At 61.7% G+C, this 54833-nt stretch carries 56 protein-coding genes and 6 pseudogenes; 26 read left to right on the top strand and 36 right to left on the bottom strand.

Annotated features, from left to right (window positions below):
• Window positions 1-5: 5 nt before the first annotated feature.
• A complete protein-coding gene (locus tag EJC49_RS14810; protein WP_126700709.1) occupies window positions 6-680 on the bottom strand; it encodes an alpha/beta hydrolase in 675 nt (224 codons plus the stop codon).
• A gap of 222 nt (window positions 681-902) precedes the next feature.
• Here EJC49_RS14810 and EJC49_RS14805 point away from each other — a divergent pair, with 222 nt between their 5' ends.
• The 7 genes from EJC49_RS14805 to EJC49_RS14775 all read left to right on the top strand — a co-directional run bounded on the left by EJC49_RS14805 (window position 903) and on the right by EJC49_RS14775 (window position 8139).
• Window positions 903-2069 (top strand): cysteine desulfurase family protein, encoded by a 1167-nt coding sequence (locus tag EJC49_RS14805; RefSeq protein WP_126700708.1) that lies wholly within the window; start codon window positions 903-905, stop codon window positions 2067-2069.
• Between the two features lie 153 nt (window positions 2070-2222).
• The gene (sufB, locus tag EJC49_RS14800; protein WP_126700707.1) at window positions 2223-3746 is read left to right on the top strand and encodes a Fe-S cluster assembly protein SufB; all 1524 of its coding nucleotides are present in this window, start codon (window positions 2223-2225) and stop codon (window positions 3744-3746) included.
• A gap of 77 nt (window positions 3747-3823) precedes the next feature.
• A complete protein-coding gene (locus EJC49_RS14795) occupies window positions 3824-4165 on the top strand; it encodes a GIY-YIG nuclease family protein (protein WP_126700706.1) in 342 nt (113 codons plus the stop codon).
• A gap of 210 nt (window positions 4166-4375) precedes the next feature.
• Window positions 4376-5131: a Fe-S cluster assembly ATPase SufC gene (gene sufC, locus EJC49_RS14790; RefSeq protein ID WP_126700705.1), complete on the top strand. Its 756-nt coding sequence runs from the start codon at window positions 4376-4378 to the stop codon at window positions 5129-5131.
• 9 nt (window positions 5132-5140) lie between these two features.
• Window positions 5141-6406, top strand: coding sequence for a Fe-S cluster assembly protein SufD (gene sufD, locus EJC49_RS14785; RefSeq protein ID WP_126700704.1), 1266 nt, complete (start codon window positions 5141-5143; stop codon window positions 6404-6406).
• A 60-nt stretch (window positions 6407-6466) separates the two neighbouring features.
• Window positions 6467-7747, top strand: a complete 1281-nt coding sequence (locus EJC49_RS14780; RefSeq protein WP_126700703.1) for a cysteine desulfurase — start codon at window positions 6467-6469, stop codon at window positions 7745-7747.
• Between the two features lie 5 nt (window positions 7748-7752).
• The gene (locus EJC49_RS14775; protein WP_170314725.1) at window positions 7753-8139 is read left to right on the top strand and encodes an SUF system Fe-S cluster assembly protein; all 387 of its coding nucleotides are present in this window, start codon (window positions 7753-7755) and stop codon (window positions 8137-8139) included.
• Window positions 8140-8163: 24 nt separating this feature from the next.
• Here EJC49_RS14775 and EJC49_RS14770 read toward each other — a convergent pair whose 3' ends face one another.
• From EJC49_RS14770 to EJC49_RS14740, 5 genes and pseudogenes are all read right to left on the bottom strand, one after another.
• A complete protein-coding gene (locus EJC49_RS14770) occupies window positions 8164-8892 on the bottom strand; it encodes a class I SAM-dependent methyltransferase (protein WP_126700701.1) in 729 nt (242 codons plus the stop codon).
• A 146-nt stretch (window positions 8893-9038) separates the two neighbouring features.
• Window positions 9039-9206: pseudogene (locus EJC49_RS14765) on the bottom strand (JAB domain-containing protein); the annotation flags it as partial.
• Window positions 9207-10125: 919 nt separating this feature from the next.
• Window positions 10126-11901 carry an SLC13 family permease gene (locus tag EJC49_RS14750; protein ID WP_126700698.1) on the bottom strand — a complete coding sequence of 592 codons (1776 nt, stop codon included), beginning with the start codon at window positions 11899-11901 and terminating at the stop codon, window positions 10126-10128.
• A 281-nt stretch (window positions 11902-12182) separates the two neighbouring features.
• Window positions 12183-13382, bottom strand: a complete 1200-nt coding sequence (locus EJC49_RS14745; protein ID WP_126700716.1) for an extracellular catalytic domain type 1 short-chain-length polyhydroxyalkanoate depolymerase — start codon at window positions 13380-13382, stop codon at window positions 12183-12185.
• Window positions 13383-13387: 5 nt separating this feature from the next.
• Window positions 13388-13807, bottom strand: coding sequence for a CopG family transcriptional regulator (locus EJC49_RS14740; protein WP_126700697.1), 420 nt, complete (start codon window positions 13805-13807; stop codon window positions 13388-13390).
• 203 nt (window positions 13808-14010) lie between these two features.
• Between EJC49_RS14740 and EJC49_RS26280 the strand changes: the two are divergent.
• Window positions 14011-14227: pseudogene (locus tag EJC49_RS26280) on the top strand (transposase); the annotation flags it as partial.
• Between the two features lie 55 nt (window positions 14228-14282).
• Window positions 14283-14441, top strand: a pseudogene (locus EJC49_RS26275) (IS5/IS1182 family transposase); the annotation flags it as partial.
• Here the strand turns inward: EJC49_RS26275 and EJC49_RS14730 are convergent.
• Entirely contained in the window at window positions 14438-14746 is a 309-nt protein-coding gene (locus EJC49_RS14730) for a hypothetical protein (RefSeq protein ID WP_170314721.1), read from the bottom strand. The pseudogene EJC49_RS26275 and the gene EJC49_RS14730 sit on opposite strands and share 4 nt — an antisense overlap.
• 1080 nt (window positions 14747-15826) lie before the next feature.
• Here EJC49_RS14730 and EJC49_RS14725 point away from each other — a divergent pair.
• Window positions 15827-16690, top strand: coding sequence for a transglutaminase family protein (locus tag EJC49_RS14725; protein WP_126700695.1), 864 nt, complete (start codon window positions 15827-15829; stop codon window positions 16688-16690).
• A gap of 79 nt (window positions 16691-16769) precedes the next feature.
• Here EJC49_RS14725 and nhaA read toward each other — a convergent pair whose 3' ends face one another.
• The 7 genes from nhaA to EJC49_RS14690 all read right to left on the bottom strand — a co-directional run bounded on the left by nhaA (window position 16770) and on the right by EJC49_RS14690 (window position 21217).
• Window positions 16770-18083 carry a Na+/H+ antiporter NhaA gene (gene nhaA / locus EJC49_RS14720; protein ID WP_126700694.1) on the bottom strand — a complete coding sequence of 438 codons (1314 nt, stop codon included), beginning with the start codon at window positions 18081-18083 and terminating at the stop codon, window positions 16770-16772.
• A gap of 45 nt (window positions 18084-18128) precedes the next feature.
• Complete coding sequence (locus EJC49_RS14715; RefSeq protein ID WP_126700693.1) at window positions 18129-18941, bottom strand: transglutaminase-like domain-containing protein; 813 nt, start codon at window positions 18939-18941, stop codon at window positions 18129-18131.
• Window positions 18942-18950: 9 nt separating this feature from the next.
• Entirely contained in the window at window positions 18951-19220 is a 270-nt protein-coding gene (locus tag EJC49_RS14710; protein ID WP_126700715.1) for a DUF1488 family protein, read from the bottom strand.
• A gap of 310 nt (window positions 19221-19530) precedes the next feature.
• On the bottom strand, window positions 19531-19773 hold the full coding sequence (locus EJC49_RS14705; RefSeq protein ID WP_126700692.1) for a hypothetical protein: 243 nt from the start codon (window positions 19771-19773) through the stop codon (window positions 19531-19533).
• Window positions 19774-19943: 170 nt separating this feature from the next.
• A complete protein-coding gene (locus EJC49_RS14700; protein ID WP_126700691.1) occupies window positions 19944-20246 on the bottom strand; it encodes a hypothetical protein in 303 nt (100 codons plus the stop codon).
• On the bottom strand, window positions 20243-20506 hold the full coding sequence (locus EJC49_RS14695; RefSeq protein WP_126700690.1) for a hypothetical protein: 264 nt from the start codon (window positions 20504-20506) through the stop codon (window positions 20243-20245). The genes EJC49_RS14700 and EJC49_RS14695 overlap by 4 nt, the downstream gene beginning before the upstream one ends.
• Before the next feature lie 531 nt (window positions 20507-21037).
• A complete protein-coding gene (locus tag EJC49_RS14690; RefSeq protein ID WP_126700689.1) occupies window positions 21038-21217 on the bottom strand; it encodes an immunoglobulin domain-containing protein in 180 nt (59 codons plus the stop codon).
• Between the two features lie 222 nt (window positions 21218-21439).
• Between EJC49_RS14690 and EJC49_RS14685 the strand changes: the two are divergent.
• Window positions 21440-21784 (top strand): annotated as a pseudogene (locus EJC49_RS14685) (AI-2E family transporter); the annotation flags it as partial.
• Window positions 21785-21936: 152 nt separating this feature from the next.
• Here EJC49_RS14685 and EJC49_RS14680 read toward each other — a convergent pair.
• Together EJC49_RS14680 and EJC49_RS14675 are read right to left on the bottom strand one after the other, a co-directional pair.
• Window positions 21937-22959, bottom strand: a complete 1023-nt coding sequence (locus tag EJC49_RS14680; protein WP_126700688.1) for a fatty acid desaturase — start codon at window positions 22957-22959, stop codon at window positions 21937-21939.
• A gap of 170 nt (window positions 22960-23129) precedes the next feature.
• Window positions 23130-23816: a Crp/Fnr family transcriptional regulator gene (locus EJC49_RS14675; protein ID WP_126700687.1), complete on the bottom strand. Its 687-nt coding sequence runs from the start codon at window positions 23814-23816 to the stop codon at window positions 23130-23132.
• 288 nt (window positions 23817-24104) lie between these two features.
• Here EJC49_RS14675 and EJC49_RS14670 point away from each other — a divergent pair, with 288 nt between their 5' ends.
• Complete coding sequence (locus tag EJC49_RS14670) at window positions 24105-25175, top strand: sensor histidine kinase (protein WP_126700686.1); 1071 nt, start codon at window positions 24105-24107, stop codon at window positions 25173-25175.
• A gap of 544 nt (window positions 25176-25719) precedes the next feature.
• Here EJC49_RS14670 and EJC49_RS14665 read toward each other — a convergent pair.
• Both EJC49_RS14665 and EJC49_RS26090 read right to left on the bottom strand, forming a co-directional pair.
• Entirely contained in the window at window positions 25720-25950 is a 231-nt protein-coding gene (locus tag EJC49_RS14665) for a helix-turn-helix domain-containing protein (protein ID WP_126700685.1), read from the bottom strand.
• A 538-nt stretch (window positions 25951-26488) separates the two neighbouring features.
• Window positions 26489-27445 carry a GNAT family N-acetyltransferase gene (locus EJC49_RS26090; protein ID WP_126700684.1) on the bottom strand — a complete coding sequence of 319 codons (957 nt, stop codon included), beginning with the start codon at window positions 27443-27445 and terminating at the stop codon, window positions 26489-26491.
• 251 nt (window positions 27446-27696) lie between these two features.
• Here EJC49_RS26090 and EJC49_RS14655 point away from each other — a divergent pair, with 251 nt between their 5' ends.
• Window positions 27697-28152 carry a GNAT family N-acetyltransferase gene (locus EJC49_RS14655; RefSeq protein ID WP_170314720.1) on the top strand — a complete coding sequence of 152 codons (456 nt, stop codon included), beginning with the start codon at window positions 27697-27699 and terminating at the stop codon, window positions 28150-28152.
• A 29-nt stretch (window positions 28153-28181) separates the two neighbouring features.
• On the opposite strand, the gene EJC49_RS14650 is transcribed toward EJC49_RS14655, so the two are convergent.
• Both EJC49_RS14650 and EJC49_RS14645 read right to left on the bottom strand, forming a co-directional pair.
• Window positions 28182-29573 carry a pyridoxal phosphate-dependent decarboxylase family protein gene (locus EJC49_RS14650; RefSeq protein WP_126700682.1) on the bottom strand — a complete coding sequence of 464 codons (1392 nt, stop codon included), beginning with the start codon at window positions 29571-29573 and terminating at the stop codon, window positions 28182-28184.
• Entirely contained in the window at window positions 29557-29814 is a 258-nt protein-coding gene (locus EJC49_RS14645) for a hypothetical protein (protein WP_126700681.1), read from the bottom strand. The genes EJC49_RS14650 and EJC49_RS14645 overlap by 17 nt, the downstream gene beginning before the upstream one ends.
• 75 nt (window positions 29815-29889) lie before the next feature.
• Here EJC49_RS14645 and EJC49_RS14640 point away from each other — a divergent pair, with 75 nt between their 5' ends.
• The 5 genes from EJC49_RS14640 to EJC49_RS14620 all read left to right on the top strand — a co-directional run bounded on the left by EJC49_RS14640 (window position 29890) and on the right by EJC49_RS14620 (window position 36374).
• Window positions 29890-31269, top strand: a complete 1380-nt coding sequence (locus tag EJC49_RS14640; RefSeq protein ID WP_126700680.1) for an aminotransferase-like domain-containing protein — start codon at window positions 29890-29892, stop codon at window positions 31267-31269.
• Window positions 31270-31366: 97 nt separating this feature from the next.
• Window positions 31367-32008, top strand: a complete 642-nt coding sequence (locus EJC49_RS14635; RefSeq protein ID WP_126700679.1) for a glutathione S-transferase family protein — start codon at window positions 31367-31369, stop codon at window positions 32006-32008.
• A gap of 374 nt (window positions 32009-32382) precedes the next feature.
• Window positions 32383-33270 (top strand): PhzF family phenazine biosynthesis protein, encoded by an 888-nt coding sequence (locus EJC49_RS14630; protein ID WP_126700678.1) that lies wholly within the window; start codon window positions 32383-32385, stop codon window positions 33268-33270.
• A gap of 173 nt (window positions 33271-33443) precedes the next feature.
• On the top strand, window positions 33444-34703 hold the full coding sequence (locus tag EJC49_RS14625; protein ID WP_126700677.1) for an MFS transporter: 1260 nt from the start codon (window positions 33444-33446) through the stop codon (window positions 34701-34703).
• Between the two features lie 765 nt (window positions 34704-35468).
• The gene (locus tag EJC49_RS14620; protein ID WP_126700676.1) at window positions 35469-36374 is read left to right on the top strand and encodes a LysR family transcriptional regulator; all 906 of its coding nucleotides are present in this window, start codon (window positions 35469-35471) and stop codon (window positions 36372-36374) included.
• Window positions 36375-36387: 13 nt separating this feature from the next.
• Here EJC49_RS14620 and EJC49_RS14615 read toward each other — a convergent pair.
• The 7 genes and pseudogenes from EJC49_RS14615 to EJC49_RS14585 form a co-directional block, all read right to left on the bottom strand.
• Window positions 36388-36618: pseudogene (locus EJC49_RS14615) on the bottom strand (LysE family transporter); the annotation flags it as partial.
• A gap of 300 nt (window positions 36619-36918) precedes the next feature.
• A complete protein-coding gene (locus EJC49_RS14610; protein WP_126700674.1) occupies window positions 36919-37503 on the bottom strand; it encodes a GNAT family N-acetyltransferase in 585 nt (194 codons plus the stop codon).
• 9 nt (window positions 37504-37512) lie between these two features.
• Window positions 37513-38184 carry a GNAT family N-acetyltransferase gene (locus tag EJC49_RS14605; protein ID WP_126700673.1) on the bottom strand — a complete coding sequence of 224 codons (672 nt, stop codon included), beginning with the start codon at window positions 38182-38184 and terminating at the stop codon, window positions 37513-37515.
• A gap of 150 nt (window positions 38185-38334) precedes the next feature.
• Window positions 38335-39300, bottom strand: a complete 966-nt coding sequence (locus EJC49_RS14600) for a LysR substrate-binding domain-containing protein (RefSeq protein ID WP_126700672.1) — start codon at window positions 39298-39300, stop codon at window positions 38335-38337.
• A gap of 185 nt (window positions 39301-39485) precedes the next feature.
• Window positions 39486-40097 carry a 2-hydroxychromene-2-carboxylate isomerase gene (locus EJC49_RS14595; RefSeq protein ID WP_126700671.1) on the bottom strand — a complete coding sequence of 204 codons (612 nt, stop codon included), beginning with the start codon at window positions 40095-40097 and terminating at the stop codon, window positions 39486-39488.
• Window positions 40094-40624: a DUF1284 domain-containing protein gene (locus EJC49_RS14590; protein WP_126700670.1), complete on the bottom strand. Its 531-nt coding sequence runs from the start codon at window positions 40622-40624 to the stop codon at window positions 40094-40096. Before EJC49_RS14590 ends, EJC49_RS14595 begins: the two co-directional genes overlap by 4 nt.
• Window positions 40621-41208 carry a biotin transporter BioY gene (locus EJC49_RS14585; RefSeq protein WP_126700669.1) on the bottom strand — a complete coding sequence of 196 codons (588 nt, stop codon included), beginning with the start codon at window positions 41206-41208 and terminating at the stop codon, window positions 40621-40623. Before EJC49_RS14585 ends, EJC49_RS14590 begins: the two co-directional genes overlap by 4 nt.
• Window positions 41209-41476: 268 nt before the next feature.
• Here EJC49_RS14585 and EJC49_RS14580 point away from each other — a divergent pair, with 268 nt between their 5' ends.
• Window positions 41477-41926, top strand: coding sequence for a GNAT family N-acetyltransferase (locus EJC49_RS14580; RefSeq protein WP_126700668.1), 450 nt, complete (start codon window positions 41477-41479; stop codon window positions 41924-41926).
• On the opposite strand, the gene EJC49_RS14575 is transcribed toward EJC49_RS14580, so the two are convergent.
• On the bottom strand, window positions 41923-42783 hold the full coding sequence (locus EJC49_RS14575) for a PhzF family phenazine biosynthesis protein (RefSeq protein WP_126700667.1): 861 nt from the start codon (window positions 42781-42783) through the stop codon (window positions 41923-41925). The genes EJC49_RS14580 and EJC49_RS14575 overlap by 4 nt on opposite strands.
• Window positions 42784-42918: 135 nt before the next feature.
• Complete coding sequence (gene gcvA, locus EJC49_RS14570; protein ID WP_126700666.1) at window positions 42919-43896, bottom strand: transcriptional regulator GcvA; 978 nt, start codon at window positions 43894-43896, stop codon at window positions 42919-42921.
• A gap of 276 nt (window positions 43897-44172) precedes the next feature.
• Between gcvA and EJC49_RS14565 the strand changes: the two genes are divergently transcribed.
• The 5 genes from EJC49_RS14565 to EJC49_RS14545 all read left to right on the top strand — a co-directional run bounded on the left by EJC49_RS14565 (window position 44173) and on the right by EJC49_RS14545 (window position 48594).
• Window positions 44173-44961, top strand: a complete 789-nt coding sequence (locus EJC49_RS14565) for a crotonase/enoyl-CoA hydratase family protein (RefSeq protein WP_126700714.1) — start codon at window positions 44173-44175, stop codon at window positions 44959-44961.
• A gap of 52 nt (window positions 44962-45013) precedes the next feature.
• A complete protein-coding gene (locus EJC49_RS14560) occupies window positions 45014-45967 on the top strand; it encodes a hypothetical protein (RefSeq protein ID WP_126700665.1) in 954 nt (317 codons plus the stop codon).
• A gap of 180 nt (window positions 45968-46147) precedes the next feature.
• Complete coding sequence (locus tag EJC49_RS26270) at window positions 46148-46420, top strand: YjiS-like domain-containing protein (RefSeq protein WP_126700664.1); 273 nt, start codon at window positions 46148-46150, stop codon at window positions 46418-46420.
• A 26-nt stretch (window positions 46421-46446) separates the two neighbouring features.
• A complete protein-coding gene (locus EJC49_RS14550) occupies window positions 46447-47691 on the top strand; it encodes an aminotransferase-like domain-containing protein (RefSeq protein WP_170314719.1) in 1245 nt (414 codons plus the stop codon).
• A 123-nt stretch (window positions 47692-47814) separates the two neighbouring features.
• A complete protein-coding gene (locus EJC49_RS14545) occupies window positions 47815-48594 on the top strand; it encodes a PhzF family phenazine biosynthesis protein (protein WP_126700712.1) in 780 nt (259 codons plus the stop codon).
• A gap of 27 nt (window positions 48595-48621) precedes the next feature.
• Here EJC49_RS14545 and EJC49_RS14540 read toward each other — a convergent pair whose 3' ends face one another.
• Together EJC49_RS14540 and EJC49_RS14535 are read right to left on the bottom strand one after the other, a co-directional pair.
• The gene (locus tag EJC49_RS14540; RefSeq protein ID WP_126700663.1) at window positions 48622-48855 is read right to left on the bottom strand and encodes a VOC family protein; all 234 of its coding nucleotides are present in this window, start codon (window positions 48853-48855) and stop codon (window positions 48622-48624) included.
• Window positions 48852-49493, bottom strand: a complete 642-nt coding sequence (locus EJC49_RS14535) for a gamma carbonic anhydrase family protein (protein WP_126700711.1) — start codon at window positions 49491-49493, stop codon at window positions 48852-48854. Before EJC49_RS14535 ends, EJC49_RS14540 begins: the two co-directional genes overlap by 4 nt.
• A 146-nt stretch (window positions 49494-49639) precedes the next feature.
• Between EJC49_RS14535 and EJC49_RS14530 the strand changes: the two genes are divergently transcribed.
• Window positions 49640-50239 carry a LysE family translocator gene (locus EJC49_RS14530; protein ID WP_126700662.1) on the top strand — a complete coding sequence of 200 codons (600 nt, stop codon included), beginning with the start codon at window positions 49640-49642 and terminating at the stop codon, window positions 50237-50239.
• 162 nt (window positions 50240-50401) lie between these two features.
• Entirely contained in the window at window positions 50402-51160 is a 759-nt protein-coding gene (locus tag EJC49_RS14525) for a crotonase/enoyl-CoA hydratase family protein (RefSeq protein ID WP_126700661.1), read from the top strand.
• Window positions 51161-51231: 71 nt separating this feature from the next.
• Here the strand turns inward: EJC49_RS14525 and EJC49_RS14520 are convergent, their stop codons facing one another.
• The 5 genes and pseudogenes from EJC49_RS14520 to EJC49_RS25960 all read right to left on the bottom strand — a co-directional run.
• Complete coding sequence (locus EJC49_RS14520) at window positions 51232-51501, bottom strand: DUF2274 domain-containing protein (RefSeq protein WP_126700660.1); 270 nt, start codon at window positions 51499-51501, stop codon at window positions 51232-51234.
• A 2-nt stretch (window positions 51502-51503) separates the two neighbouring features.
• On the bottom strand, window positions 51504-52694 hold the full coding sequence (locus EJC49_RS14515) for a TraB/TrbI/VirB10 family type IV secretion system protein (protein WP_126700659.1): 1191 nt from the start codon (window positions 52692-52694) through the stop codon (window positions 51504-51506).
• A complete protein-coding gene (gene trbG / locus EJC49_RS14510) occupies window positions 52691-53659 on the bottom strand; it encodes a P-type conjugative transfer protein TrbG (protein WP_425358821.1) in 969 nt (322 codons plus the stop codon). The genes EJC49_RS14515 and trbG overlap by 4 nt, the downstream gene beginning before the upstream one ends.
• Before the next feature lie 5 nt (window positions 53660-53664).
• Window positions 53665-54348: a conjugal transfer protein TrbF gene (gene trbF, locus EJC49_RS14505; protein ID WP_126700710.1), complete on the bottom strand. Its 684-nt coding sequence runs from the start codon at window positions 54346-54348 to the stop codon at window positions 53665-53667.
• Window positions 54348-54833: pseudogene (locus tag EJC49_RS25960) on the bottom strand (P-type conjugative transfer protein TrbL); the annotation flags it as partial. The pseudogene EJC49_RS25960 and the gene trbF, both read right to left, overlap by 1 nt.

The following is a 54833-nucleotide window of genomic DNA, read 5'->3' as shown; positions in this document are numbered from 1 at the left end:
CCGTCCTACCGAAGTCGCTTCGGCCGCGCGTCGGACAGTTCGCCGTTGAGACGGCGGTCGAGATAGTCCGAGCATTCGTTGATCAGCAGCTCGGTGTCGTTGGAGAAGAAGTGGTTCGCGCCCGGCAGCGTCTTCTGGGTGATCGTGATGCCCTTCTGCGTGTGCAGCTTGTCGACGAGGCCCTGCACGTCCTTCGGCGGCGCGACCTTGTCGGCGTCGCCATGGATGATGAGGCCAGACGAGGGGCAAGGAGCGAGGAACGAGAAATCATAGGTGTTGGGCTGCGGCGCGACCGAGATGAACCCCTCGATCTCCGGGCGGCGCATCAGGAGCTGCATGCCGATCCAGGCGCCGAAGGAATAGCCGGCCACCCAGCAGCTCTTCGAATCGGGATGCAGCGACTGCACCCAGTCGAGCGCGGCGGCGGCATCCGACAGTTCGCCCGCGCCATGGTCGAACTCGCCCTGGCTGCGGCCGATGCCCCGGAAATTGAAGCGCAGCGTCGTGAAATTGCGCTTCTGGAACATGTAGAACAGGTCGTAGACGATCTTGTTGTTCATGGTTCCGCCGAACTGCGGATGCGGATGCAGCACGATGGCGATCGGCGCGTTCTTTTCCGACGAGGGCTGGTAGCGGCCTTCGAGACGACCATCCGGTCCGGCGAAAATGACTTCGGGCATGGGTACTCCAGTTCACGACCACCGGACGAAGCGCCCGACAAATGGGGTCCGCCCTTGACGAGGGGCCGACGCCTCCATAGAAACCAGTTTAGAATTGTTCAAAACTCGGCGGTTGCCCGCTGGTGTGAACAGAGCGGGTAAATAGGACGTGTGGCCTCGCAATTTCAAGGAAATTGCGACATCACCTGTCCCCATGACCGATCCGGAGATGAAAACTCGCGAATGACTGCCGACCGCGCCTATCTCGACCACAATGCCAGCGCCCCGCTCGTCGAAGCGGCCCGCGGGGCTGTGCTGGTCGCGTTGAAGGCCGACGGCAACCCGTCCTCGGTGCACGCGGAAGGACGAGCGGTCCGTCGCATGGTCGAGGCCGCGCGGCGCCAGGTGGCGGAACTGGTGGGCGGCAAGGCCGACCATGTCGTGTTCACCTCTGGCGCCACGGAAGCCGCGGCGACGCTTCTGACCCCTTCCTGGCGGATGGGTCGCGGGCCGCTGCGCGTCTCGCGTCTGCTCGTCACCGCAGCCGATCACCCCTGCATCCTGTGCGGCGGGCGGTTTCCGGCTGACGCGGTGACCATCCTGCCCGTCGATCGCGACGGCCTGATCGATCTTGCCGCGCTCGAGGCGGCACTGGCCGCGCACGACCGCGACGCGGGCCTGGCGATGGTCGCCACCCATGCCGCCAACAACGAGACCGGCGTGATCCAGCCGATGGCCGAGATCGGCCGCATCGCCAGGAAGGCCGGGGCACCGGTCGTCATCGACGCCGTCCAGGCGGCCGGCCGCATTCGTCTCGACATATCCGATGGTTCGGCGGATTTCCTGATTCTGTCCGCGCACAAGATCGGCGGCCCGAAGGGGGCCGGCGCCTTCATCGGCGCGTCCGACCTCGTGATGCCCTTGCCGCTGGTTCCCGGCGGTGGGCAGGAGAAGGGGCACCGCTCCGGCACCGAGAACGTCGCCGCCATCGCGGGCTTCGGCGCGGCCGCGCAGGAAGCGCTGGCTGGACTGGCCGATATGGTGGCGGTCGAGTCGCTTCGCGACGCGTTCGAAGCCACCGTCCGATCGGTCGCCCCCGGCGCGACGATCTTCGGTGCGGGCGCGCCGCGTCTGCCCAACACGACGTTCTTCGACCTCCCGGGCCTGAAGGCCGAGACGGCGCAGATCGCCTTCGACCTCGCCGGTGTCGCATTGTCGGCAGGGTCAGCCTGTTCGTCGGGTCGGGTCGGGCCGAGCCATGTCCTGAAGGCGATGGGCCATGGCGCCGATGCATCCGCGCTGCGCGTTTCCATCGGACGGGCGACCGGCGCGCGTGAACTTTCGATGTTCAGGGAGGCGCTTCTGGCGCTCGTTGCACGTCAGGCGCGGTCGGTGACGCGCGCCGCGTGACGGCTGGAGGGAAAAAACGCGCGTTTCTGCTCGAATTCGTGCCTTTCGAGGATGAATTCCGGGCGCGGACGCACTAGATCAGGCACACGCCGCCAGCGGTGCCATAGTTTGAAAACTGCCGGGCCTTGAACCCGGCAAGGATGGAGAACACTGATGCCTGCCGTGCAGGAAACCATCGAACAGGTCCGCAAGATCGATGTGGACCAGTATAAATACGGATTCGAGACCGTCATCGAGATGGACAAGGCCCCGAAGGGCCTCTCGGAAGACACGATCCGCTTCATCTCCGCCAAGAAGGACGAGCCCGAGTGGATGCTCGAGTGGCGCCTGTCGGCCTATCGCCGCTGGCTGACGCTGGAAGAGCCTACCTGGGCGCGCGTCGACTATCCGAAGATCGACTTCCAGGACATCCACTACTATGCCGCGCCGAAGAGCACGCCGGGACCGACCTCGCTCGACGAGGTCGATCCCGAACTCCTGAAGGTCTATGCCAAGCTCGGCATTCCGCTGCGGGAGCAGGAAATTTTGGCGGGCGTGCAGAAGCCAGCGGCTGCGGCCGACGATCTCGACGAGGCGAACGACAACGGCGCAGCCCCACGCCGGGTGGCGGTCGATGCGGTGTTCGATTCGGTCTCGGTCGTGACCACCTTCAAGAAGGAACTGGCCAAGGCGGGCGTCATCTTCTGCTCGATCTCGGAGGCCATCCGCGAGCATCCGGAGCTGTTGAAGAAGTATCTCGGCTCGGTCGTTCCGGTGTCGGACAACTACTATGCGACGCTGAACTCGGCTGTCTTCACCGACGGCTCCTTCGTCTTCGTGCCGAAGGGCGTTCGCTGCCCGATGGAGCTGTCGACCTATTTCCGCATCAACGAGAAGAACACCGGCCAGTTCGAGCGCACGCTGATCATCGCCGAGGAGGGGGCCTACGTCTCCTATCTCGAGGGCTGCACGGCGCCGCAGCGCGACGAGAACCAGCTTCACGCGGCGGTCGTCGAACTGATCGCGCTCGACGATGCCGAGATCAAGTACTCGACCGTCCAGAACTGGTATCCAGGCGACAAGGACGGCAAGGGCGGGATCTACAACTTCGTCACCAAGCGCGGCGACTGCCGCGGTGACCGGTCCAAGATCTCATGGACGCAGGTCGAGACCGGCTCGGCGATCACCTGGAAGTATCCGTCCTGCATCCTGCGTGGCGACGACAGCCGCGGCGAGTTCTACTCGATCGCGGTTTCGAACGGCCACCAGCAGGTCGACAGCGGCACCAAGATGATCCATCTCGGCAAGAACACGTCGAGCCGGATCATCTCCAAGGGCATTTCGGCCGGCAAGTCGAACAACACCTATCGCGGACAGGTCTCGGCCCACCGCAAGGCCACCAACGCGCGCAACTTCACGCAGTGCGACTCGCTGCTGATCGGCAATGATTGCGGGGCGCACACGGTGCCCTACATCGAAGCCAAGAATGCGACCGCGCAGTTCGAGCACGAGGCGACGACGTCGAAGATTTCCGAGGACCAGCTGTTCTACGTCATGCAGCGCGGCATCCCGGAAGAGGAAGCCGTGGCGCTGATCGTCGGCGGCTTCGTGCGCGAGGTCATCCAGGAACTGCCGATGGAGTTCGCGGTCGAGGCGCAGAAGCTGATCGGCATCAGCCTGGAGGGGAGCGTGGGGTGATGGGGTTGTTGGTTCGCCTGGGCAGGTCGTCATCCTCGGGCTTGTCCCGAGGATCTGCTGACGGATGAACAACGGAGATGGCCGGATACGTTTACATGATGTCCGACAAGCCGCGTGGAGTGATCTACATCGGAGTAACGAGCGACCTGCATGATCGCGTCTGGGAACATCGCAACGAAGCCCATCGAGGGTTTACGTCGAAGTACAGCGCCAAGAACCTAGTTTGGTTCGAATTGCATCCAAACATCGTCCTGGCGATCCAACGGGAGAAGTCGTTAAAGCGCTATCGACGAGAATGGAAAGTGAACCTGATCGAGGGCCTCAATCCGACTTGGTTGGATCTCTACGAGCGGATCGACGAGATCGAGAATGTATACCAGCCGCACCCGAACACGAGAATGTCGAGTGATTATGTTTGAGATGGCAGTTCTTCGGGCGCGGGGCTTTCCACCGTCATCCTCGGGCTTGTCCCGAGGATCTGTGAGGATGCGGAATGAGGTGATGACCTATCTTGATGTCTTGGAGGCAGTAGATCCTCGGGACAAGCCCGAGGATGACGGCTCCGTGGCGGCGATAGCTCAAAAGCCGATCGGCTGAAGACGGATACGAAGAAGAATTGGACGAGTAAAATGCTTGAGATCAGAAACCTCCACGCCCGCATCGCCGAGACCGGCACGGAGATCATCCGCGGGCTCGACCTGACCGTGAAGAACGGCGAGGTTGCCGCCATCATGGGGCCGAACGGCTCCGGCAAGTCGACCTTGTCCTACATCCTTGCCGGCCGCGAGGACTACGAGGTCACCGAGGGCGAGATCCTGTTCGACGGTCAGTCGATCCTCGACATGGATCCGGCCGAGCGGGCCGCGTCCGGCATCTTCCTGGCCTTCCAGTACCCGCTGGAAATCCCCGGTGTGGCGACGATGGAGTTCCTCAAGGTCGCGCTGAACGCCCAGCGGCGGGCTCGCGGCGAGCCGGAGCTGAAGATCCCCGACCTTCTGAAGAAGGTGCGCGAGGCCGCCGGCCGGCTGAACATGGACATGGCCATGCTGAAGCGTCCGCTCAACGTCGGCTTTTCCGGGGGCGAGAAGAAGCGCGCCGAGATCCTGCAGATGTCGCTGCTCGAGCCGAAGCTCTGCGTGCTCGACGAGACCGATTCCGGCCTCGACATCGACGCGCTGAAGGTGGTGGCCGACGGTGTCAACGCGCTGCGCTCGCCCGACCGCTCGATGGTGGTCATCACCCACTATCAGCGCCTTCTCGACTACATCGTGCCGGACACGGTGCACGTGCTCTACCAGGGCCGGGTCATCAAGTCCGGCGACAAGTCGCTTGCCCTCGATCTCGAGCAGAACGGCTACGCCGACATCATCGGCGAGGCGGCATAGGTGGACGCCATGAACATGCACGCACAGCCCCAACGAACGCACGCCGAGACGGCGCTGATCGATGCCTTCGTGGAGCGCTTTTCCTATCTGCCCGGCAACGAGGCGGTGATCCGTCGTCGCGACGACGCGGTCGAGCGGCTGAAGGCCGGCCTGCCCACACGCCGCGTCGAGGCCTGGCACTACACCGACCTGCGACGGCTCCTCTCGACCGTGCCGATGCACGATCCGGCCGTGGGCGCAAAGCCCCTGCCGGCGCTTCTGCAAGGCTCGACCGTCCTGCCCGTCCTCAATGGCGTCGCGGCCCACGCGCCGCGCATCGACGGCGTGACGGTGACCCGGCTGGAGCAGAAGCTCATGGACGGCTCCGTCGCCCAGGCGATGGCTTGCGACGATGCAGCCGACGTGATCGCGCCGCTCAACGCCGCCTTCGTGACCGATGGCTGGTTTCTCGACATCGGCGAGGGCGTCGCGGTCGATGGCCCGATCGAGCTGCAGAACGTCCAGGCCGGCGGCCAGGCGCATGTGCGCTTTCCGGTTCGCATCGGCGCTGGCGCGAAGGCGACGATCGTCGAGCGGCAGAGCGGCAACGGCGACGCACTCGTTTCGTCGGTCAGCCACCTGACGGTGGGCGAGGGTGCGGAGATCGTCTGGATCCTGCTGCAGGAACAACCTGTCGGCGCCACGCAGCTCGGCCAGTTCAACGCGGTGCTGGGCAAGGATGCGAAGCTGACGCTCTTCGTCATGAACACCGGCGGCAAGCTGGTGCGCCAGGAGATCAAGGTCGACGCGGCCGGCGAGGGCGCCGTTTTCAATCTGCGCGGCGTCAACCTGCTCACCGGCGACAGCCACACCGACGTGACGATGGTGCTCGACCATTCGGCGCCGAACACGACCTCGTCGGAGATCATCCGCAACGTCGTGACCGGCCGGGCGCGCGGCGTCTTCCAGGGCCAGATCCGGGTCGACCGCCTGGCACAGAAGACCGATGCCAAGATGGCGTGCAACACGCTGCTCCTGTCGGACGATGGCGAGTTTTCGGCCAAGCCCGAACTCGAGATCTTCGCCGACGACGTGGCCTGCGGCCATGGCGCGACGGTGACCGAGATCGACCGCAATCATCTCTTCTACCTGATGGCGCGCGGCGTGCCCGAAAAGGAAGCGCGCGGCCTTCTGGTCAAGGCTTTCGTCGCCGAGGTCATCGAGGGCCTGGAAGACGAGCCGCTCATCGCGGCGCTGGAAGCGAAGCTCGAAGCGTGGTTCGCGACGAACGTGTAAGTCCGGCTGACGTCATCCTCGGGCTTGTCCCGAGGATCCGCAGCGTATGGGAGTTTCGCGATGGCCAATTTTGTCGATCTGAGTGCAACGGATCCTCGGGACAGGCCCGGGGATGACGGCCGGCACTACGACGTCGAGGCGATCCGCCGCGACTTCCCGATCCTGTCGCGCGAGGTCCACGGAAAACCGCTGGTCTATCTCGACAACGGCGCCTCGGCCCAGAAGCCGCAGGTGGTGATCGACGCCGTCGCCCACGCCTATTCGGCCGAATATGCCAACGTCCATCGCGGCCTGCACTTCCTCTCCAATGCCGCGACCGATGCCTATGAGAAGGCGCGCGAGAGCGTGCGCCGGTTCGTCAATGCACCGAGCGTCGACGAGATCGTCTTCACCAAGAATGCGACCGAATCGATCAACACGGTCGCCTATGGCTGGGGCATGCCCAACATCGGCGAGGGCGACGAGATCGTGCTTTCGATCATGGAGCATCATTCCAACATCGTGCCCTGGCACTTCATTCGCGAGCGGCAGGGCGCCAGGCTGGTCTGGCTGCCGGTGGATGATGACGGCGCCTTCCACATCGAGGACTTCGAGAAGTCGCTGACCGAGCGCACCAAGCTCGTCGCCATCACCCAGATGTCGAATGCGCTCGGTACGGTGACGCCGATCAAGGAAATCTGCCGCATCGCGCATGAACGCGGCATCAAGGTGCTGGTCGACGGCAGCCAGGGCGCGGTTCACATGCCGGTCGACGTGCAGGATCTCGGCTGCGACTTCTACGTCTTCACCGGCCACAAGGTCTATGGGCCTTCGGGGATCGGCGTGCTCTGGGGCCGCATGGACCTGCTGGAAACGATGCGCCCGTTCCAGGGCGGTGGCGAGATGATCGAGGACGTCGCGGAAGACCGCGTCACCTACAACCATCCGCCCCACCGTTTCGAGGCCGGCACGCCGCCCATCGTCCAGGCGATCGGGCTGGGCGTGGCGCTCGACTACATGGACCGGATCGGCCGCGACGCCATTGCCGCCCACGAGGCCACGTTGCGCGACTACGCGCATGAGCGGCTTGGCGCCATCAACTCGCTGCGCATCTTCGGCAACGCGCCGGGCAAGGGTGCCATCGTCTCGTTCGAGCTTCAGGGGATCCATGCCCATGACGTCTCGATGCTGATCGACCGCTCCGGCGTCGCCGTTCGGGCGGGCACCCATTGCGCCCAGCCGCTGCTCAAGCGCTTCGGCGTGACCTCGACATGCCGCGCGTCTTTCGGCATGTACAACACGACGGCGGAGATCGACGTGCTCGCCGAAGCGCTGGAAAAGGCGCGGAGATTTTTCGGATGAAGGCCATGACCGACGAGACCGACCAGACACCGCAAACCGGCCCGGCCGACGCCATCGAGGCGTCCTCGGCGATCCCGGCCGACGAACTCGCGCGCCTGACCGACGACATCGTCAGCGCGCTGAAGACCGTCTACGATCCGGAAATCCCGTCCGACATCTACGAGCTCGGGCTGATCTACAAGATCGACATCGAGGATGACCGGCAGGTCAGGATCGACATGACCCTGACGGCGCCCGGCTGCCCGGTCGCCGGCGAGATGCCGGGCTGGGTCGAAAACGCCGTCGGCGCCGTGGAAGGCGTCTCGGGCGTCGAAGTCTCGATGGTCTTCGATCCGCCCTGGACCCCCGACCGCATGTCGGAGGAAGCCCAGATCGCCGTCGGCTGGTACTGACCCGGGCCTGCCGCCGCGTGACGGTCAGCCGAGGCGCGGGGACGCGTCGCGCAAGGCGATGATCGACTTGTTCAGCCCGAAAGCCTTTTCGTGGAAGACTTCGGCGTCGGGAAACAGCCGGCGCATCTCGCGGGTCGACAGCAGCCGGTGATGCCGGATTATGTCGTCAGCCTCCGCGCGATCCTCGATCCTGCGGAAGAAGCCCAGCGAAAAGCGCATGATCAGCCGCGCCCGCGCCGCCGCCGGCAGGTACTGGAAACCCGGGAAGCGGAAATGCGGCTCGTAGGGAAACCAGTAGTTCGGCGTCTGGATGTAGTAGCGCGGCGCCAGCCGCCGCGCATTGGCCGCGAAATCCTGCATCGCCTGCCAGTCCCCGACATGCTCGACCACCGAGTTCGAATGGACGAGGTCGAAGCCGCGATCGGCAAACAGCGCCGGGTCGGTGGCGCTCGCCTCGTGGAACGAGAAGACGTCGCGGTCCTGGATCGCCTGCGGCTCGGGATTGATCATGGTGATCGTCAACCGGTGGCGGTTGGCGCGGATGAAGTCGGCGCCGATGCGCCAGTAGGTTTCCGTGCCGCCGAGATCGAGAATGTCGGCACGGCCGCGCTCGATGAGGATCGCCTCGATCATCCGCTGCACATGCGCAAACCGTCTGGCGCGGAACCGGAACTCGATGCTCTGCGCGTTCGCGTAGGGATCGGCCTTGGCCGGAGCGCCCAGCGCGGCGCCGGTTATCGATGCGTTCGTCATGATCGTCCCCTGATGTCCGAGGACGTAAATAGGGTAAAAAAAGCCAGACGACAGCCTTAACCCTTTGTCAAGGTTAATGAATCTGGACATTTTGAATCAAATGCGAGACGTCGCGCGGCAAGCGGCGGTGGAACCGCGGGCGCCGGTCACATCAATTGCAGACCTTTCAGGCTGGCGTGGCCCGACTTGCCGATGATGATGTGGTCATGGACGGAAATGCCCAGCGGCCTGGCCGATTCCACGATCAGTTTCGTCATCTCGATGTCGGCGCGCGATGGCGTCGGATCGCCGGAAGGGTGGTTGTGCAGCAGTATTCCCTCGGAAGATATCGCATTGAACCAAAAGGAATTCTTGCTAAGTCGAGAAATCGCTGGGGTATGGGTTTGGGGCCGGTTGTCTGTGATCCAACGTGTTCTTCATCCTCGACAACGTCTAGTCATTCTGAGGATGCGGTGAGCACGTTGGGTCACCAACAACTCTACACCATTCGAGCGAAATGCTCAAAAGCTGGATGCTTCGAGCTCTGTAATGGCTGACTGGTTCGTTCGAAAGGTTTGTGATCGTCGGCAAACGACCAGGTTCGATTGATCCCAGCGATCGAGCTCCTCGATCGGATAAAGAGGCACTCTGCCGATCTTGATGAATGACGGTCCGACTCGCAGAGATCGCCAGTTGCGGAACGTGCCTTCGCTGATTTGGCCACGGTATCGCTCTATAACTTCATCAATCGTCAGGTAGGCGGGACTCGACACGGACGCTCCTTGTAGCTGCAATCGTGCAACAGCTTGTTGCACGATTGGGTTGATCATCACGAAGAATAGGAGCCCCGGGTCATCGCGGAAAAGGAAGACAGCCCAGCCAGCTTGGCAGCCTAAGCTGGGTGGGCTGATATGCCACCTGGGCGACGTCTTTCGACGCATCACGCCGGCTCTGATATTTCCAAATAGGCGAATCACTCGGACCGTCGGCCGTGCTTGCACTGTAGGCCAACCAGTAGTCACAAAGAGTATCAGGCCCTTAGTGATGCATCGCTCGGCAAACGATGCCCGTTATCCACACGCCAGACATCGCGGGTCGTATGCGGCAGACACAATATCCGGCTTCATCCAGGGCCTGCTCGACGGGGCGGAGTTCAGGCAGACTGCCTACGGGGTCGATCGCGACTTGTCAGAAGCGCCGCTTGCCAGTTTCTCAGAAAAGCTGCGGCGAACCACGCTTATCGATCAGAACCGTTCACAATGGCCAGACCAACGTGATCAGTGGGACGGCCAACACGATAACGATAACGGAGAGCGGTAGGCCTAACTTCCAATAGTCACCGAACCGATAGCCGCCCGGCCCCATTACGAGCGTGTTGCACTGGTGCCCAATCGGCGTCAGGAAATCACATGCCGCTCCAATGGCTACCGCCATCAGGAACGGATCAGGATTAAGGTCAAGATTTCTGGCTACGCCGACCGCGATCGGCGCCATGATGAGGACTGTGGCAGCATTGTTAAGGAAGGGCGTCATCGCCATGGTAGCGACGAGTACAAGCGCCACCGTGCCGGTCGCCGAGAGTTCTCCCGCCACGGCCGAGAGCGCGCCCGCCGCGATGCCTGCCGCGCCGGTGCTGCTGACGGCATCGCTAATCGGGATGAGGCAAGCTAGGAGGACCAGGATCGGAGGGTCGAGCGCGCGGTATGCTTCGCCGAGCGTGAGTACATGTAAAAGCACGATCAAAACCGCTGCACCGAAAAAGGCCGCCGTAACGGGAACGAACTTTGCCGCGATGAGGACGATCGCGATCGCGAGGATCACGAGTGGCAGATAATCTCTACGGGAGGAACCAAAGCCCGTTGCCCGGTCTGTCAAGGGAAGGCAGCCAAGATCCCTTAGGATGTCCGGTGTGCCCACGGTGCTTCCCTGCAGGATGACGACGTCGCCGACCCTGAAAGGCGTCCGGCCCAACCGGGCGTTGCCTGCTTGCCCGGGGCGGCTAATACCAAGCAGATTTACCCCAAATCGGTCGCGCAGCCGCAGGTCTGAAGGCGTGCGGCCAACAAGCTGCGAGTCGGCCATAACAACAGCCTCCACGACGCTGATCTGCGCGGGAGCGAGCGTCTCGTCGGGCGTCTTTGCCGTGCCGACCACATCGAGCCGCGCCTCCTGCGCGAGCTCCCGCACCGCATGGGCATCGCCCTGCAGGACGAGCACGTCATCCGCAAAAATCCACCAGTGGCCGGAAGGGATATAGCGACGCCCGCCCTCCCGGATGATCGCCGTAACGCTCACCTCACCGTCGCCAAGAGCTTCGAGCGACTCCACCGTCTTGTCGACAAACGGGGAAGATGCGGGGACTGATGCTTCGATGATATAGGCGTCAACCTGGAAAGCGTCCTGCGCTGAAGCCTGTGCACCCCGGCTTGCTGGCAGGAGGCGCCAGCCAAAGGCCAGAAAACCGAGACCTGCGACAAGAATGCCGAGCCCGACCGGGGCGAAGTCGAACATCTCGAACGGCTTACCAAGAACCTCCTGGCGGATCCGAGAAACCAGTATATTGGGCGAGGTTCCGACGAGAGTGACGACGCCGCCGATCAACGAGGCGAAGGCCATCGGCATCAGCAGTGTCGACGCAGACGTGCCGCTCCGACGCGCGATTTGCAGAGCGACGGGAAGAAAGATCGCGAGCGCACCGATGTTCTTCATGAATGATGAGAGCAGAGCGACGGAGGTTGCGAGAACAAAGACCTGGGTGCCGGGCGTCCTCATGTAGGGCTCCCCCCTCCTGATTAGGCGCGCGATGACGCCCGATTTGCTTACGCCCGCGCTAATGATGAGCGCGGAAGCGACGATGATGACGACTTGGTCGCCGAAACCTCCGAAGGCTTTGTCGACGGGCACTATCCCGGTGCCCACGGCGGCGAGGAGGCCCAACAGTGCCGCCAAGTCGTAGCGGATTTTCTCCGAGATGAAGAGGACCATCAGCCCAGCGATGACCGCGAAGACAATAACCTGATCGATGGTCAAGCAGCACCTGGCAAAGGTTGCAGCCGCGCGCGTAGCTGCGGGACAAGGAACGCAATGTCGTAATCTACAGCGCTTCAGGAGAGTTCCGGCGGAAAGTCGCGCCGCTATGGAGCCAAACGACCGGACGTGCTCCGGTGCCGCAAGCTCCGGCTGCGCAATTCACTAGGTCGTGTACTCATAACGGCGGAGCCGTATGACGCTCGTTTGATGTCCTTGTCCCCCAACAGCGGCGCAAAACCGGACATCGCCAAACTTCTGACAAGGCCACGATCGGACGAAATCTAGCCCCGCTGCAGTGATAGCGAATGCACTAGGAAGAAGCGCATCATTTCCCTCGTTGCGTCTGGCCCACGCGGATCGGTGTAGGACCCTGCAGGGCTGCCTCCCGACCATGCGTGTCCAGCTCCGTGGATATTCCAGTGCTCAAAGATGCCACGCCCAGCCGCGTCGGCATGGATCGTGCGGGTATAGGCGTGCCCCCCCGGTACTTGCCCGCGATGCACCTTCTTTTGCGTGCCCGTCGCTCTCAGGATCAGCTTACGAATTTGATCGACATTGTTGGGATGGACCGTCGTGTCGCGATCGCCGTGAAAAACAATAGTCGGGACAGGAAGCCGGTCACCGGGAATGACCATGTCATCGGACCTGCCGCCTTGCCGCATGGCGACAAACGCGGAGGGGAGATCAATGGCGGCCCCGCAGGCGAGGCCGGAATGCACACCAATTGCCGCGTACAGATCGTTGTGCGTTGCTCCCATGATGGCGGCAGCGGCGCCTCCGGCCGACAGTCCACCAACGTAGACTCGCTTTGGATCAACCGAATAGTCGCGCATGATCTGGCGCGTGATACCCGCGATCAGCGAAGGCTCGCCGCTGTCCCGCTGCTGGTCGGCCGTACGAAACCAGTTCCAGCATTTCGCGTGGTTGGCGTCGCTGCGCTGTGCAGGATAGACCACGAAGCATGTCTGCTCTTCTGCGATGAAATTCATCCTTGTGCCGGCCGCGAAATCGTCCGGCGACTGGGTGCAGCCGTGCAGCATGACGACCAAGGGAAGTGGTTGCCCCTTCTGATAATGGCTGGGGATGAAGAGCCTGTAGGCACGGCTTCCCGCCGCGTTACTATAGGTCCCTTCGATGAACCTTGCGCCCTCGGGCACGATGTCGCGTATGGACGGCGGGGCGCGCTTGACCCCATCCCGCAAAGAGAATCCCGGGCGCATCTGCGCGCGGTCGAGCAGCGGGCGAAGCACGGACGGCTGGGCGGGTGTGGCCCGCCCGAGGTGCGGACTATCCGGCCCATCGAAAGGATCGGCCTTCGCGTCAATGGTTGGCGGCTCGCGTTCTAGAAGAGCGGTGCGCCCGCTCGTGCGCGGTGGCGTGCTCTCACCGCGCAGCATGCGCTGAAGGAGCGCCGTGGCCTCGGCGAGTTGGCCCTCGCGCGTGAGGCGTGTGGCTTCGCGAATTGCGTCTTGGTTGAGCATCGTCTTCACCTCATCCTGTCGGCGAGAGCGGCCTTTACCAGGGGACTGGCGTGCAATGCTCCCAGCACCGAGACCGAGGCAATGGTCGCGCGAGCGAGTTCGGGCGTGACATCGTGGCCGATGCTTGCAAGCCCCAGAACATTGATGTGCAACATCTCACCGGCTCGCCGCGCCGCTTCGAGTTGCTCGCGGCTGTAATCCCGCAGGCCGAGGTCCAGACTTTTCCGGGCGTAGGATTGCTTGACGACGTCGGCGTGACGTTCGAGCTGGTTGCGGATCGCCGTCCGAATGAAATCGGTCCGGTTCGAGTAGAACCCTTCCTGCACCATAAGATCGACGTGACCCAAGTCGACATAACCCAGATTGATCGTAATTTTTTCGGTCTCGGGGGGCTTCGACCGGAGTTCGCGGACATTGTCGGGCATAGCGCTTCCATCCAATAACCATCTGGTTGGATGGTATATGGATGTCAGGAGGCGACTTTCAAGGCCACTTGGGTCACGGACAAAACTCAATGGGAGCATAACCAGTCCGCTTCGGGCGCATCGGGACCAAAGCGTTCCTTGGCCGCGGATGTTGAGCCCGCCTGCCGAACGGTGATTCAAGCCCCAACCGAAGGGGCCAAATCATGCGCTACGCACTCACCGACAAGGAACGGACTGGCATCAGGCCGTTGCTGCCAATAAACCGCGCGGAGTGCCGCGGGAGAACGACCGTCCCGTCCTCAATGGCATCTTCTAGGTCTCTTGCGATCTGGGGCACCGTGGCGTGATCTGCCGGTCAACTTCGGTCCGCGCACCACTTGTTACAATCGCTTCGTTCGCTGGCGGCGAGCCGGCGTGTGGGCGAGTAGCCCACCAATAAACGAAGCGCACCGATGCGCTATGCTTCGGTCCGCTTCTCTACCCTGCGCGCAATCTGGTTGAACGGTTCTTCAACAAGATCAAGCAGCGTCGTCGAGTCGCGACGCGCTACGACTATCTCGCTGCGAACTACCTCGCCTTTATTCAACTGGCGTCAATACCGCTATCGCTGCGCGTTAATGAGTCCACGGCCTAGTTCCGGATACGCTTGTACTCGTCGATCACCGCAAGCACCGCGCGATACACATCGTCGGTAGGGTGCTGGGTACAATGATGGTCGACCAACTCAGTGATTTGCTGGGTACTGCTACCGGAGGAGACGTCGCGCTCGGGACGTGGCCCGTACTGGTGGAACGCCGTAATGAAGCCGAGAATCCAAGCGACGCGGGCAGAGGCTTCACTACTGTTGCGATCGGAACTCCATGTCCTGCAGGACACGTTGCCTTGCCCCAGTACCGCTTGCTCTGCGGCCGCGACCTGCACTGTGGGAACGATGATCAAACCCGCTGCCATGAAGGCACACACAACTTTCACCGGCTTCCTCCATTGAGCAGACGCGCCGAGCCTCGGAGCGGTCGAGCCGGCCCCGCTGGTCTAAGTTAGCGCCGCGAGTAATTTGATCTGTGCAAAATTGACCAGTGCACCCACGTATGCTCTCGCCAGCGCTCACTCCAAGAACGCGCGGCCCGAAAGCTGACGCTCCCGCCATCGACGCATCGCCGTCGCAGTTTCCAAGAACGAAAGCCGGTGGCGAGGGGAATGACTGCCCTCAGCTAGCGGGCGCGCGCGAGGGGCGAACCTCTGAGTCGTTTCAACATGGCGAGCGCTGGAGATTTGTTTTCATTGAAAGCGCCACCAGGTGGAATCGCCCTGATCTCGTCCTCGAACATCATCGTCAGAAGTTGATGTTTGATTGCTATGGTTGAGGGGAGCTTGATCTTGCTTCCGAAGCGTTGGCCTCGCATAGGGGCCTCCTCGACTAGTGGCTGATGTGAGGGAGTTCTGGGCCACTCGTAATGAACATATGGTGATGACGGCGTCGCTTTGCTATCCACAGAAGTGCAGTCATCGCATGGTGGTTCACCAGAGTCAGCGAAGATTTGTTCTGCATGATAGGGCTGGCGACCGGTAGAAATCAGCACGGTCTCACATGCTGACCTGCGCCCACCAGACCGGTTCCAAAATCGACGGTTTGTTCCATCCAAGGTGGCGGCCCGAGAGGGCAAAGTAGACGCCCTGGTCTAACTACGATGCCGACTCTCCCGTTCAAAAGCAGCGACGGATAAGTCCAATCGTGTCCAAGCTCTTCATCCCCGGGCCATCTCCTTCATCAATGACGAACAACCTGCGATCGTCGCAAATGAAGGGGTCAAATTGGGAAGCCAACCGCCCGTTCTTGGGGTCAATCTCGCAGGCCGGATGATCGCCATGCAGGGCAATATGCCGTGATATGGTTGCGATCCGCTCCGAAAGCATCGGCGGCCATAGAACGATCAGACATGCTCATTGAGCGGTTGTGGGCGGCGACTGCAGGCTTGCCCGTGCAAAGGAAAACGGAGCGGTACCGGTTGAAAGAGAATTATGATCAAGTTCAGAATCAGCCACAGGACAACCTATCGCTATGGCAAGCTCGTTAGCCTGCGCCCGCATCGCCTCATGCTTCGGCCGCGGGAGAGCCGCGAACTCCGTCTGCTGTCAATGGAACTGAGTGTGAAACCACATGCGTTCGTGACCTGGGCGCAGGACGTTGCAGGCAACATGGTCGCGACAGCCACATTCCAGAGCATGGCCGAGAGGCTGATCATCGATAGCGTTGCCGAATTGGAGCTCGATGCCGTTGCATGGCCGGTTTTCGATGTCGCGGCGTCTGCGATCTTCTATCCATTTCGATACAGCGACGATGAATGGACGGACCTTGGGGCTCTGGCAATTCCGCAGCATCCCGATCCGACGAGACGATTGCGAGAATGGGTTCAAGCCTTTGTCCGCAGCAATCCGACCGACACGCTTTCACTTCTCAAGGATATCAATGCCGGCATCCTGGCATGGGTCTCCTACCAGGGTCGCGACGAGGAGGGCACGCAGTCACCCGTGCAGACTCTGGAGCGCGGATGGGGTTCCTGCCGCGACCTCGCGGTCCTCTTCATCGAGGCGGTTCGGACGCTCGGATTCGGAGCGAGGATCGTGTCGGGCTATCTCCACAATCCGGCTCAGGACATCGTCGGATCCGACGGGGCAGGCACAACCCATGCCTGGGCGGAAGTCTATCTGTCGGGCGCGGGCTGGATCACCTTCGATCCGACGAACCGCAGCGTCGGCGGTGTCAATCTCATTCCCGTTGCAGTGGGGCGAGACATCCGGCAGGTGACCCCCGTAGCCGGCAGCTTCGTGGGGATGAGCGACGCCTTCCTTGGCATGTCGGTCGAGGTTCGTGTCGTTTCATAGATGCATCACGCGACGTTCCGCCGATCACAGCAAGAGTCACAATCGCCCTAAGTCCGACGCTGAGGCAATTCGACGCGCCTTATTGCCTGCGAGAGGACGTTAGCCAGATCAACGCCAGGAATCCCGCTGCGGCCGAGATGACCGAGGCGACCATGACGCCGAGTTTGACCGAGTTCAGAAGGGCCGAATCGAAAGCCAGTTCGGCAATGAATAGCGCCATCGTAAAACCGATGCCGGTCAGCAATCCTCCTGCTGCCAGCAGACCCCACGACAACTCGCTCGGACGAATGACGAGGCGCGATTTCACAGCAAGGAAGCTGAAGAGGATCACGCCAACCGGCTTGCCTGCAACGAAAGCGGCGAAGATTGCAGTCGTAAGCGTAGGGTCGAATTTTGCGGCGATCATTGGGACCCCCGCATTGGCCAAGGCAAAAAGAGGCAAGATGCCAAATGCGACCCAAGGATGGAGCGCAATCTCAAGGCGCTCGATCGGGGACAGCGCCTCGCGCGTTGCGATGCCCGCCTTGTTGAGATCATCGCGAGCGGCTGTGTCGTTGCTCCAATGGTCACCAGGCGGATAGGCAACGACCCGATCAAGAATAGCATGGAGACGCCTGTCGCTCACCCAGCTCCGCGCCGGCGTCATCAATCCGAGGATGACCCCCGTCAGGGTCGCGTGGATGCCGGAAGCATCGAACGCGAGCCAGATAACGCCGCCCATAGCGAAATAGACTGGGATGCTGCGCACGCCCAAGCGTGCGATCGCGGCCACGGCGACCAATCCTGCTCCCGCCGCGCCGAGAGCCAGCCAGTTCAAGGCGCCGCCATAGCCGACCGCCACGACCAGGATGGCACCGACATCATCGAAGATCGCGAGCGAGAGCAGGAACAGCCGCAAACTCTCCGGAATGCGCGAACCGAGAACCGCCAGGCAGCCGATCACGAAGGCCGTGTCGGTTGACATCACGGTGCCCCAGCCGCTTGCTCCAGGGCCACCGCCTACGATCAGTAGGAATACGCTGACTGGCACGACCATCCCGCCGATCGCTGCGGCGACAGGCAATAAGGCCGCTCGGGGATCGCGCAGTTCGCCCAGCACCAGTTCACGTTTCAGCTCGAGCGCAATGACGAAAAAGAAGAGCGTCATCAACCCATCGTTGATCCAATGCTTCAGCGATCGCGATATCTCCAGGCCGCCAAGATTGATCCCGGCGTGGATATCCCACAGGGCGAGAAACGAAGACGACCACGACGAGTTGGCGAGCGTGAGCGCCACGAGGGTGCTCAGCAACAGAACGGCGCCGGCCATGGCCTCGATGCGAAGGAAACGCATGAATGGCTTGGTCAGCCGATCGGCAGGCACTTTCGGGAGTCGGGAGAGACTCTCGTTCATTTCAAATGCCCTTTGCTTGTCGGCGGCGGCGGTCTGGTTCTGCAGCTAAAGCGGAGCCTGCACCTCGTAGGTCCAGACTCGGAAGGATTTCAGGACATGAGGTCCGAATGAATTGATGAGAGGGACGTCGGCGGCGTCGCGCCCACGCGCGACGACGATCCGGCCAATTCTTGGAACGTTGTTGCGCGCATCGAATGTATGCCACGCACCGTCGAGAAAAACCTCCATCCAGGCGCTGAAATCCATCGGATCGACGACCGGCACACCAATGTCGCCCAGATGGCCATTCACATAACGTGCAGGGATGTTGAGGCAGCGGCAGAAGGTGATCGCCAGATGCGCGAAGTCGCGGCAGACCCCGACACGCTCATGGAAGGCGTCGAACGCCGTGCGTGTCGCGCGAGCTTGCATATAGTCGAAACGAATATGGGCTTGCACGAAGTCGCAGATGGTCTGCACCCGGCCCCAACCGGGCGGAATCTTTCCGAATGTATCCCACGCGATCTGGCTGAGACGATCCGTCTCGCAATAGCGGCTGCCCATGAGGTAGCCGAGGCACTCGTCCGGCAGATCCGGCACGGGAGTTTCCCGGGCCTCGGGCACCACGGGGTCAAGCTTGCCATCGTCCTCGATCGTGGCGTCGCCCCAGATCATGAGGTCGCCAGCCGGCGCGACAAGCCGCCGGCACCGGTTGCCGAAGAGGTCGCGATAGGTCGACACCGGCACATCCGGTGTCGTGAAGGTCGTCTCGGGAACCCTGATCTCGTCCGCGCGATCCTCATGGACTGACAACAGGCACACCAACGCGGTCGGTTGTGTGCAGGTCAGGGTGATCTCGTAGCCGTAGCGGATCAGCATCGCACCGCCCTACCGGAAATCGGTGGCGGTCAGGGTGTTCGAATTGCGGCGGCTGTGGGAATACGCCTTGCGTGCAACATCATGGATGGATGCACGCATTGCATCGAACGCCGAAAGATATTGCGCCTCCGACATTCGCGCGCCCCGTGGCTGGCCTCCTGCGAGTGCCGCGATCTCGACAAAAAACCGTATCTCGAACATGCCGTCATGACCGAAGAAGACAACCGCATTGCGCGCCTCATCGAAGCTCCGGCTCGGATTGAGGAAAGCCAGTGTCATGATCGGCACGCGGCTATAACCGGCATCAAGGCGGCCGTTGGTAGCCCACTGCGGTCCTTTCTGCAGCTAGCGTAGCGTTCGGCGAGCGACAAACGGTTATCGCTCACTGCCCAACGCCAGAGGGCCGTCATCGTGAGTCGAGGCGCATCTACGCGGGGGAACACGGGATGGAGCGTCCGGGATCGATCCGCCTCTATCTTCCAACCGTCTTGATGGTCAAGCGTGTCGGGCGCCGGTGCTCCGCCCTCATTTTCCCAAACGCCAATCGCGAGGGCATGCCGTCCGAGTTCGGTCTCCGTCCCGGGAGCGTTCATGGTAGTGACCTTTCATCCGGTGTTTCAAATACGCGGAACCTGTGAACATAAAGCTCGTTTCCGTCGCTATCGCTGATCGACATGGCGTCTGGCTGCTGCGGCATGTTGAGAGTCTTTGCAAGCCGCTGTGCAATCTCGATTGCATCATCGAGATTTGCGGCGTCTGCAGTCTCCTGGCCAATGACAGCGTGCGCGTTGTCCGTTTCGCGGATACGGTAGAACTCGATCACGATCTTCATCGCTGATTCCCGACGCCACACAGCGTCACGACCACCGCGCTTTGCCTTTGGCGCGCCTGGTGTTTGTATTCGCGGCGAGTCTGGTTTGGCTGGCGAACGGGTCCGCTGACTTAGGGGCGGCCTTCTCCTGCTTCGGCTTTTTGGCCTCGCGATTGCCGCGCTTCTGTCCCTTAGCCATGACCGAACGTTCTCTCGATGAGAGTGTCGCCTTCGCTACCAGACGAAGTGCTCACCGGCTCGAGGTTGTCCTGCGTCGCCACCCGTTCGTGACGTTCGTCGTCGTTGCGGATACGATATTGCGGAAGCTCTCCACGCGACGGCAAGGTACCGGTAATGTGATAAATGCTGGCGCCTAGGGACCGCCGCACGAAACCGCCCTTTAGCCGGACTGCCTGCCCCACGGCGTAAAGATGGGTCGGGGCGTCAGCGCGCATCGGACGGGTGATACGTCGGGAAAGATTCGGAGCGTTCATGATGTCTTGTTGTCCTTTTCGATTGCGGCATCGAGGTCCGCTGCATTGATCGGCACCATCTGATGAGTCGATATTTTCACGCCGATCCCAGGCAAATGGATAAATGAGCCAACGCGGCGCCACGCCAGTCGGGAGACGCCTTCAATGGACTCCTCGTCATGGTCGACGCGATAGTCCCCGGCCGGTTGTGGTTTATTAGAGCCTGGTAGCAGGAACGCATTCGTAAAGCGGACGATGGCTTGTGTCGTACGGTTGGCCATGGTTGCGGGTCTCCGCAGGGCCACGGAATGACCGCGTGCCCGGTGTGCCCATTCGGACCGGAACGCTCTCCTAGCAGCCAGTACATTCGTGGTCAGCGTCGCAGTTCATTCCAGGAGATCGAATGGAGCGACATGCCGCGCCGGATGGCGCATGCATTCGCTATCGAACATCGTAAGAGGATGGCGGGTCTCTGACACCGCAAAGCCATATCGGCCAAATCAACGAACCTTATTTATATGGGCCTCGACTGAGTTCTAAACAAGGAGATCGACTCGCTTTTGTCTCGACCTCCGGCCTGGCCAGGAGCAGGCTCACCCACCCCGGTGAGAGGGATCAACTTGCAGCGGTGGACGTGTCGTCGAAATCGTGATCGGTCGCTTCTCCGCTCATGTTCAGGCGATGCAAGTGTCTCTGGCTGCTAAGGTATTCAGCTCGCGTCAATGTCTTACGCTTCGGCCTAAGGTCGTCCACGCTGGACGCGCCAACCTCATCCACATTTGCTGAATTCGCTTCTTTCTGACACCGAACGATTATTCTCGCGGGCGCTTTTCGTTCGTTTCAATCGCATCCCTGTCGTTACTTGGTTCAGATCGATCTTTGGGGACAGCTTTGCTTTTGCCGGACTGGTTGCCCGGATTAAAGTGATACGTGCCTTCCGGTTTTTCGCCGGGCTGTTTTTCGTTCGGATTTTTGTTGTTGTTATCAGGCATGAAACTCTCCATGGGATATGCCGACAACAGTGGCGCAATGGATAAGTTCATTTCTAGATCGCGGTAGGTTTGGTGGGTCCGATACGCGGAAATCCGACAGCGCCCGTGGGTGATGATGTGTTAATTTGTACAAAGGGAACAGCAGGCAGCCCCTTCCGGCACATGCAGCTTCTTCCGCGATAATTGGAACGAAAACTCGACTGCCCCGGTTCTAGAACATCTGCAACATTTCTCATGCTCAACTATGTTCCAATTCTGGGACCGCTGTTTGGAACCATCATTTTCCTCCTGGCCGGAATGTTGAGCTTCGACAGCTTGTGGTGGGCTCTGCTCCCGCCGGCCCTCTATTTCGGTATCCATCTCGTCGAAGGCGAAACGCTGACGCCTATGCTTCTCGCGCGGCGTTTCACCTTCAACCCCGTGCTGGTCATCCTGTCGCTGGTGTTCTGGTTCTGGATGTGGGGCGTGCCAGGCGCGATCCTGGCCGTTCCAATGCTGGCCGTCCTAAAAATCGTCAGCGATCGGCTGCGCCCGCTAAAGCCTTTGGGACACCTGCTTGAAGGCTAATGGCGGTGCAGATCCTTGCGCGGGGAACCAGCGGCTGAGAGACGAAGCGGCTGGCGTCCGCTTTGGCGCGGGCTGCGCTAACCAATGTTGCGGTTCCGCTATTAAGCGGGAGAAGAGGCATCTCACTCGCGCAATCCCAACGTTTACAAGGGCTAGCAGGCAGACGTCATCTCGCGAAACGAAACAAGCTTATGTCGATCCTCATCCCAAAGGACCTTGTGCACACAGCGAAGGCTCTGGAAGAGCGTCAGCCGCCCGACGGCAGAAAGTTGCGGGTGATCCCGCAGCACCTGATGCAAGCGGTAATAAGGAATCCGGCTACATAGATGGTGGACGTGATGCACGCCGATATTGGCGGTAAACCAGCGCAAGACGATTGGCAAATCATAATGCGAGCTGCCGTGTAATCCGGCTTCATGAAAATCCCAACCCTCCTCGTGAGCCCAGAATGTATCTTCGAACTGGTGCTGGACATAGAACAGCCAGACCCCGATCGAGGCGGCGAGAAGCGTGATCGGCACCTGAACAAGCAGGAATGGACCAACGCCGACGAGCCACATCATCGGCGCGATCAAAACCACGATTGCAGCATTTGTTGCCATCGCGCTTACCCAGGGTTGCCAACCACTGCGCATTAGTCCCATCGGCAGCCGGTGCCGCAAGATGAATAGATACGCCGGCCCGATGCCGAACATGACGATTGGGTGACGGTACAGGCGATACAGCAGCCGGCGCCCGCTGGACAGCGCCTTGAATTCACGGACGGTCAGCGTGTCGATGTCCCCAATTCCACGCCGATCGAGATTACCCGAGCTTGCATGATGCAACGCGTGGGTGCGCCGCCAGAAATCGTACGGCGTCAATGTCAGCACGCCTATAACGCGTCCGACCCAATCGTTTGCGAGACGATGGCGAAAGAATGATCCGTGGCCACAGTCGTGCTGGATCATGAAGAGGCGTACGAGGAAGCCTGAAGCCGGTACGGCCAGCAGAAGGCCAATCCAATAGCGGGCATCGAGAGCAGCCCACATCAAAACCCACAGAAGGAAAAACGGCACTGCCGTGATCAGGGTCTCGAAGATGCTGCGCGCGCTATTCAGTTCGCGATAGCGGCCCATTGCGCGGGCCAGGGCTCGGGAATCGGACGTGGGGACATTGGTCGCGCGTTGATCCATGCTAATGGCTTCCGCTGAATGGCGCTCTCCGGCCGAGAAACGCGAATGGGCCGGCGCTTTACCGCACCGCGTGGTTGAGGCCTATTGCGGTCCGTGTCATTCAGGACACGTCGCCACGCCAGAGCTACGATGGCATCCGCCAATATAACACATAGCCAGGCACAGTTTGGTCAATCTTGCTCATCGTCCCGTCTGATCTGGGGGTGATCATGCAGAACGACGCTCAACAGCGAGCTGTGAACCTTCAAAGTACCATTGTACTCGATGAAGCCCAGTTCCCGGAACTTGTTCATGAAATGACTGACGCGAGACCGCGTGGTCCCGATCATATCCGCCAACGTTTCTTGGCTGACCTTTGCAATGATTGGCTCGGGTTTTCCCTCCTTGCCGAAATTGGCCAGCAGAAGGAGCGCCCGCGCCAAGCGCTTCTCACTAGAATTGAACAATTGATCAACCAGATCCTCCTCGACTCGAATGGTTCGAGCCAAGAGATGCGCAACGAACATCTCGGAAAAGGCCGGCTCGTCGTGGAGGACGCGGATCATGGTGCTCTTTTCCATCCGCATGATCTCGCAGTCCGTCATTGCCGTCGCAGTCGCCATGCGCCGAGGCTGGCCCGCGAGACAACCTTCGCCGCAGAATTCATCTGGCCCCAGGATGGCTACCACCGCTTCCTTGCCTTGTGCGGAGTTCACCGTCACCTTCACCTTTCCGTGTTGGATATAGAGGACTGAATCGGCCGGATCACCCTGCGCAAAGATGACTTGATTTATCTGGTGCTTGGAGATGGTCCGCCCCCCGTTAGCCTTGGCGAGGAAGGCCTTGGGATCGAACGTGGGCTCTGCTTTCCGTGTCATGATGGGGTCTCTTTCCTGGCCTCCCATACACACTGGAGACGCGTGACAGAAATCTGAATGTTGTCCGCACTTTAGATGATCCTGAAGCATCCGGGCGAGACGTTTTTTGTAGCTCCGCCCGTCGCCCGATGGGCGTGAGCAATATTATACAGTTCTCCGTCGGCATCGACGCTACGCTTCAATTGCTGGACGTTTTGGTGGTTTGTCAGCCCTTGCGTTGATCCGGCAAGGCCCGGCGTGGTCGCGTCGCCACGGGGCTTCGCAGCGTGTACGGGGACTGCGACAATTATGCATTCCATCGCCTTCAGAGATCAGTTCACCAATGTCGCGGACGCATGCGCGCTCGCTCAGGGCATCGTCGACACCGTCCGCGCGCCCATTCTCGTACTGGACAATGAACTGCGCGTGGTCGCCGCGAGCCGCTCCTTTTATTCGACATTTAAGGTCAGCCCGGAGAACACCCAAGGCCGGCATTTGTATGCCTTGGGCGACGGACAATGGGACATTCCAAAACTGCGGGAATTGCTCGAAAAGGTCATATCGCAGCACGGTGTGATGGAAGGCTACGACGTCGAGCATGAATTCCCCGATCTCGGACACCGCAGAATCCGTTTAAGCGCCCGGCAAGTGTTCTACGAGGGTGGTGCCCAAGCAACCGTTCTGCTCGGCATGGAAGACGTCACGGAGCGACGCGCCCTGGAGCGCGAGAAAGACGAGTTGCTACGGGAGAAGGACATGCTCCTTGATGAGCTTCAGCACCGCATTTCAAACAGCCTGCAAATCATCGCCAGCATCATCTTGATGAAGGCGAAGACGGTGGAGTCTGAGGAGACGCGCGTCCACCTGCAAGATGCCCACAAGCGCGTCATGTCCGTTGCGGCCGTACAGCGACAACTCCATGGATCCGGGGCCAGCGGACCTATTGAGATGATGCCTTATCTGACCAGGCTATGCGACACGCTCGCAACGTCGATGATCGGTGATACGCGGCCCGTCTCGCTGAAAGTGGTCGGGGAGGCAGGCAACGCGACGTCCCGTCAGGCCGAGAGTCTTGGCTTGATTGTCACCGAACTTGTCATGAATGCCCTGAAGCACGCGTTTCCAAATGATGAGATCGATTGCCGGATTTCCGTCGCATATGAGGTCCATGGGACGAACTGGAAGCTTTCGGTCGCGGACAATGGCGTCGGCAAGCCGGACGGTGTCTTTGCTCAACCGAAAACCGGGCTCGGCACGGGCATCGTGAAGGCGCTCGCCCAACAACTCGGTGCTACTGTCGAGACTGTGGCGGGTCCCGCAGGAACCACCGTGGCGATCACCCATGCAACGTTTGCCACAAACGCAATCCATGCCGCGTAAGCGGCTTTCGCCGCCTCGGCCACAGCAACACTGCGTCGACGAACGCTGGACGCTTGCGATGAAATTTGACGAAACAGCTTGTCGCTGGCGCACCGCATGATGCGAACGTGCGGCCTCCACCTTCGGAGAGCAACTGTCTACGTCCCAGTCGCAGAATAGTCCGTCAGGCGTGAACAGGCGCCGCTTGCGTTTGGCGATATTGTGGGAATCATCCGACGGAAAATAAGAATCACGCTCAATCACTATCTAAGAATGATGGATCGTAATCGAGCATGCAGATGGGGTATCGAGTGGGATTGTTGTGCAGGACGCTGAGCTGCCGGGTAACCATCTGATTCCACGAAACAATGTTGGCTAACCCGATAGGCTGGTGCCTGCAATTGGGATATGTATCAACTGATCCAACGGGAGCGTCACGTTTGATCACCCAAGCTCTCATATCCATTTCTTACTGAGACCAAGCCCGGCTCGCATCGCAGGTCCAGTTTGCTAGCGTACCTGCAGAGGGATTGCGGCGCATTTAGACAATTGTGCTGTGAGCGTATCACGCGCGATCATCCGCATTCGCATGTAGTCGCCCAAGCGCGCGACACGAGACGCGGTTCTGCTCGTCCCACGCATCCAGCTCGCTGACCGGATACAGAATGGCTTTGCCGATCTTGACGAAGCCTGGTCCGACTCTCATTGAACGCCAGTTCCGCAGGGTACCAACGGAGATTTGGTCACGATAGCGTTCAGCGACTTCGTCCGGGGTTAGGTACTTGACGGCGTCCATGGGGGCTCCTTCCTTGACAGTAAGGGCGCCGGCACGAGCCAATCTTGTCGTGGCGCGCCACAAGCGGAGCCTTGTCGCGTGTGGGGTCACAAAGCAGCCCGACCGCGAGCGGTTACTCACGCTCGTTCACGAGTTTAGATGACTCCGCTTCTGGCTTCTGAGAAGTGGTTGATTGCTGCGATCGTGAAGACGGATGTTGACGGCGGCGAATCGGACAGGAGCAGTAGGCCAGCTAGTGGAGGGAACCAGCATTACACCCATCGCAGAGCGGTGCCTCCGAAGGTGAACGTCCCGTGTTCGAATCGCGGCGGGTGCAGGGCTTTGCACCGGGATTCCCGGTCCTCAATGCAGTACGGGCCCGAGCATCATCGAAGGTTTTGCTGTGACAGAGGATCTCGCCCGCCCTGCTACCAGAGCCGCACAAGCTCCCGGCCCGACATATTGGTGGACGTTGGTAGGCAGTATGGTCGACAATGCTATTGTCCATTGGAGGGGACGGTCGTCGACGGCGCCGAGCTAACCGCGGGACAGATCCGCATTAGGTCAGATCCTTGGACATGAATATCCGAGCGTGACCGGGAGCGCCAAACGGCACGCGGCCGAACTCCTGATAGCCGAAACGCTGATAGAATATTGGCGCCTGGAAGCTGCTCGTCTCAACCACTGAACGCAAGCAGCCGCGCGCTCGCGCCTCATTCTCCACAGCCATCAGGAGCCGGCCTCCACACGATTTGCCCCGATAGTTGGCCTCGATGAACATCATCTCCAGAAAAAGGAGGCCGAGTTCGGTTCGGCCCCAGAGGCCACCGACCATCCGACCCGTTCCCGGCTCGACCAGCTTCGCGCCAACCGGGGCACGATCATCGATTCCCGTGCGATCCACATTGTGCTGGTACAGAGCGGCTGCCGCATGGGATCGCCCAGGTTCATCGGCCACGCTCAAAAGTGTCAAGACCGGGTCCGAGCATGGCTTCAAACCGACAAGGGGTTGCGACGCCGCACGTTCTCGGATCGCGTGCTCACTCCAGCGCGCAATGATCTTTGGGCCGATATCGACGCCGAGGCTGCGGTAGAACGCCTGCGCGCTGGCATTAGCCGACTCGATTTCCCATCTCGCTGTCATGCCGGCCGCTGCGCATATACGAGCCAGTCCGTCGAACAGCGCCGTTCCGACGCCTTTTCGCCGGGCGGATTCCGAGACGAACACATCGTCCACCCGAACGACATCGCCTCCCACCCAGATAGCGAAGTCGACCGTATAGGTAAGCATGCCGATGATTTCGCCGCGGCACTCGGCGAGCAATGCATGCAACCGCGGCACGCCGCCGGATAGCGCTCGGCGCAACTGGCTGTCGCTAAATCGGACTTCGGCAGCATGCCCTTCGTAAGCCGCGAGCGATCTTATCAGCCGGCCTATGACCTCAGCATGTGCGGGGTCTGCCCGCCGAACATGCATCGTGCCACTCCGGCGAGGTGCTGAGGTTTCTGCCCGCATGTCTTGTGTTGTTTCCCGCTCAGTCCCAATCCCATCCTGCACCGGACAGTCGCCAATACCATATGCGTGCGCCCCCGCTCTCGCGGGCGAAAACGATTCAACCCTAAGAGACCTACACTCACCTCGTTGGCGGATGAGTTTTGCTCTCCTGCACGCGCAGATTATGCGGTCGCGGTGCACGGGCGATGGCGGCAATGATCCCGGAGTTCCCAAGGTGGACTCCTTTCATGCCGAATGCGCTAGGCGACTCATTGCAGTTCGCACCGCTCCCGCCGAGGTCCGACTTTTCCGAGTTCGTGTCGAAGCTGGATATCGGCGATGTGCGCGCGCGCTTCGGGTTTCCGGTCGAGGCGGAGAGTCTTTGGCCGCTCCTTGCTCCCCGCATCCCCGACTGCCGCGCCATCGGCGCATGGAACGGCCGATCATTGGTCGGCGCCGGTATGCTCGCTAAGTTCGCCCCCGGGCAATGGGAGTTCGCGCTGATCGTGAGGTCGGATCTGAAACGTCGCCGCATTGGCACCGCACTGGTCCACCACGCATTTGCCAAGGCACGTGCGCTCGGCGCCGGCGAGGTCGTCGCTCACGTCCGTTCCGACAACACGGCTGCGCGCGGACTCGTTCGCTCTCTTGGTTTTGTGGCGGTCGGCGGGCCGGGGCTTGAGCAGTTCTATGCCGCCCGCCTCTCGACCGAGCAGACAGTTGGATAAAGACACACAGCGGCGTCGCTTCCCGCAGCCTACGCCAACGAGGGGCTTCGTCCGACGGCGCCGGCGGCGCGGCCGAGCCGCATCATCGCATCGAAGCTCATCTCCATGTCCTCGTCCGTCGTCGCCCAGCTCGAAACGCTGACGCGCATGGCGCGGCGGCCTTGCCAGGTCGTTCCGCCGCACCAGCACGTGCCGTCCCGCTGAATTTCGGCAATCATCCGGTCGGTGGCCTCGTCGCTTTCGCCGGCAACGAGGACCTGGTTGATCACGACGTCGTTGAGCACCGCGAAGCCGGCGGCGGACAGCCGCTCGGCGAGCTTCGAAGCATGGCTGCACGTCCTTTCGACGAGATCAGCGATGCCGTCTCTTCCGAGAGATCTGATAGCGGCCCAGACTTCAACCGCGCGGGCCCGCCGCGACAGCTCGGGGTTGAGCTGGCTCGCCTCGCGTTGGTCGCTGGCCTGCAGGTAGGCCGCGCTCGCGGTCATCGCCCGGCGAAGATGCTCGGGCTCGCGGACCAGCGCGATCCCGCAGTCGTAAGGTGTGTTCAGCCACTTGTGCGCGTCTGTAGCCCACGAATCGGCAAGCGGCACCCCCGCTGTCAGGTGAGCGCGGCGCGGCGCGCATGCAGCCCACATACCGAAGGCGCCGTCCACATGAACCCACGCCCCGGCCGCGCTTGCCTGCCGGCAAATCATCTCCGCGGGATCGAAGGCGCCGGTATTCACATTGCCTGCCTGGATGCAGACGATCGTCCGATCGTCGAGCGCCGGTAAAGCGTCTGCCTGCATCCGACCCTGACCGTCGACCGGCACCCTGATCAATGTATCCCTTCCAAACCCAAGCAGCGTGAGCGCCTTCAGCACCGTCACGTGCACCTCGTCGCCCACCACCACGCGGATCGGCGGCGCTCCAAAAAGGCCGCGCGCGTCGGCGTCCCAGCCCACGCGAGCAAGGATCGCTTGGCGCGCGGCGGCAAGCGCCGTAAAGCTCGCCATCGAAGCTCCCGTCACGAAGGCGCCGCCGGTGCTGCCGGGCAATTCGAAGAGCTGTTTCAGCCACTCGAGCGCTATGTCCTCGAGCTGCGCTGCGACGGGTGACGTCAGTCGCATTGCGGCGTTCTGATCCCAGGCGGTCGCGAGCCAGTTCGCCGCGACCGTGACAGGAAGCGCGCCGCCGATCACGAGGCCGAAATAGCGACCGCCAGCCGAGGCCATCGTCGCGGGCGAGCCAACCTCGTCGAGGAGACGCAAGACCTCCTCGTCGGCTGTCGCGCGATCAGGCAACGGCCCGCCAAGCTCGGCAAGCCTTTCCACTGCCTCAATATCGGGTGAAACCCGCCGCGCCGTAACACCGCGGAGATAGCGCTGCGCACGCTGCGCGGCATCGGCGAGTAGTTCGGGCTCAACGACTTGATCCATCTGCTATTGGCCCCTGGTCAAAGGTGAGCCGCAATCCGAACGCGATGAAGACCGCACCCACCGCCCGATCCACGCCGAGGCCGGCTTCCATGACGCGGCGCCCGGACGCCGCCGCTGCGGTACGAACGATCAGCGCGGTATCTGCGCCCGGAGTGAGTGTTACGAACGCGGCCGCGATGGTGAACGCAAAGACGTTTACCCACGGAAATGCATCAAGAGAAGTTGCAGCCATCACGTCCATGACAATGAGATAATGACCTATTGTCGCGGGAGTCAAACATGATATTGTCATGCATGACAATGAAGAGGACCGTCTATGCCTGTCTGGAAGCCTGTTGTTCCTTCCGGCGAGGCGCCGCTCTACGAGCGCATCGCCGATGCGATTGAGCGGGACATCCGGGACGGTGGACTGCCGTCCGGGGCTCGCCTTCCGCCGCATCGGGAATTGGCGCACGCGCTATCCGTGAGCATCGGGACTGTCACCAAGGCCTACGGAGAGGCCGAGCGCCGCGGTCTGCTGGTCGGGCATGTCGGCCGCGGCTCCTTCGTCGCCGGCCGCTCGCATGGTGCAGCGGCCTCGAACGGCCCGATCGACCTCGCCCTCAATCTTCCCGCAGGCGGACCTGGACCACGGCACTTCGCCGAGGCGCTCGCCCGGCTCCGCCGCAGGTCCGATCTCGCGCTGGCAGCCGAATATGCCCCACCGGAGGGCCTTGAGAGCGTGAGGCGGATCGGCAGCCAATGGCTCCAATCCCGACACGGCGTCGCCATCGATCCCGCCGAGATCATCCAGACCAACGGTGGCCAGCACGCGCTCGCGCTCGCATTCGGTGCAATCGCGCGTCCTGGCGAGACGATTCTCTGCGAGGCCGCCACGTTCTACGGCGTCAAGACGCTTGCCGAAGTCGTGCCGTATCGTCTCCACGGCGTCGACCTCGACGCCGGGGGGTTGAAGCCCACGGCGCTGGAGAAAGCGATCGCCGAAACCGGCGCGCGCGTGCTCTACACCATTCCGACGTTGCAGAATCCGACCACGATCACGATGACCGCGGCACGCCGAAAGCAGATCGCGGCGATTGCGCGCAAGCGCGACCTGCTAATCGTCGAGGACGAAGCCTATCGGGCCATCGCAGCGCCAGAGGACAGGCCTCCGACCTTCACCGAACTCGCGCCTGACCGCACGATTCACGTGGCCACGATCTCGAAGGCATTTTCGCCAGGCCTCCGCCTCGGGTTTCTCCGCGCCCCGACGAGCGCAATCAGGGAGCAGATTCTGCACCATGTGCGCGCGATCGGATACGCGCCGCCGGCGCTCGGCGCCCTCGTGTTCAGCCAGTGGATCGAGGACGGAACGGCCGATCTCATCGCAGACCAGATCGTGCAGGACGCGCGCGCCAGGAGCGATGTCGCGAGACGGATTTTGGGTAGTGCGATGACGCCGCCAGGATCGCAGCAAAGCATCCACGTGTGGATTCCGATGTCTGCACTCGACGCCGAGCGGGCCGCTGGCCGAGCGCTCCGCGCGGGAGTCGAACTGACGCCTCCCGACGCGCCGATCGTCGCTCCCGACAAGATTTCCGGACTGCGCGTTTGCCTCGGCGGTGCGCCTGATCTTGTTGCGCTCGAAGCCGCCCTGACCGTCGTCGCACAAGCGCTCCAAAGCGACGTCGGCCATCAGACGCGCGCGCTCGTCTGATCCCTCGGCAGCTCACACGCTGGCAGACGGATTGCGGTTGCGCGGCTGGACGATGGCATGCTTGCCGCTACGCTTTTGACCAAAGGATTGATGCCGAATGCTTGAGGTCTGGGGCCGCAAGACATCGTCAAATGTCCAAGCACTGATGTGGTGCATCGGGGAGCTGCGGCTGCCCTACCGGCGACATGATGTGGGGCACCGCTACGGCGGAAACGACACACCCGGATTTCTGGCGCTCAATCCCAATGGCACCGTGCCTATTCTCAAGGACGGCGATGGCGAACCGCTCTGGGAAACCGGCGCGATCCTCCGCTACCTGGCAACTCGCTATGGGACTGGTCCCTTCTGGCCGGCAGACCTCGACGATCGCACGAGGATCGATAAGTGGGCGGAGTGGTCGAAGATCAACATCGCGTTGAACTTCACCGCGCCGGTGTTCTGGCGGGTCGTGCGAACCGCGCCAGCGGACCGCGACGAGGAGGCTATCCGCGCCGCACTGCGCGCTCTCGAAGTCAAGCTGGATATCGCCGAGGCGCAGCTCGAACATCATGCGTTCCTTGCCTGCTCCGAGTTCACTCTCGCGGACGTCCAGTTCGGTCATGTTCTCTTTCGATATTTTGATATCGACATCCCCCGCGGTGAGCATCCAGCCGTGAAGCAATACTATGATGCACTAACGAAGCGTCCGGCATTCATCGAACATGTAATGGTCTCATATGAAGAGCTGAGGGTGGCGTAAGCCAGCCCGCCGGACGAACACCTCTCATCCGTCGTTGAAGTCTTCTCGTTTGCCAATCAAGGCGTTCCGAGGCGCTTCTGTAGGAATGCCCGAGCGTCCGAACAATCCTACGGAGCATGCGGACGGCGCCCGGATCGGTGCCCTTCGCCGATTGTTAGCGCGCATCGAGATCTGGCGCGACCGCGCACACCGCCGGCGCCAGTTGGCAGAGATGAGATCCAGCGAATGGAAGGACCTTGGCCTCAGCCGATGGGATGTAAGGTGCGAGGTCAACAAGCCATTCTGGCGACCGTGACACCTTTGCGCTCTTCTGACGGCGGCCCGCACCGGCTTGTCTTCTGATAGTCGTCTCAACCCCGCAAAAGGAACGAAGCATGCGAACCTTTCCGTTCGTGACGGTCGACGTCTTTACAAAGCAGCGCTTCGGCGGAAACTCCCTCGCGGTGTTCCCGAACGCTGTCGGCCTCACTGACGAGGAGATGCAAGCACTGGCCGCCGAATTCAACTTAAGCGAGACGGTCTTCATCCTGCCCCCAGCCGAATCCCAGCACACAGCGCGCGTGCGGATTTTCAGCCGCACGACCGAGATGCCGTTTGCCGGCCATCCCAACGTCGGCGCGGCCTATGTGCTTGCACGTGAAGGGCGTGATCGTCACGGACTGCTTGTCTTCGAAGAGATTGCGGGTCTCGTCCGCGTGGAAGTCGCACGCGACGCGCTGGGCGAGGTCACCGGTGCCACAATCGCCGCCCCCGGCGTCCTTGAGCGCGGCATGCAGATCCCTGTCGACGTAATCGCACGCTGCGCGGACTTGTCCCCCGAAGACATCCTGACAGCGACCCACCAGCCTGTCGTCGCGTCGCTCGGAATCTCCTTCGTCCTTGCCGAGGTGGCTCCGCATGCTCTCGCCGGCGCGATGCCGAACCTGCAAGCGTTTCGCGAAGCAGCGGCAGCCAGGCCCGAAATGAAAGGCCGCTTCTCTCTGCATTTGTACGCGAAGATGGACACTGGAATACGCGCACGCATGTTTGGTCCCCTGAGCGGCACCGTCGAGGACGCTGCGACAGGATCGGCCAACGCAACTCTGGGCGCGCTGCTGCTGGTTCTTTCGGGCGGAAATCAAGCGACCTACCACATCGTGCAAGGCGTCGAGATGAGGCGCCCGAGCGAACTTCGGGTCGTCGCGGAAGCAACCGCCGCGGGCATCACTGCCAAGGTTGGCGGAGACTGTGTCGAAGTTCTTCGCGGCGCAGCGCGTCTATGATCGCCTGCAACGCGATCGATGTCAGGCAGTTGAGTTTTGCTCATCGCGCCACGAGCGTAACGCGTTTGCCTCCGCGCTGCGACGAGCGCTGACTTCCAACAGCACGGACAGGCCTCCCAGCGAGCTTTATCGCGAATTCGCCGGGGGTCGAGTCCTGAAGGAGGTCAGGCCCAATGAGCATATCGACAGCAAGAACCCCATCGACCGGCTTTTCCATCCCCGTGATCATTCTGGTCGTTGCAGCGTCGACAATCCTGTCGATCAGCATGGGAATTCGTCAGAGCCTCGGCCTCTTTCTTCCGCCGATCAATGCCGAACTGGGCGTGTCCGCGTCAGCCTTCGGCTTCGCTCTCGCTCTGCAAAGCCTCATATGGGGCATTAGCCAACCAATCATCGGTGCCCTCGGCGACCGGTTCGGCGCACGGCCGGTCGTAATTGGCTGCGCCATCATCTACGCGCTTGGCCTTCTGCTGATGGCGTGGGGTCAGCCGGTCCTCGGCCTCAATGCTGGAGCCGGACTGATGGTTGGCATCGGCATCGCCGGCACTGGCTTCGGCGTCCTCTTCGGAGCGGTGGCGCGGGTGGTTCCCGCCGAGCGGCGTGTACAGACGCTGGGCATCGTTTCAGCCGCTGGTTCGCTCGCCACGCTGCTGATCGCCCCGCTTGGGCAATACCTCATCGCAAACAGCGGCTGGCGCACCGGTGCGATCGCTTTCGTGCTCGTGGCACTCGTCATGGCGATTCTCGGTGTGCTGATGGGGCCAAAGCCTGCAGACGTCAAAACGGAGGCGGACCAGCCGGGATCGAACATCCGCGAATCCTTGATCGCGGCAGCAAGACATCCCGGCTTCATTGCGATGACAATCGCCTTCTTCGCCTGCGGCTTCCAGCTCATGTATATCACCGTGCACCTGCCGGCCTTTCTCGCCTTTTGCGGTGTGCCGCCGACAGTCAGCGCAACGGCACTCGGCGTGATCGGCCTTGGAAATGCCGTGGGGTCGTTGCTGGCAGGCTATCTCGGTTCGAGATTCAGCCAGAAGCGGCTGCTCGCGCTCGCCTATCTCATGCGGACCATCACGATAATCTGCTTCGTCGCGCTGCCGGTGACGCCGACCTCAACGATCGTGTTCGCAGCCACGATGGGTGTCCTGTGGCTTGGCGTCGTGCCCCTAGTGAGCGGTCTGATCGTGCGGCTGTTTGGTTTGCAGCACTTCAACACGCTCTTCGGCTTCGCCTTCTTCAGCCATCAGGTGGGCGCTTTCATCGGCTCATGGCTCGGCGGATTGAGCTTCGATCTGACCGGATCCTACACGGTGGCCTGGGGGGCGATGGTCGTCATCGGGCTGTCCGCTTTCCTTCTCCAGTGGTTCATGGATGACAAGCCTCGCCCCTGGAGTGGAAACGCAGCGGTGCCTTTGCCGTCCGCCGCGTAGCAGGCTGGGCTGCGGTGCTGTGCTGTTGGCGGGCACCGCAGCCTTCTGAATCTCCGGAGTCTGACCTTGCTAGTCCGGCCGGCCAACCGGCACAAGTCCGTGATCCTGCGCTCGAAAGGAAGCGCGGGACCAGTTTCGTCGTGGCGAGGTGCGAGACCGCAGAGAACAAGATGAGCGTTCCGCAAGTGCGAATGAGGAGTTCCCGTTTGATACGTTCCTGTCCCGCTGTCATCACCGCCACATGCCAGATGACCGCTGCGGACAGCCGGATCGATACCGAACACCGATCACGCTTGAGCAGTATCGGCAAATGTCGATCGATGAACGCGACAGGTTCTATGCACGGCTTCGCCACCAGAGGAGCGTCGAGATGGCCGAGGCGTTCTCCTGCCTTGCCCGCCGGACAGGGCGCGGTCTGCGACGCCTCGGGAGCCGGCTCGGCAATGCCTGGCGCGGCCGTGACCTGGGAGGTCCCCACGCCTGATACGGTCCGCCCGTTGCGGCCGCGGCGGCGAGGAGCCGTGCACAGGATTTCACCCGGAGATGACGATTTGTCGGCTGACTGCCGGATCGTCGGGGCGCAACGTCGCGGCCACGTACGACGGACCGTTGATCAAAGCGGCCTCGGAAGCATAGCGGCGGACCTGTGGAGGCGACGGCAAGGAATCGTCAACCCCCGCCAGATCGTCGAGCGCGGTCCTCTGGCGCCGACCGCATGGACGCTCCAGCGAAAGTTCGCCGCACTCGGGATCGCGAGGCGCGAAGGTGGAAATCGAGCTAAGGCAGTTACGGTACGTTGTAGCCGCCGCGGACGAGAAAAGCTTTCGCCGCGCGGCCGAGGGCATGCGCCTTCGTCAATCCACCCTGAGCAGGAGAATCCGAGACCTCGAGCTTCAGCTCGGCGTCGGCCTCTTCGAGCGGTCGCGCGCAGGCGTCCGGCCGACCCTCGCTGGAACCGAGTTAGTCCGCATCGCTCGACATGTCATGGACGAGGTTGACCGGATGGCTGCCGCCGCGACTGCTGCTGGACGGGGCGAGGCGGGGCGACTGGTCGTGGGATTCTATACGTCGCTATCCACTGGCAACCTGCGCCTGGCCCTTCAGGACTTCAAACAAAGCAAGAAGGAGGTCGAGATCGTTACGGTCGAGGGCACGCGCAACAGGCTCTTCAGCGGCCTGAGCAACGGTGCAATCGACATTGTGATCGTCACCGGCGACTCCGGGAATAGCCGCTTCGACTCACTGCCGCTTTGGAGCGAGCGCGTAATTGTCGCGCTACCCGAGTCGCATCCTCTCGCCGAAAACGAGATCGTCTATTGGACCGACCTCCGAGGAGAGACGTTCCTCCTCAGCCAGCGCGATCCGGGCCCGGAGATTCAGGATATCCTCGTGGCGAAGCTGGCTGCACCAGGAGATCGGCCACGCGTCGTCAGGCACGATGCCAGCGGCGAGAATATCAAAAGCCTCGTCGGCGCCGGTTTTGGCGTAAGCCTGATGTGCGAAGCGTCAATCGGCGGCAAATTCAACGGCGTCGTCTACAGAGAGGCGCGCGACGGCAATGGGCCGACCAGCATCAGCTATGCCGCTCATTGGGACCGCGACAACGGAAACCCCGCACTCGGCGGCTTTGTTCGTTTGCTAAGAGAGCGCTTCGCGCCGCTCGGCGCCTAGTCACGGCGAGGCTACGTAGCACAAGGTAGAGCCATTCGATCCGAAGAAGGACGGTCGCGAGGCCAAGCAGGGCGAGGGTCGCGAACATGGCACCACCAAGCCCCATGCCCATAGCCGCGCATAGCCCATCCCTGCGGGATGCGGTCGCGGCAATCCGCGAGACCAAAACGAAGCTCGGTCCCGGACTGACCGCCCCAACAAGTAGCGCTCCGAGAATACCGAAAAGAGCAAGGGACGCAGACATGGCAAGATCCCTTCTTGAGCGGAGTGCCCAGGTGATAGGTGGCGCAGGAGCCGACCGCGCAAACGAGTTGTCATTGCGTATGCATGAGTATCCCTCAGCAGGCAGACTGAGCGGCACAATCCTCCGCCCACGTGAGGCGAGTGGAGGCAAGCCAAGACTACATTCGCGCTGAAATTCTGAACGACGCTTTTGCACATCTACGGAACTGAGGGGAAAGCCTTCCCCTGCGGCCGAGCCGCGGTCTCGGCCGATCCCTCCTGCGGGCGGAGCTTGCTTTCTGAACGTCTGACTTCAACGACGCTATCTGAGCAGCTTCTCCATGTGATAGCGCCGCAGGCCGCCTCCCACGGCCTTTAGGGACATTGCGTCGGCCGTCTCCGTGCTGGTCAGCGAAAAGCCCACGTTTTGATACAGAGCGAATGCGGCCTTCTGGATTTCCGAGGTGCTAAGGATCAGGCGGTGATATTGGGCCGCTCGGCCGATCTGTTCCGCGTGGGCGAGCAATCGCCGCGCGATGCCCTGACGGCGAAACGCCGGGTCAACATACATACGACGAATTTCGAGAGAGCTGTCGTCGTATGCCTCCAGGCCGTACATGCCAACGCCGCGGGAGCCATCGCCCAACTCCGCGATCCAAAATGAACCCGCGCGTGCGGCATAGTAGTCTGGGATACGATCGATCTCATCCCTAAGCGCTTGCCTGACGTAGACGTCGAACTGCGTCCGCATGTGGGATGGTGCAAGCTGACGGTTGATCGCGACAAACAGGGTGCGAACGAATTCGAGGTCTTTCGGCTGATATAGGCGAATGTGAATTGGAACCCGCACAGCCAAGCGCGCGGGGGAATGTTCGTCGCCATCCCTGAGAGACTCGGTGCCCGGCATGGCGCGGCGTCAGGTCCCCGGGTGATGTCGCAGCGGTACTTGCGATCTAGTCGGTTGCGGCCCGGATTTTGGGAGCAGTAGGGAGACAATGTTTCTTCGAGTGGAAGGACCAGCGAACCGCTTCGGCAAGGCTCGCCATTCGTCGCTGAGGAGCGAGAAGAGGAAGACGTCACGGTAGCTGGGCTCCACAAAGTAGCGGCCCCGCAGAAGTCCCTCTCTTCGGAAGGACAGGCGTTCGAGGAGTGCCGCTGCGCGAAGGTTGTCCGGTTCGCAGGTTGCCTCCAGCCGATGAAGCGCCAGCTCGTCAAAGCAATAGTGAAGCATGACGCCGAGAGCCTCCGACATCAGGCCTTGACGCCAATGGCGCCGTGCAAGGATGTAGCGGACCTCTGCTCGCCGGTGGCAGGCTTCTCGTCGTACGTACTGGACCAAGCCGACCGGATGTATCTCGCCGCGGAAGATTAGGCACCAGGTGCCTTGCTGGGCCGGTCCCAGTGCAAGATAGGATCGCAGCATCTGTTGGCTCTGCTGCACGTCGCGGCGAACTGGCACATCCCAATAATGCATCGCGATGGGGTCGCCGAAGATCGGAAACAGCATTTCCGCATCTGCCGGTCTCACCGGTCTGAGCAGGAGCCGATCCGTCTGAAAAACCGGTAAAGCCTCATCCGAAATGGTCATCGACGCCTCGAACGCCGCGTTAGCGAGCTGCTGGGCTTGAGTTGTTGGAAGAATGTTGTCCTGCAGCTAGCAGCGCAAACGAGTTTCTGTCACCCGCAGGCGACGTCTCTTTGAGGGATCAACAACATCCTGAGCCGCCTCGCGCTCAGGTCATCTTGCGATGCCAAGGCGCTGGGGTGTGATTTTCGGCCGTGGCACCGCCGCGGTGGTAGGCGCCAGCGGCCGAACGCCGTTACGAAGCTCCTGAAGAATCCAGGCGCGAAATAGCCTTGTCTCAGGTCGGTCAAAGGCCAACTGCGTACCAACGAGCCAGTAGCTGGTATCCGCCGGGATCGCGGGACCGGCGATCTCCAAAAGGCTGCCCTGCACGAGGTATTCGTCGATCAGCGGCTTGCGGCCCATGGCGATACCAAGTCCGCGCATGGCGCCTTCCGCCGCGAGCTGAATGGTGTCGACGCGAATGGCGCGCTCGTTCGACGGAGGTGCAATGCCTCTTGCCTCGAACCATGAGCGCCAATCTTCCCGGACAGTGGTCACATGGATCAGAGGCGCGTGTCCGAGGAGCTCGACTTCATCGTCGACGGAAATGCTTTGCCGCAGACTGGGCGAGCAGACAGGAACAACCATCTCGGGCACGAGCTGGGTCCAGGACTCTCCCGACTTCGGCGCCGTTCCCCGCCTGATCGCGAGGTCGATACCGGCGGTCGGAAAGTCGACATAGTGCCGGGACGTATCAATCGTGACGCGGATATCGGGATAGAGTTCGGTGAAGCGAGAAAGGCGCGGAAGCAGCCACCTGTTTGCGAATGTCGGCGCGCTGCTGACGGAGAGTGCGCCTGTCGCGCGGCGGCCTGGCAAGCGTTCGGTTGCCGTGGCAAGGATTGACAGAGCTGCTTGAACTTCAGGCGCGTATGCTTCCCCTGCCGGCGTGAGCGTGAGACCGCGCGGGCCGCGATGGAACAGCTCGGTTCCCAGCCAATTCTCCAATGTCTGTATGCCGTGGCTTATGGCACTGGGCGTGATGTGGATCTCATCCGCCGCAAGCTTGAAGCTCCCGAGCCGGGCCGCTGCCTCAAAGAGACGCAGCGTGTTTACCGGAGGAAGCCTGAAGCCCATGGAATGCCCGTGCGAAAATCAAACGCTCATGACCAATTCTTATATTGTTTCAACGCCGCGAATGTGTCAATTCGCATATTGTATCAAGTGACAATCCACGATGACCGCGCGGCGGCTGCGACGGCATCGATCCCTGAAGCGCCATAAAGCGAGCGGCTGGACGCTGCTGACCGACTGAACTCGGCCTACCAGCCGCCGCGTTGGAGCCATTCGTCGAGCATAGTAAGTCGGTCGTGCCCCCAGAACGGCTCGCCATCCACGACAAAGAAGGGCGAGCCGAATATTCCTCTGCGTAGCGCTTCGTCGGTCCTCGCGCGCACCTCTTCCTTCACGGCCGGAAGCGCGATCGCTTCGATCACCGCAGTCGCGGCAATGCCGAGGTCGGACGCAATCGCGGCCACGCGGTCAGGCTGTGCTGTATCGTGGCCGGCGGAGAAGTAGGATTGAAAAACGCGCTTTGCGAACGGCACCGCAAGCTCGGGACGCTTGCTCTCGATCCAGTAGAACGCTCGGCTTGCAGGTAGCTGCGTTGCAGGATGGCTCTCGGGTGGATTGAACACCACGCCGGCGCGCCGAGCGAGGCGGAGCCAATCGTGCTTGGCGTAGTCCCCGCGCAATGGCGTCTGCGTCAGCGACATCATCCCCGTCGCTTTGAAGAGCACGCCGAGCATGAAGGGACGCCATTGCACAGATCGGCGATGACGCGCGGCAATCTCCTCGATCGAAAGCGACGCGAAAAACGCATAGGGGGAACTGAAATCGAACCAGAATTCAATTGTCGGAGATTGCTGGGTCATGGAAAGCTCAGCTTGCTGAGAGGGTCGTCCGGCAAAGCCCGCGCGGATTGAAGCACGGCCGCCGGACGTATTGTCGAGCGGCTACCGCTGTCCGAAGGACTGCGCCGCGCGGTCAGTCGGGCGTCAACATAGTGGGCCGCAGCAGTGGTGGAGCACAGGTCGAACCACTCGCACCCGCTGCAGGCGCTGCGCGTAACGCCAGCGACGAAGGCGTCTCGCATCGTCGTGATCAACTCGCCATCCATGCGGAAAGCCGTTCCGGGACGAATGGAGTATCCAAGGATCGCGCTCAACTCCGCAGCGGCAACGTCGTCGCGGCGCATGACGCTCTCGCGGTGACAGTGAACGTCGGACTCTGCGAGCAGCGGCGCACAAACGTCATCGGCCTCCGAGACCACGACGATTTCTTCTCCTAGCTGGATACGGTCGGCCACTGAGTCGAGGTTGGTTGTGAAGGCAGAGCTGTAGCCCTTACCCGAGTACGTCAGGAGGCAGAGCAGGTGGTGCGCTCTTAGGCGCACCGTCATCGCCGAACCTCGCGCGAACTGAGGATGCGTGTCAGGGCCGCGAGAGAGGCGGCCGCGAAAGCGGATTTCAAGAGGCCGCCCAGGAGGAATGGCATGACGCCGTGCGCAATCGCTTGCTGAGGTCCGATCAGCACTGCGAGCCACGCCGCTCCGATGGCGAGGCATGCTGCGTTTCCGAGCAGCATGGACAGCAAAGCGAGACCTGGACGACCTCCGTTCCAGCCATGCTCGGCGAGCCAGCCCGTAAGGCCGCCGGCAACGACAAAGGCGACTAGATACCCTCCGGTAGGACCGGAAAAGTGATGGAGGCCACCAGCTCCGCCGGCGAGAACGGGAAGGCCGGCAGCGCCCTCGAGAAGCCACGCTGAGATTGTGATGATCCCGAGACGCCAGCCGTACAGAGCGCCGACGAGCGTGACCGCGAAGGTCTGCATCGTCATTGGCACTGGAACCATCGGGACTTCAATGTAGGAGGATAAGGCAAGCAGCACTGTCCCGATCAGGACGGCGAGGGCCTGCAACGCGACCGAGTGGCGGCTAAGATCGAGCGGGCTGAATGGTGTGATGGTTGTGGCGTTAGGCATGGCGATTCCAGTGGACTTCATCTTGTCTTGCGGTACGGCAGTCGATTGACGCCAATGCCTGCAACAGCGTCAAAGGCCGCTTCTGACGGTATCCAATGGGGGCTCGGCAGCCAAACAAGCTTGGTTCATCGCTGGCTGAACAATCTTCACCAGCATCGGAGTTGAAAGTCGGCATAGGCTGTGCCGACGGTCTCTAGCTCAGTGCGGAGGCCTCTGGCATTGCGGTGCTAAGGATCGCGCTACCAATTTTGTCGCGCTGGGAGGAAGCATGGAGGGTGTGCGCGTGGCTGTCGAGGCTGATCTACCGGAGATTCGCTCGCTCGTTGCCGACGCTTACGCGCTCTATACGCCCAGAATCGGCCGTGTAGCCGGCCCTGTGCTTTCGGACTACGCGGCGTTGGTCCAGCAGCATGCTGTTCATGTGCTTGAGGACGCGCATAAGATCGCCGGTGTGTTGGTGGTAATCGAAGGCGAGCACGGCTTTCTGCTGGACAACGTTGCAGTCCGTCTCGACGCGCAGGGCAAGGGCTTCGGACGCCGGCTTCTGGAGTATGCGGAGACGCTCGGCCAGCGGAAGGGATACGAAGTTCTGAGACTCTACACCAATGAAGTGATGGTCGAGAATCTCGCGCTGTACGGCCGTCTTGGCTACGTCGAGACTCACCGCATCGAGGAAGATGGCTACCGCCGCATCTACATGAAGAAGAGATTGGTTTAGCCTGCAACGATCGACCGCACGCGGCCCGAAACGCGTATTCCCTCGCCGGGTTGATCGGAGATTTCCGCGAACAGCCGGCACGGTACGCCCATGTCGTCGCCTTGGGCGATTTCGATTGATCCGCCGTGGGGCCAGCGCACATCACGGAGATATCCTGCCAGCGCGGCGGCGGCCGCGCCCGTCGCCGGGTCCTCGTAGATCCCACCGGCAGCAAATGGGTTGCGTGAGTGGAAGCGACGATCGCCATCGGCGACGACGAGGCTGATTGTGGCGAAGCCGTTTTCCAGCATGAGGGATCGGCCTTGCGCAAAGTCATAGCGCATGCCGGCGAGAGACCGCCTTTCGGATAGTGCGATAACAAGATGACGGGCGCCAGCCTCGGCAATCGCAGGGGGGAGACGGCGATCGAGATCGGCTTGGCGATAGCCGAACAGCTCGAGCGTCTCTTTGATCAAGTGCGGAGCGGCCGACATGCTCCGCGTCGGCGGCGACAGGAGGGTAGCGGAAAGTTCATCATCTGTGCGGTGCCCTTCCACAGTTATGTTAGCTTCGTTGAGATGGAGATGAAACGTCCGATTCCCATGGCGCGTCGCGAGGGCGGCGCCGAGAGCGATAGTCGCGTGGCCACAGAAGGGCACCTCGATCTCGGGAGCAAAGTAGCGCACGCGCCACGAATCATCGACCTTGGCGGCAAACGCCGTCTCGGAGTACCCGACATCCTTGGCGATTGCCTGCATCTCGTCGGGTGGCGGCAACGCTTCACTGATTACGACGCCAGCGGGATTTCCGCCGTGCTCACCGTGGGAGAAGGCTGCCAGGCGCTCCACTATGGGATCGTTCGACGCCTGCGATATCATGCACCTAACTCCTTTCGGCACGAGATGCTGTCGGCGAGGGCGATGACGATGGTCGCGTGAAGGGCTCTGACATCCGGCATATCCGCGATGGACGGGCTGACCCGCCTCTGATCGCGCCGGACCGTCCCGGCGGGATCACGAGACATGCTGTGGGGCATCTATGCTACCTCGCTGCCCTGCGGAGCCTTCATGACCTGGAGGCGGCGCGGATGCATCGGCCGAGGCATCCGCTGCGAACTCTTGCATTTCGCGCGTGATCCAGTTCCGAAAGGTCACAATCTCGGGTCGAGCCATCGTTTCGCGTGGGCCCACCAACCAGTATCCCGTCTCGGCCTTGACGCTAGGCCCACAGAACCGCACGAGGCGGCCGCTTGCCAGCTCCGGCCGGACGAGCGGAAGGCGACCGATTGCGATTCCAAGGCCTTGAGCCGCCGCATCGATAGACATTTGAATCGTGTCGACCATTAGACCGCGCTCGCAATCGATTGGCTCACGGCGTGCAGCCGCCGCCCATGCGTTCCAGTCTTGGGAGACGGTCGTGATATGAATGAGGGGCGTATCGCATAGTCGTGCCGTCGGGCCTAGTTTGGAAAGAAGCTCTGGCGAGCAGACGGGCACCAGTTCTTCTGCCAACAGATGGAAGGCGACCAGGTCTGGCCACGTTCCTTTGCCCATGCGGATGGCGATATCCGCGCCGTCTCGGGGAAACTCGACGCGAGTGTGAGTCGTGTCGATATGGACGGTGATATCCGGATGGAGCTGCCGGAAGGCCGGAAGCCTCGGCAGTAGAAGGCGAGCACCAAAGGTCGGCGCAACGCTGATTGCGAGACTGCCGCGCGGCGGTCGTCCGGGCACGCGATCAGTTGCGTTGGAGAGGACGGTAAGTGCCTCCCGCACGGCAGGGAGGTAGTCTTCACCTGAGTCGGTAAGCGCGAGCCCGCGGCTCGAGCGGGCGAACAGGGTTACCCCTAGCCAGTCTTCGAGCGATTGGATGCCGTGGCTTACGGCGCTCGGTGTCACCTCGAGTTCCTCGGCAGCCAGCTTAAAGCTCAACAATCTGCCGGCCGCCTCGAAGAAGCGGAGCGTATTCAGCGGTGGTAGTCTGAACGCCATATGCCGGATGCACCTCATCGTGCCAATACCAGCGTGCAGTATGCGGTGGTTGCTCCGCTGGTGCGCATGAAATCAATTCACCGCTGGACAAGGGCTCTTCAACGCACTGGTAGGTCCGGTCGGCCAACGGGGGTCGTCGTGTCTCAGTCTGCCGGCTGAGCGATGCTCATCCATGGGCAATGACAACTCGTTTGCGCGGTCGGTCCCCGCGCTTGAGTGTCGGCCATCCTACGCACTCACGTGCTTGAGAGATCGATGAAAGCCGCGAGGAAAGAGATGACGATGGAAACCTTGCTTCAAGAGGCGACGGATGGCGTTGCTGTTCTGACGCTTAATCGCCCGGACAAGCTCAACGCGCTCGATTATCCGCTCATCGACAGCCTGACGGCGGCGCTCGATGTGATCGAAGCTGACGCAACAATCGGCGCAGTCATTCTGACTGGAGCAGGGCGCGCCTTCTGCGCAGGAGCAGACATCCGCGCGTTCTCCGCGAGCGTCGAGGCAGGGGCCGAGGTCGCACTTCGTGACTTCGTCAGGCGCGGCCAAGCTCTGACGTCAAGGCTCGAACGCTTCCCGAAGCCGATCATCGCGGCGGTGAACGGTATCGCGTACGGCGGAGGATGCGAAATGGTGGAGGCTGTCGCTCTCGCTATTGCCAGCGAGGATGCGCGGTTTGCAAAGCCGGAGATCACGCTAGGTTTCCCGCCACCGTTTGGCGGGACGCAGCGGCTCCCGCGTCTTGTTGGTCGAAAGCGCGCGCTCAAGATGATTTTGACCGGCGACGTCATCTCCGCACAGGAGGCCGCAGCGATGGGTCTCGTGAACGCCGTGGTACCGCGCGGGAAGCTGATCGAGGAGGCACGCGAGCTAGCCGGCCGGATCATAACCCACTCGCCGCGCGCGATCAGTGCATGTCTGGCGAGCGTGACGCGCGGGATGAATCTCTCAATTGACGAAGGCCTTGCGGTCGAGGCTCTGCACTTCGGGCGTATGGCTCAGACGCCAGACATCATGGAGGGTATTAGCGCGTTCCTTGAGAAGCGGTCGCCGGCGTTTAAAGACTAGAGGTGGAGGAATTGCGCTTGTTAGAATATTTTATTGTGTTTTCCAGACTCCAATGCAGAAGATCTTGACCCCACATGGGGCTGGCCTGGTTTGGTCGTTCACGTTTGTGATTCTTGAGGCGGCCCAAGCGGTCTTCTTCGGGTCACTCTTTCAGCGAGTAGATTCCTTCCTCGTAGGGTTGATCGTATTTGGTACGACTAGCGCGATTGCCCTTGGCTGGGTTGCGCTACAGGTGCCAAGCCAGCTCAGCCGAGCGATATCACAACCCGCGTCGCTGCTTGGCATGAATGTCACCGCCGCTGGCGGATGGATCGCATACCTCCTCGCAGTACAGCTTATCGAGCCTACGATCGCGTTTGCGATCTTCTCCGGAATGGTGCCGCTCACGACAATCGCTGCGGCTCGACTTCGCGTTCTCGAAGCGAGCGGTTCCAGGAACAAGCTCGAAGCGAGTGGAAACCTTATCGTGGGGGTCTCGCTGCTGCTAATGGGCGGTGCAACCGCTCTGGGTTTGTCGGGGTTCGTCCGAGGGGGTGGTGCCGTTGCGGTAGCCGGGGTCGGGCTAGCCGCTCTCTCCGGCGCGTTGATTACCTGGATGCTGTTCTACTGTCGGCGGCTCGATTCCAACGGAGTCGGACCGATGGCGCAGTTCGGCCTTCGGTTCTTACTGTATCTCCCCCTTTCCGCCGGAGGCCTTCTTCTTGGCCTCGACGAAAAGGAGGAAAGCGCGGCAACTGACCTGGTCGCAGTCCTGGCAGTCGGCGTGGTTCTGATGGCATTCCCGATCTATGCGGTGCAACGAGCCGTATCGTTGGTGACGCCGTTGACGATCGCCACGATTACCGCCCTTGGTCCTCTCTTTGTGTTTGTCTTTCAGACGATTGAAGGACGGATAGGCTACTCCTACGCGACGCTTGTTGGTCTGGCTATATACTTCGCTGGTTCCATACTCGCGACTATCGGCGGGGGGCTTGCTACGCGGATATCCGAAAGGCAGGCGGCGTGAGGTTCGCTCAGCGCGGCAAGAATTGTACTCGCTTGTGATACCCCTCGGGCGTGCGCTTCTCTCGATGAAGGCGAGGGGTAGGTGAACTGAGCGAGCGGCGTGCGAGAGCGCAATTCCAGACGGTACACAGAGGCCGATCGAGAGGTAGACGCCGCAATAGCCGCCGGCGTCAGTCTGCGTATGCGCGCCCAATTGCTCATTCGAGCTTGGTGGAATCGACGACAGGTCCGCCGCCTTCTCGAATTAGGCGATGACCAGCTGGATGACCTCGGCATCTGTCGAATGGATGTGCTGCTCGCGCTGAGACGCCGTATTTCGGAGGATCCATCTGCGATGCTCGTCGCGTGGCGCGACGAGCGCTGGGCTTCGGCTCAACGCCGGCAGGCCGATACAATTGAATGTCATAGTGACAATCAATCTATCGACTCACGTGACGCTAATATGACAATATAGCTGACGGAAATGCGGGATTGGGGAACATGGTAGGCTACCGCGCGATCGACTGGCACTCCGCCTTTGCACGACGCACCGAACGGATGAAGGCTTCCGAGATACGAGAGCTTCTCAAGCTCCTCGCGCGACCGGAAATCATCTCCTTTGCCGGCGGCATTCCTGATCCAGCTCTGTTCCCAACCAAAGCCGTGCGAAGCGCTTATGACGCCGTTCTTTCAGATCCACACCTTGCTGGGCAGGCGCTGCAATACTCGGTTAGCGAAGGTTACGAGCCCCTCCGTTCCTGGATATCGAGCTACATGGCGAGACGAGGCGTGCGCTGCGGTGTCGAGAACATCGTCATAACCGCCGGATCGCAACAAGGTCTCGACCTGCTCGGCAAGCTCCTTCTTTCGCCTGGCGACACGGCCCTCGTCACCGCGCCGACCTATCTGGGAGCGCTGCAGGCGTTCAATGCCTATGAGCCTCGCTATGCTTCCTTTTCAACATCGGGCACTCCGTCGCCAGCAAATGATGAGGGCGAGCGGGTTGCACTCGCCTACGTCGTGCCCGATTCTGCGAATCCGACTGGCGAGACGATGGAGGAGGATGCTCGGCGGAACCTGCTCGATCTGTCGGCCGCTCACGACGCGCCGCTGATCGAGGATGCCGCGTACGAAGCGCTGCGTTTCGAAGGCGAGCCGCAGAGGTCCTGTCAGTCCCTCGACATCGAAAGCTGCGGAGATATCGACCGCAGTCGTGTGGTCTATTGCGGGACATTCTCGAAGACACTGTCGCCAGGCCTGCGCGTGGGCTGGATCTGCGCAGCGCGGGACCTCGTTCAGAAGGTCGTTCTGGCCAAGCAGGCCGCGGACTTGCACTGTGCGACGCTGAATCAGATCGTCATCCATCGCGTCGCTCTGGAGCAATATGACGCGCAAGTTGAGCGTATCGTCGGAGTGTATTCTAAGCGCCGCGATGCGACGCTGAATGCCCTTAGCAGGCACATGCCCGACGGAGTTGCTTGGACGAGGCCAACGGGCGGAATGTTTGTATGGGTCACGCTCCCTCCTTATCTCGACGGGGCCGAGCTCCTCAGCCTCTCGCTCCGTGAGGAAGGCGTGGCCTTCGTGCCGGGCGCCGCATTCTTTGCTGACGGAGGCACCGGAAACGCGCTGCGCTTGAACTACTCGTTGCAGTCCGAGCAAGCCATCGACGAAGGAATACGCCGGCTTAGTGGCCTGGTCGCGCGTGAGTTGCGCGGGACTGGCAGGTGTGCGGCCGTGGCTTAGGGGTAGGAGCGATGGCCCGTCCCTTCAGCGCCAGCGCGCCGCATATTGATGAGGTTGCGTCGTGACGGGTGACCGACGGCGCTCGGCCTGGGAGTGGGGGGGGCAGACATGTCGGCCATACGGATGTTCCAAGTCGACGCATTTGCCGATCAGGTTTTTGCCGGCAATCCGGCGGCGGTTCTTGTCCTGGACGACTGGCTGCCGGACCGGCTGATGCAGTCAATAGCGGAAGAGAACAACCTAGCCGAAACCGCCTTTCTTCGCCCCGCGCAAGGTGGCTGGGATATACGGTGGTTCACGCCCGTGCACGAGGCTGAGTTCTGCGGGCATGCCACCGTGGCGGCGGCACATATCCTATGCACGGAGCGCGGCATTGCTGGTGATATTGCGTTCTTTACCCGCGTTGGCGAGCTGCGGGTGCGCGCATCTGGCAAGGACTACCAGCTCCATATGCCGCGGTTCGAGCCCGAGATTATGGAAGAGCCGCCTCGGGAAGTGGCGCATCTTTTCGGTGACGAACGGATTGGGCAGTTCAAGAATTTCGAGAATGTCTTCATCGAACTGGCAAGAGAGGAGGCGGTCCGATCCTTCGTCCCGGACGTGGCCGCGATCACACGGCTTTTTCCAATGGGGCTGGCCATCACGGCCGCCGGCGCGGAGGCAGATTTCGTCTCACGCTACTTCGCTCCCGGTGCCGGCATTCCAGAGGATCCGGTGACCGGGTCCACGCATGCGACGCTCGTTCCCTATTGGGCTGGCAAGCTCGGCAAGAGCCGTTTGTCAGCCGTGCAGTGCTCAGCGCGCGGTGGGAGACTGGTTTGCGAGCTGGAAGACGGCTGGGTCAGCGTGTCGGGTCACGCCGTAACCTTCATGCGTGCGGAGATATTCCTGCCGGCCATGTAGCGTGAAGTCGATGGTGCCGCTTTCCAGTCAGCTCAAACGTTCACCGATGTCGATCCGATTGCCATCCCGATCAGCGAAAACAAAGGCTCGTTGTCCGTAGTCTTTGTCCGCAAGTCCCTTGATAATGCGCACGCCAGCGGCTTGGCAGAGAGAATACAGGGTTGCCACATCGTCAACGAAGACGTGGGCGACGTTGGCAGTGGTCGCCTGGTGGTCGCGCTTTAGGATCAAGTGGATTTCGGCGTCTGCAGCAGTTGTCAATTGTCGCTTGTCCCGTCGAGATCGGTGCCAAGAGCGGGGGCGACCGGTATGTCGGACGCATGATCCGTGAGCGCCTGGGAGAGGCCGGTGGTCACGTGAACCATGAGATCAGGGGTGTCACGCTCTACACCGTAGACCCATTGAGGGAAGTGCAGTGGTGCTTGGACTTTCCATATGTCGTCGTGCCTGTCTGGTGGCAGAATGGCTGCCGGATCGCCAACTGCGACCCAAGCGATCGGGATTGTCGCGCCCGCGGGAACTCGTGTTCGCAGGTGGACAACCGCGTGGATACGGACTTCTGCACCGCGCTCAACGATCGCGCCGTGAAAGATCGCCGCTCCCGTGGCGATGAACACCTGATCCTCGATCGTTGCGCCGACAACATGCGCCATTGGCCCAATCAGGGTGTGCTCGCCTATTGAGCACGGATGTTTTGCCGTCGCTCGGACGACAGCGTTCTCCATCACGATGCAGTTGGCACCAATCGTGATGCGCCCGCCGCTCTCCGCAATGACGCGGGCTCCATGCATCACCCGCACTCCTTCGCCGATACTAACATCTCCGCAAATCGAAGCGTCGGGTGCGACCCAGGCTGATGATGCGATCGTCGGATACTTGCCTCGGTGACCGTATAGCATCGGCAGCACTCAACAATTTTCCTTCATCCTATTCGGGGCGATAGATACCGAAAGTGAAACCGTGTTGCGTGCGGGTGAAGAACTCTCATTTGCGAGAGGGGACAGCGAGCCGGATGATGTCGTGAAAGCGGCACGATCGGCAATAGATGGACCATCCCGAATTTCTGACAGCCCTGATCGCATTCGTGGTGATTGCCACGATCACGCCTGGAGGGGCCACGACGCTCGCTGTCGCATCAGGCGCACAGCATGGCTTCAGACGGAGCATTCCGCTGATCGCAGGCATGGCGGGCGGGTTATGTTCACTTGGCGCTGGTTCCGCTCTCGGCCTCGGGACGGCGATTCATACGTTCCCTCAGATCCAGGTGATCATGCAGGGCCTCGGATCAGCATACCTGCTGTGGCTTGCTTGGAAAATTGCTAGGAGCGGTGCTCCCAACGCGACGGCTTCCGAACGCCGCAGTATCGGGCTCGGCGGAGGTCTTCTCCTGCTCTGGCTCAATCCCAAGGCATGGACGGTGACGCTCGCCGCCGCCGCTGCGTTCGCCAACCTAACGGCTTCGGCGACAAGCCTTGCAATCATCATGGGTTTGGCGTTTGGCGTGGCCGGCTCAGTGTCGCTATCGATCTGGTGCATGGGAGGGCTATTGCTCTCCCAGCTCCTCAGGACGGAGCGACAGTGGAACGCGGTGAATGGTCTCCTGGCGATCGCCCTTGTGCTCTGCATCGTTCCTCTGTGGCTCTGATCCTCGCCGGGACTGAAATGCGAGCAACGGCGTTTGAGCGCAATTCATTTGCGGCGACGGCCGCGGCAGTGGAGGCTTCGACAGTGTCTCGGCCTCACCGGCCATTGTCACGTTACCGGCTGGGGCAGCTAGCTGTTCAGCTCAGCAGGGATGGTGTCTTCGATGGGTGGAACAGCGCAAGCTATGGCGGCGGAATCGCCAAAGATCACGTGCGATGATGACGGTGCGGTTTGGATCATCACGATCAATCGCCCGTCGGTACGAAACGCCGTGGATACCGAGGCGGCGGTTTTGCTGGCTCACGCCTTCAAGGATTTTGAGAGGAACGCAGCGGCGAGGGTAGCTGTGCTGACTGGAGCGGGCGATTTCTTCTGCGCTGGCGCCGACCTGAAGGAGATCTCGTCAGATGGAGGACAGGAGCGATGGTCGCGCAGCGAATTGCCTCCGATGGGACCCTCGCGTCTTAGCTTGCAAAAACCGGTAATCGCCGCGATCGAAGGTCATGCGGTCGCAGGAGGTCTGGAGCTTGCGATCTGGTGTGATCTCCGTGTGGCGAGCGAAACGGCGGTTTTTGGCGTTTTCAGCAGGCGCTGGAATCTGCCGTTACTCGATGGCGGCACCGTCCGGCTGCCGCGGCTGATCGGACAAGGCCGGGCGCTTGACATGATCATCACCGGACGTCCGGTCGAAGCCCGCGAGGCGTTCGCGATCGGACTGGTCAATCGGTTGGTCCCGCCGGGTACAGCCCGCGCAGCAGCGATAGAGTTGGCTCGCACCGTGGCAAGTTTTCCGGCCGATGCACTTGAGCTCGATCGAGCAGGTGTTCTTCGGCAATGGAGTCTATCGGAGGACTGTGCCCTTGATTGCGAATTCTCGGAAGGAATCTCCGCAGGTTCGCCAGCACGCTTGTCACGCTGGTGATATTCGCTCCCATCGACCGCCGCCACCCGATCGTTGCGAGCACACGTCACATGGCAGGCTGGCACGCTGGTTCATGCTGCCGGCCCGGGCTCTTTCCGCGATATGTGAAGTGTATTCGGGTCTCTGAGGAGCCGTTTAGCTCTTGAGAACTCCCGGTCGGTGGCCATGAACCGCTCGACCATTTGTGGAACGAGCTTCATCGGATCAGGGACTGGGATGCCCGTCTGCTGCGCAAGGACCTCGGCATAAGCGAGGAGATCACGATAGACCGGTGGAGTGAACTCAACCGTCCCTCTTTTGGGCTTGTCGTCTTCGAGTGCGCCGAGCTTCAGTTTTGCCATCGTCATCCCCTGTAGGGTTCGAGGACAAGATCTCGTGTGACGATGACACGCACCGGGAATCCGGGCCGGATCGTCAGCGTTGGCGGCACGTTAAGCTGACGCCGGATGATTTGTTGCCCGGCATCGTTGATCGTGTCCTGGCCGCCGTTGCGTATCGCTCGCAGCAAGCGATCTTCGTCGTCAATCGCAAGCTCAGCACCGACGCTCAGCAGCGTGGAAAGGCCCGCCGCCTTGGCGAGTTCCCACCAGTGGTAGTCGACGCCATCCTCAAGGCCGGCGTAGCCCTGCGTATCGGCCCCCGGTTGGCGCTCCAAAACGATGGAGCGTCCGTTCGGGAAGATCAGGCGATTCCACACCAGCAATACTCGCCGCTGGCCGAACTGCAGGGCGTTGTCATATTGCCCGATGATGCGCGTGCCCTGCGGCACGAGAAGTATCCGCCCGGTGGGGCTGTCATAGATATGTTCGGTAACTTGAGCTGTGATCTGTCCCGGCAAGTCCGAGCGGATTCCCGTGATCAGCGCCGCCGGAATCACAGCCCCGGCCTGCAATACGTATGGCGATGCAGGCGCTAGCACGCGGTCAGGCGCAACGGTGCGACGATCGACGGCGGCATTGAGGAAAGCAACCTGGCGATCCTGCGCAGTTGGAGCGTTGAGTTGCCCTGGAAGGCCGAGGCCGGTCAGGTTCGTGGTGGTCGCGGCAATACCTGGCCCCGCGGGAGCCGGAAGTGTGCGTGCCTCAGTCTGAAAGAACACGCGACTGGTGCGTGCAGCTTCCTCTTCGGCGAGGCGACGCTGCTCTGCCGGGTCGACCATCGGCCGAATGGGCGACGGAACGACCGGTTGGCCGCGGTTCTGCGCGTCGAGCATTGGTCGACCGAGATCGCCAGGGAGCGGTGGCCCGAGACGCGGGCCGGTGTAGTCGCGTGGCAGGTCAGTGAGACCGTCAGCCGTGGGACGGTTCCTCGTTGAGTAGAGTTCTTCGCTGGCAGGGCCACCGTGTCGGGTCTGTAGGGCGTAGATCAACGCGCCGCCAAGACCCACGCACGCGATCAGGCCGATCGCCATCAATGCCTTGCGCGACAAGCGGGTCACGCGAGGCGGCTCACCACGCAGTCGCATCGGAGCCGTGATGTCGCTCGCTGGTCCTTCGGGTTCGATATTCTGGCCCTGGTTGTCTGCATCGCTCATGAGGATGGCCTCCCGTCGCTGCGGACGATTCTCACAGTTTGCTGGCGGTTGCCGCTGCCGAGCCGAAGTTCCGCGGCGCCGAAGAGCCGATCGACGATCAGGATGTTCTGGTGAATGCGACTATTGACAATCTGGAGTTCACCGTCCGAGCCGATGACGAATATCGGCGGCATCTCGCCTTGGACGATACCGCGCGGAAACTCGACATAGACGCGACGGCCATCATCGTAGACGGCGATCGGCCGCCATGGCGGACTGTCTCCAGTCAGCGCGTAGCGGTAATTGCGCGCGGCCTGTGCCGGGATGACGGGCGCTGCCGGCACGCCCGGGCGCTGCGAGGCTGGGGACTGCGGATAGGCCCATGCCACGGCCGGCATGTAGGGACGTTCGCCGGAGCGCAGCTCGATCATGTAGATGCGGCGGTCAGTGGTAATGACAAGGTTCGTGGAGATGTCCGCGCGCGTCGGCTTTACGAGCACGTGGACGCGCCGGGTAGTGCCTGATCCGCTCTCGGTGTCGCCGATGATCCATCTCGCGGTATCGCCCGCGGCGATTGGCCCGGCCCCGGTCAGGCTTTCGCCGGGCTCGAGCGCGATGTTGGTGATCTGTCCCGGCGCGGCATAAACTTGATAGAGCGCACCCTCACTCCAGGGGTAAATCTGGATCGCATTGAAGTAGCCTTCGCGACGGGGCTCGACACGGGCAGCGGCGTTGGCGTTTTCGACCCGGCCGGTTGGTGAATTCGATGCGGCGCCTCCGCGGCTCGGATTCCAGGCCGGCGGTATGTGCAGCGGTCGCGGTCGCTCATCCGTCAACACGACAGGCACGGCGGGGAGCGGCGGTACATCGGAGTCGTAGCTGATCTGCGGGGGCCTGTTTGTCGCGCACCCGCCCAATGCCATTGCAGCGAGCACGAGGCACACAGAAACGGGTTTACTGAAAGCCGGTCTGGCCGGGACGCCCATCGAACTCATTGTCCCATCTCCCGCGACCAGTTGATCGCATTGACGTAGATGCCGAGCGGATTCGCCCGGAGCCTCTCGGCGTCGCGCGGAGGCTGCACAACGACAGTGAGGATGGCCGTCCAACGCTCGGTCGCCGCGAGCTGACCGTTCTCGTAGCGGCGTTCGGTCCAAGCCACCCGGAAGCTGTCCGGCGATGCCCGGATCACGCTGGACACCTCGACTGCAACCTGCTGTCTGCCGACACGGGTGAACGGATCGTTCGCCCTTGCGTAATCGTTCAACGCTGCCGCGCCACGATCGGTGGTGAATTCATAAGCCCGCAGCCAGTTCTGCCGCACTACGATGGGGTCGGCAGGCAGGCCACGGACCTGCTCGATGAAGCGCGCAAGGTGGTAGGCGATCTGCGGATCGGTGGGGCGGTAGTCCGCGACGGCGGGCGCAACGGCCTGAGCCTGGCCGAGATTGTCGACCTGAACCACCCAAGGCACCACAGTGCCACGAGCAGATTGCCAGACGAGCGCTGCCGCAAACCCAGCGGACAGGAATAGGCAGCCGAACGCCATGAGGCGCCAGTTCTTTGCCTGCACGCGAGCCGAGCCAATCCGCTCGTCCCAGACCTGAGCGGCGCGCTGGTATGGTGTCTCGGGTTCGGGGGTCTTTCCGTAGTGTGTCGATGGCCGTTTGAACATCATTGGTCTCGCTGGGAGAGGTTGACGGAGGCGCCGCCGCCATGGCTGTCGCCGCTGCGGATCGCGTGAGCAGCGGCCATCACGCCGTGCGACATGTGCTGAGAGCGTTTCATGCGGCGGGCCCAAGCCGGAGGACCTTCAGTCGTGGGCGCAGACGGTGCCTCGGCAGCGCTGCCGCCGACGCTCCCCATGGTCGATGCGCCGCCCGTCGCTTCGAAAGCGGACTGAGCGCCTCGCGCGTAGCTGGCGCGCATACTGTCGGCAGCGCGGGTCGCAGCGCGACGGAGCGGCGAGGCCGCCGCGCTGCCGGTCGCGCGGGCGACGCCACCAAAACCCGAAGCCACGCCGGCAGCGCCGGATTGCCCGGCAGCACCAAGGCTGTAGGCAGTTGCCGCGCCTCCCGCCACGGCTGCTCCGCCGCGGGCGGCGGCGGCCGTGCCAGATAGGGCCGCAGCGCCGCCACGTACCGCAAGCCCGCCGGCCGC

This window comes from Aquibium carbonis, from assembly GCF_003970795.1.
Taxonomy (GTDB): domain Bacteria; phylum Pseudomonadota; class Alphaproteobacteria; order Rhizobiales; family Rhizobiaceae; genus Aquibium; species Aquibium carbonis.
This window is presented reverse-complemented; position numbering and strand designations above follow the sequence as displayed.

Bases quoted from the DNA above. Each gene is read 5' to 3' on its own strand.
- EJC49_RS14520 (WP_126700660.1), bottom strand. From the start codon at position 51,501: ATGGCAAAACTGAAGCTCGGCGCACTCGAAGACGACAAGCCCAAAAGA.
- EJC49_RS14670 (WP_126700686.1), top strand. From the start codon at position 24,105: ATGCATTCCATCGCCTTCAGAGATCAGTTCACCAATGTCGCGGACGCA.
- EJC49_RS14575 (WP_126700667.1), bottom strand. From the start codon at position 42,783: ATGATATCGCAGGCGTCGAACGATCCCATAGTGGAGCGCCTGGCAGCC.
- trbF (WP_126700710.1), bottom strand. From the start codon at position 54,348: ATGTTCAAACGGCCATCGACACACTACGGAAAGACCCCCGAACCCGAG.
- EJC49_RS14715 (WP_126700693.1), bottom strand. From the start codon at position 18,941: ATGCTGATCCGCTACGGCTACGAGATCACCCTGACCTGCACACAACCG.
- EJC49_RS14650 (WP_126700682.1), bottom strand. From the start codon at position 29,573: ATGGATCAAGTCGTTGAGCCCGAACTACTCGCCGATGCCGCGCAGCGT.
- sufC (WP_126700705.1), top strand. From the start codon at position 4,376: ATGCTTGAGATCAGAAACCTCCACGCCCGCATCGCCGAGACCGGCACG.
- EJC49_RS14725 (WP_126700695.1), top strand. From the start codon at position 15,827: ATGATCAAGTTCAGAATCAGCCACAGGACAACCTATCGCTATGGCAAG.
- EJC49_RS14645 (WP_126700681.1), bottom strand. From the start codon at position 29,814: ATGGACGTGATGGCTGCAACTTCTCTTGATGCATTTCCGTGGGTAAAC.
- EJC49_RS14640 (WP_126700680.1), top strand. From the start codon at position 29,890: ATGCCTGTCTGGAAGCCTGTTGTTCCTTCCGGCGAGGCGCCGCTCTAC.
- EJC49_RS14530 (WP_126700662.1), top strand. From the start codon at position 49,640: ATGGACCATCCCGAATTTCTGACAGCCCTGATCGCATTCGTGGTGATT.
- EJC49_RS14695 (WP_126700690.1), bottom strand. From the start codon at position 20,506: ATGGCCAACCGTACGACACAAGCCATCGTCCGCTTTACGAATGCGTTC.
- EJC49_RS14525 (WP_126700661.1), top strand. From the start codon at position 50,402: ATGGGTGGAACAGCGCAAGCTATGGCGGCGGAATCGCCAAAGATCACG.
- EJC49_RS14550 (WP_170314719.1), top strand. From the start codon at position 46,447: ATGGTAGGCTACCGCGCGATCGACTGGCACTCCGCCTTTGCACGACGC.
- EJC49_RS14680 (WP_126700688.1), bottom strand. From the start codon at position 22,959: ATGGATCAACGCGCGACCAATGTCCCCACGTCCGATTCCCGAGCCCTG.
- EJC49_RS14740 (WP_126700697.1), bottom strand. From the start codon at position 13,807: ATGCCCGACAATGTCCGCGAACTCCGGTCGAAGCCCCCCGAGACCGAA.
- EJC49_RS14805 (WP_126700708.1), top strand. From the start codon at position 903: ATGACTGCCGACCGCGCCTATCTCGACCACAATGCCAGCGCCCCGCTC.
- EJC49_RS14780 (WP_126700703.1), top strand. From the start codon at position 6,467: ATGGCCAATTTTGTCGATCTGAGTGCAACGGATCCTCGGGACAGGCCC.
- EJC49_RS14745 (WP_126700716.1), bottom strand. From the start codon at position 13,382: ATGCTCAACCAAGACGCAATTCGCGAAGCCACACGCCTCACGCGCGAG.
- EJC49_RS14630 (WP_126700678.1), top strand. From the start codon at position 32,383: ATGCGAACCTTTCCGTTCGTGACGGTCGACGTCTTTACAAAGCAGCGC.
- EJC49_RS14595 (WP_126700671.1), bottom strand. From the start codon at position 40,097: ATGACCCAGCAATCTCCGACAATTGAATTCTGGTTCGATTTCAGTTCC.
- EJC49_RS14610 (WP_126700674.1), bottom strand. From the start codon at position 37,503: ATGCCGGGCACCGAGTCTCTCAGGGATGGCGACGAACATTCCCCCGCG.
- EJC49_RS14515 (WP_126700659.1), bottom strand. From the start codon at position 52,694: ATGAGCGATGCAGACAACCAGGGCCAGAATATCGAACCCGAAGGACCA.
- EJC49_RS14560 (WP_126700665.1), top strand. From the start codon at position 45,014: ATGCAGAAGATCTTGACCCCACATGGGGCTGGCCTGGTTTGGTCGTTC.
- EJC49_RS14700 (WP_126700691.1), bottom strand. From the start codon at position 20,246: ATGAACGCTCCGAATCTTTCCCGACGTATCACCCGTCCGATGCGCGCT.
- gcvA (WP_126700666.1), bottom strand. From the start codon at position 43,896: ATGGCGTTCAGACTACCACCGCTGAATACGCTCCGCTTCTTCGAGGCG.
- EJC49_RS14635 (WP_126700679.1), top strand. From the start codon at position 31,367: ATGCTTGAGGTCTGGGGCCGCAAGACATCGTCAAATGTCCAAGCACTG.
- EJC49_RS14675 (WP_126700687.1), bottom strand. From the start codon at position 23,816: ATGACACGGAAAGCAGAGCCCACGTTCGATCCCAAGGCCTTCCTCGCC.
- sufD (WP_126700704.1), top strand. From the start codon at position 5,141: ATGAACATGCACGCACAGCCCCAACGAACGCACGCCGAGACGGCGCTG.
- EJC49_RS14625 (WP_126700677.1), top strand. From the start codon at position 33,444: ATGAGCATATCGACAGCAAGAACCCCATCGACCGGCTTTTCCATCCCC.
- EJC49_RS14795 (WP_126700706.1), top strand. From the start codon at position 3,824: ATGGCCGGATACGTTTACATGATGTCCGACAAGCCGCGTGGAGTGATC.
- EJC49_RS14705 (WP_126700692.1), bottom strand. From the start codon at position 19,773: ATGAAGATCGTGATCGAGTTCTACCGTATCCGCGAAACGGACAACGCG.
- EJC49_RS14600 (WP_126700672.1), bottom strand. From the start codon at position 39,300: ATGGGCTTCAGGCTTCCTCCGGTAAACACGCTGCGTCTCTTTGAGGCA.
- EJC49_RS14770 (WP_126700701.1), bottom strand. From the start codon at position 8,892: ATGACGAACGCATCGATAACCGGCGCCGCGCTGGGCGCTCCGGCCAAG.
- sufB (WP_126700707.1), top strand. From the start codon at position 2,223: ATGCCTGCCGTGCAGGAAACCATCGAACAGGTCCGCAAGATCGATGTG.
- nhaA (WP_126700694.1), bottom strand. From the start codon at position 18,083: ATGAACGAGAGTCTCTCCCGACTCCCGAAAGTGCCTGCCGATCGGCTG.
- EJC49_RS14535 (WP_126700711.1), bottom strand. From the start codon at position 49,493: ATGCTATACGGTCACCGAGGCAAGTATCCGACGATCGCATCATCAGCC.
- EJC49_RS14665 (WP_126700685.1), bottom strand. From the start codon at position 25,950: ATGGACGCCGTCAAGTACCTAACCCCGGACGAAGTCGCTGAACGCTAT.
- EJC49_RS14585 (WP_126700669.1), bottom strand. From the start codon at position 41,208: ATGCCTAACGCCACAACCATCACACCATTCAGCCCGCTCGATCTTAGC.
- EJC49_RS14690 (WP_126700689.1), bottom strand. From the start codon at position 21,217: ATGCCTGATAACAACAACAAAAATCCGAACGAAAAACAGCCCGGCGAA.
- EJC49_RS14605 (WP_126700673.1), bottom strand. From the start codon at position 38,184: ATGACCATTTCGGATGAGGCTTTACCGGTTTTTCAGACGGATCGGCTC.
- EJC49_RS14580 (WP_126700668.1), top strand. From the start codon at position 41,477: ATGGAGGGTGTGCGCGTGGCTGTCGAGGCTGATCTACCGGAGATTCGC.
- EJC49_RS14545 (WP_126700712.1), top strand. From the start codon at position 47,815: ATGTTCCAAGTCGACGCATTTGCCGATCAGGTTTTTGCCGGCAATCCG.
- EJC49_RS14810 (WP_126700709.1), bottom strand. From the start codon at position 680: ATGCCCGAAGTCATTTTCGCCGGACCGGATGGTCGTCTCGAAGGCCGC.
- EJC49_RS14565 (WP_126700714.1), top strand. From the start codon at position 44,173: ATGACGATGGAAACCTTGCTTCAAGAGGCGACGGATGGCGTTGCTGTT.
- EJC49_RS14775 (WP_170314725.1), top strand. From the start codon at position 7,753: ATGACCGACGAGACCGACCAGACACCGCAAACCGGCCCGGCCGACGCC.
- EJC49_RS14590 (WP_126700670.1), bottom strand. From the start codon at position 40,624: ATGACGGTGCGCCTAAGAGCGCACCACCTGCTCTGCCTCCTGACGTAC.
- EJC49_RS14710 (WP_126700715.1), bottom strand. From the start codon at position 19,220: ATGACACTGGCTTTCCTCAATCCGAGCCGGAGCTTCGATGAGGCGCGC.
- EJC49_RS26270 (WP_126700664.1), top strand. From the start codon at position 46,148: ATGCGCGCCCAATTGCTCATTCGAGCTTGGTGGAATCGACGACAGGTC.
- trbG (WP_425358821.1), bottom strand. From the start codon at position 53,659: ATGGGCGTCCCGGCCAGACCGGCTTTCAGTAAACCCGTTTCTGTGTGC.
- EJC49_RS26090 (WP_126700684.1), bottom strand. From the start codon at position 27,445: ATGCGGGCAGAAACCTCAGCACCTCGCCGGAGTGGCACGATGCATGTT.